This is a genomic window from Mycoplasma sp. 2575 (genome assembly GCF_053851635.1).
The window spans coordinates 1-57,671 of the sequence record NZ_JBSQBB010000003.1; the positions used below are offsets into that span (position 1 = coordinate 1).

A 57,671-nucleotide genomic window follows, 5' to 3' on the forward strand; every position below is an offset into this window, starting at 1 on the left:
CCGCACCCTCATCCTCTAGCGGGGCTTTAAGGCCCCTTTCACAACGGAATCATGCGATTCCATGCGTATCCGGCATTAGCCAATGTTTCCATTGGGTATTCCAATCTAAAGGGTAGATTAAGCACGTGTTACTCACCCATTCGCCGCTAAGGTATTGCTACCTTCGCTCGACATGCATGTATTAGGCACACAGCCAGCGTTCATCCTGAGCCAGGATCAAACTCTTAAAATTTGATTTTGGTTTTATTATATTTTTAAAAAATTAAAATTGACGTTATGGTATTCGTATCCAGTTTTCAAAGAACTACATATTAGGCACAAAAAAGTGCACTTTTATAAGTATACATTATTTTAAACTTTTTATTATGAAAATTTTTTAATTTTTTACATTAAATAAGAACGTTTTTAAAATAAGTACCATATCATTATACATGATTAAGTTAAAAAAATAAAATAAATTTAACAAAATTTTTTTATATATTTTTGCTAAAAGCAAATATTACAAAAAGTTCAAGATTTAAAATAAAAAACTTCCTTATATTTTTAAAAAATACGGAAGTTCTATAACTTATTATTATATCCACAATATATATTTTAAATTATCTACAATCTGGATATTTAGCTACATTATTGATTCAATTTTTACCTTATATTTAGGAGCGGCCTCAACCTCTACAATATCGCCGACCTTATGATTAAGAATTGCTTTGGCTAACGGAGAAGAATTAGATATTTTCCCACTAAATGGATCTGCATCTAGTGCGCCAACAATAATAATAGTTAAAACAGCATTATTTTTTAAATTTAAAGCCTTAACTGTTGAACCAATTTTAACAATATGAGAACCGGTTGTGTCTTCAACAATAATATGGGCGTTTTCTAAAATATGTTGAATTTCTAGAATTTCGTTTTCAATGGCGGCTTGCTTATCACGGGCCGAATCATACTCAGCATTTTCTGATAAATCACCTTGATTTCTAGCTTCCTTGATTTCTTCGATGACTAACGGTCTAGCTTCTTCTTGCAAATATGCTAATCTTTTTTCATATTGTTCAAGGCTCTCCTTTGTTAAATATATTTTTTTATCTTCCATCTTCTTTTTCTCCTCTTTCAACAATGTCTTTTATGTTATTTTTAGCTAAAAGTATAACACTTTTATTTTTGAATTTTAAAGTTTCATAACGCAAACCAAGATTTGCTGATATCTTCTTTAACAAATCTAAATTAATGTTTTTATTATTTTCAATAATCATTATTCCTTTTGGGTTTAAAAAGTTTATTTTAGAACTTATGGTTGATTCCAATAATTGATCCTTATTATTTAAAATTATTATTAATTCATTGTCATTTGGAAGCTTAGCAACACTTTGGATATTTTCAAATTTTAGATCTGGAAATTCATATAAAATTTTTTCATTAATACCTAAATCTATTGTTCCATTAAAAAATACTTTCTTATTAGCTAAATTTGATACTGATAAAGCAAGATAATTATCATCATCTTCTATATAAATATTATGGTAATCATTTAAATAAATGGTATTAACAACAAAACATACAAAAAAATCACTTAAATCATTATTATAAAACTTCTTAATACCACTTAGAACTACACCATAATTAGGATTAATTTTAATAAGTTTTTCTTTTTCGCGTTCTTCATTAGGGGATAAATATTTTTTAATAGCCTTCTTCTTATAATAAAGACTAAGAACAAGAGCGATAATGGCAATTAATAAAGCTATAGCAATAGAAATAATTAATCCCGTTCTTACGTTGGGAGGTATTTTGCTTGTCCCGTTAGAAATAGATGATATATATATTAATTTGCGCATAAATCATCTACCGTCTCAGCTTCAAACAAAATGTGTTCAATAGATTCGCCATTTTCATCTACTAATTCAAATTCATTAGCAAACTCTTCTAATAAATCACTTAAGATTGAAACAATCCCTTCATCTTCTACCTCTTCTAAAATATGAGATTTTGTTTGTCTAAATAGAAAAATACCTTTTTTATTAGTTAAAAATATGTATTTTTCACCATTTTCTTCAATCGAAAACAAAACTCACATTTTAACATTGTTTTCCAAAATGATTTCTCTTTCTTGTGAGAAGATAAATAATTTTTGTCGTATGTTTTTATTGTTGTTTTTATTGATTTCTTCCATAAATCTAACCTTTTTTTAAATAATCCTCTAATATGATTTGGGCAGCTAATGAATCTTTTTTATTTTTTCTTTTTTTGCCGTTATATCCGGCATTATATAAAATATTTTCAGCAAATATTGTACTTTCTCTCTCGTCTTGTAAAATAACATTTATTTCAACATTGTCTTGAAGTCTTTGCTTAAATTTTTCCACCATGATTGTTCTTGGGCTTCTTGAAAAATCCATTCTTGTTGGATAACCTAAGATAATTGTATCAATTTCATTCTTATATTGACTTTCATATAGTCAATATTTTACTCTCCTAATAACGTCGATAAAATGTCATTCCTCAAAATAGAGTGTTTCTAATCCAGAAGCAATTATATTATTAATATCACTGATAGCAAAACCGCATGTTTTTGAGCCTAAATCCATAGCTAGTTTACGCATTTATTAATTCCTTAATTTCATCCATAATTATTTTAATCTGTTTAGTTGAATTAATTGATCCTTGCGATACTATTTGATTACCGCCACCTTTACCATTAAAGTTAGAAATTATCCTTTTAAAAATCTTTGCTGAGTCATATTGTTTTGAAGCAACAATTAGAAAATAATTATCATCATTAATTCTAGAAAGACCGATTATCAATGCATCAGCATTTGCTTCACGAATTTGCACAGCAATTTTTCTTAGTAAGCTTGCATCATTTTCATTAATTATGAATAACTTAACATTATTGCCAATTATTTCAGGATTATAAGCATTTAAATTTACTGATTCATTATTCTTTTCTTTTAATAATTTCTTATAATCTTCTCTTAATTTACTTTCGACTTCATCATAATAATCCAACATTTTTTCTTTCTGCGATGAAAGGCTAGGAATATCTACCAAATAAGATAAATTATAATTAGATTCTAATGCTCTATTATTCTTTACCAAGGAAGACAATAATTTTTGCTTTTCTAAAATTTCATTATGTAAATGTTTATTAACATACTCTTCAGAGGTAATAACCTTCAAACGATAAATTCCAGTTCCCTTTGAATCAACAGAAACAATTTTAAAGTTCTCGATTATGCCAGAATTTTCAACGTGTGTCCCACCGCATAAATCCTTAGTAATATTTTCAAATTCAACAACTCTGACATTATTAGCATCATAATATTCAGATTCATCAATTGTCATATATGCCCCTATTTCTTGCGCTTTTTTGACTGAAGTAATAATATAATTTCTCTTAGCCTGCATTGCGATATATTCATGCATAATATGCTCAATTTTTTTAATTTCATCCTTAGTTGGCCGATGATCTAATCCGAAGTCAAATGTAAAATATTCAGGATGAATGTTTGAACCAAGTTGTTCAATAATATCATTTGTGTAAGTTCTTCTTAAAGCATGGAACATAATATGTGTTGAACTATGATTTCTAGCATAATTAATTCTTTTTTCTTTGTCCACATAACATTCAATAGGTAAATTTTTATCAATCTTTCCTTTAACATAATGAACATGATTTTGGTATTTATCTTTAAATACATCAATTATTTCAATTTTATTATTTCCTTGCATCATATAGCCAAAGTCATGATTTTGTCCACCACTAGTTGCATAAAAAGGAGTATTGTCAAGAATAACATATGAAAAATCATCATCGCTATCTACCTTATCAATTTCCTGCTCTTCATTTAGCAAATAGATAATTTTTGATCTAGACTCAAGAAATTCATAACCAATAAATTCAGAAATTTTCCTGTCAACCAGTGAAAGCGAATTAATAACCTTTTGCATCGCAGCCTTTAAGCTGCCTTTTGAACGTTCTTGATGTTCCTTTTGGAAATCATAAAATTCTTGCAAATTAATTTCGATATTCTTTTCTTTTAATATTTCAGCCGTTAATTCAATAGGGAAGCCATAGGTATCAAACATTTTAAAGGCAATTTTAGCATCAATAAAACCTTTTTTATTTAGTTCGTGTTCAAGAAGTTTTTCGCCGTCTTTAATGGTTTTAGCAAATAAATTTTCCTCATCCGAAATTACTCTTGAAACAGTTTTAACATCGATTTCATATATCAATGAGTCCTTAACAACTTGAACTAATTTATATAAAAAAGTTTTTTGTTGTATTCCTAATGATAAACCAGCGCGGTAAGCTCTTCTTATTAAACGTCTAATAATGTATCCTCTACCAACATTTGAAGGGCTAACGCCATCATTAATAGCATTCACACTTGCTCTAATATGATCCGCAATAATCTTAAATCAAGTATTAATTTTTAACTGTTCTGGCTCTTTTGTAAAATAGTTATTTATATCGTAGTGATATTTTGTTCATTCTTCTACTTTTCTAATAATAGGCAAAAATAGGTCAGTATCAAAATTAGTAGGCGCATCCTGAATAATAGAGGTTATTCTTTCTAACCCTGCACCAGTATCGATATTTTTAGTAGCTAATTCAGAGTAGTTATTTTCGCCATCATTATTGAATTGCGAAAATACAATATTTCATATTTCAATATATCTATCATTCTCAATATCTTCTTTTAACAATTCAATGCCGCGCTTATCATATTTTTCACCCCGGTCATAAAAAATTTCAGTATCAGGGCCACAAGGTCCTTGACCAACATCTCAAAAATTAGTATCTCTTGTTCCACTTATAAGATGGTCCTTGTTTATACCTAACTCAATTCATCTATTATATGTATCCAAATCTTCTTCATAGTATGTTATATATATTTTTTCTTTTTCGAGTTTCAATACATTAAAAATAAACTCATATCCAAATGCAATAGCTTCTTTTTTAAAATAATCACCAATAGAAAAATTTCCTAGCATTTCAAAAAAGGTGTGATGTCTTGCGGTTATACCAACATTTTCAATATCATTAGTACGAATTGATTTTTGCGAATTTGTTATTCTCTTTGCGGGCGGAACTTTTTTACCGCTAAAATAATCTTTTAATGTTGCCACACCCGAATTAATTCATAATAATGAAGGGTCATTTTGAGGTATTAAAGATTTAGATTCTACAACAAGATGTTGTTTTGAAGCAAAAAAATCAAGTCACATTTGTCTAATTTGTTTTGATGAAAGCATTTTTTCTCCTTGTTTTATATCATTATTTGATTTATAAAAAATTCTTTTGTTTTTGTTTATAAAAAATTCTATCAATGATTGCTGCCCCTACAACTTTTTGACCATCATAAATTACAACTTGTTGTCCTGGGGTTATAGCTTCTGTTTCATTGTACATGACCGCAATTTCATTATTGTCTAAAAGTTGAATCTTACATTTGATATCTTCTTGACGATATCTAAATTTGGCCGACAGGTTTTCCTGATTATATGTTTTAGCAATTAAATTTCAATCTTTGGCAATAATCTTATCGGATAACAAATATTCTTTATGGTCCTCATTAGCAACATAAATAATTCTTTTTTTAATATTATGTCCAACAACAAAATAAGGTTTCTTAAATCCACCGAGATTTAAACCCTTGCGTTGACCAATTGTATAATACATTGCGCCGATATGTTCCCCAACCTTATTGCTTGTGGCAATATCAATTATGTCACCTGGTTGAGCAGGAATATAATTTTCAAGAAATTTTGTGAATCTTCTTTCGCCAATAAAACAAATGCCTGTTGAATCTTTTTTAAAGGCAGTTTTTAAGTTTAACTTCTTAGCAATTGTTCTTACTTCATTTTTTGTTATATTAGCTAGAGGAAAAATAACCTTTTTTAGTTGTTCATTGTTTAATTGAGCCAGGAAATACGATTGATCCTTAGTCTGATCAAAGGCCCGAAATAATTCCCCATCATTAGTGTATGCATAATGACCCATAGCAATATAATCGGCTTTTAATTCATTAAATGCATAATCCGAAAAAGCTTTAAACTTTATAAATTTATTACAAAAAATATCAGGATTTGGTGTACGGCCAATTTCATATTCATTAATTAGGTATTTAAAAACATTGTCTCAATATTCCTTAACAAAATCCACACGGTGTAGCTTAATATTTAGTTGATTTGCAACATCCTTTGCATCTTGATAATCTTGTTCTTGTGGACAAATATTTTGTGAAATGTCTTCATTGCCTAAGAAATCATTGTTTAAAAATGAATCTCAATTTCGCATAAACAAACCTTCAACTTCATATCCTTGTTTTAAAAGTAGGTATGCGCACACACTAGAATCAACTCCGCCACTCATTCCTAAAATTACTTTTTTGCTCATTTTGCTCCAATAAAATATATTAAATTATAAAGTTTTTAACGAAATAAAAATTTATTTTATACGAAACTAGTATTATAAAAAATAAAAAGAGTCTCTATATAGACTCTTAATCAACAAATGATGTATCAAATACACCGGATATACTATGAATATTTGAGGTAGTTATTCACGCAGACTTATCTACTTTCTTAACTTGTTCCATAATAATATCTTTTTCTAAAAATAAAGCAACAGTTTCAATTTTGCCAAATTCCTCATGGCTAAATCCACCAACGCCATTAAAGATATTAAATGAGTGAGCATAACCAATCTTTTTAAATTGTTCAGCGACAATTTCAGGATATCTTGTATATATCTCAATTTTAACTTTCTTATATTTAGGATAAAACTTATTAACAAGTGTCGAAAATACTAATAAATATGAAATAGTACCTAAAATTCTTACTAAGAATAAGCCTGAATTTCAAACATGCCCTGTAATATTGCCGCTAAATTCTAACGAACCAATGATAATCGTTGATGAAGATGAAAAACAAATTGCTACCATTAAGAATACATTACCAACTGGTTTTTTATTTTTATATGCAATAAAGTTAGAAATAACTGATGTTCCTCCAATAGAACCTTTTTGTCTTCATGCAACTATAGAAGCAAATCCTTCTGAAGCACCACCCATAATGGCATAAACAAGAACCGGCCAATTTTGTCCATCATAAACACCATAAATTTTAGTATCTTTTAATAATAAAGGTATTGAACCTAAGAGTGATACTTTTCCTATTTTAAATTGTTCAACTAATGCAGAATCAGTAATATTTTTAACTATCAAATTCAAGTCTTTTGGAGCGTATTGATTTTGAAAATAAGTAATAACTTCCTTAGCGCCTTTATCAAATTCAATTGTTAAATTTTCGCCTTGAAGAACTTTTAATATTTCTTTACTTTGTCCGTTGTTATATAGTTTTGAAACTACTCTCGTATCAATTCCGAAAGGAGCTCAATAGAAATTATTCTCGCCAACCGGATTATAGAATGAAATTTTTTGATTAATAAAGTTAACAATTGGATTTGATCCACGACCGTCATATTCTATATATATTAATTGAACAATAACCTGAAATAGCATTCAATAGTATGTTAAAACCATAAACATTCTCGGGTTCATTCTTCAGAAAACAAACATTAATGGTAAATTAACTAATACATAAAATAAACCATAGAATTGTGCAGTAGCAGGAGCAGTAAAAGTAATAATTTGAGAAAGCGATGATGTGCCCGAAGCAATAGTTGCTGCCTTTCTAAGAAAAACAGTAATTGCTATATTGTATAAAAAAGCACTCAATAACATTCAAATAACTTTTTTAGGATATTTTTTTCATATATTAAAAATGGTTACTTGTTGTGGGTTTAAGATAGCCATTTTTTCATCATATAGAGCTTTTTTTTGCTCAACGGAAAGCTTCGTTTTTTGAATTTTTTTATCTAAGTTTTTTTGTTTCTTATCCATGATTTAATCCTCCTTTTCTTTGAAAATTTGATGTTTGTTGTTGCCGTGTTCCTTTAAGACATAGACAAATTTATTAAAGTCAGGATAAAACCCTAATTGAATAGTTTTAGTTGATCCGTGACGGTTTTTGGCAACAATAACGTTTGTTGTCGAAAACATTTCCTTTTGTTCGTTATTAGCATTTTGATCATTTTTTTTGTTTCGATAATAGTCATCGCGATGTAAAAAGATAACTCTATCGGCATCTTGCTCAATACCTCCAGATTCTCTTAAATCAGAAATTATAGGGGTTTTGTCTTCACGTTTTTCAACGCTACGGCTTAATTGACTTAAGGCAATAATAGGGCATGCTAATTCGCGACCAAGTTGCTTTAATGAACGTGAAATCTTGGCCACTTCAAGTTGTCTATTTTCTTGCGACCTTTTTGAATTGTCTCCAATAAGTTGCAGGTAATCTATAATAACAAGATCAACCTTAGCATTTCGGGCGTATCTTTTTGATAAGGTAATAATATCCGAAATATTTAAAGTAGCAAGATCATTTAATACAATATTTCACTCAAACATGTTTTCGACAGTATGAGATAAATTTCTTTGATCATCAATACTTAATTCTTTGGTTTTAAGTTTGTAAATAGGGACAGTTGAGTCTATAGAAATCATCCGCTGGACTAATTGTGGATTGGACATTTCAAGGCTAAAAAATAAAACGTTTTTCCCTTGTTTAGCTACATTATTAGCAATATTCAAAGCAAAGGCCGTTTTACCCATAGCCGGTCTAGCACCAATAATAGTTAAATCCCCACTATTTAAACCAAGCAAGCATTCATCTAATTCTGGAAAACCAAGTTGCAATCCTATTCCAATATCACTATCCTCCTTGCGCAAAATTTGTTGCATTATATTGTTTGCAACATCGCCAATTTTTTCAAATGAGGAATTAATTTCTGATATATCAATATTGATCAAGGATAATTGAATATGTGATAAAAGGTCCGACACATTAAAGGTTTTATTATCAATAGTATTTTTAATATCAACTATTAATTCATTAAGTTTATCGATTTTATATTGATCGATTATGTTTTTTACATATATTTCAATTTCACTCAAGAAACCAGCATTTTGAACCAAATAGCCAATATATTCAGGAGTATTCATATAAAATGAACCAACTAAATCAAACTGCTTTTTTTGCTCTAAGTAAACCAATAAATTAGAAAGGTCAAAATGCTCAGTAGAGTTATGCACTTCAACAATAGCAGAATATAATATTTGATGACTCTTAAAGTGAAACATTTCTGGCCTTATTAAAACAGCAATTTTCAAATATGTTTCAGGTTCAGATAAAATTAATCCCAATAAGGAGGCTTCATTATTAGCAATAGCAGTTTCTCTTGGGTTTAATGTTTGCATGCTCATTTTGCTCCCTTCATTTTATTGTTTTTTTATGTTGTAAAATTATTTTTCTTCGAATATTTGAATTAATAAAATTGCATTAACTTCCGGGTGAAGCTTTACATTAATATAATGTTTTCCGAAGGTGTTATAAGAATCCTTATTTAAGGCATGAGCACTAATTTTAATATTATGTTTTATTAATTCTTTTTCAATAGCCTTGTTGGTTATTGAACCGTGGACAATATTTCCGTTCGATTTTAAGAAAAAGTTTAAAGTTATTTTTTCAATTTGCTCTTTTAAAACAATCGCTTTTTCAACTTCCCTTGCATGATCTTCGGCAATGTTTTGCTTAACTCTTTCTAAATTAGCTAGAGTTTGCTTATTCACTGGTTGAGCATAACCATTTTTTATTAAGAAATTTTTTGCAAACCCATCATTGATTTCAACAATTTCATTTGCTTTATATTTATCATATTGTTTAATTATTATTACTTTCATTTTTTACACTCACTATCGCTTGTATTAAGTTATCAACAAAAAGTTCGATATTTTCATCACTTTCAGCTGCTGCCGTGCCATAATGTCCTCCACCGTTAACTGCTTCTGCAATTAATTGAACATTAGTGTCAATTCCTCTGGCTGACATCTTACATTTTTTAGTCCCAGCTAATTTGCCAATAACAAAGGCTGCTTTTCTTCCATTAACTCTTAGGATTTCATCGGCAGCAATTGAAATTACATCAGGGGAAACAAAAATATTCTTATAAGCAATGAAATATCCAGGTTTAACCTCCTGCAAGTTTTCAAGAAGTTCTAAAACTTGTTTGAAGGTTTCTATATCTAATTTTAAAGTATTAACTGAAATTTGGATCTTAGCGCCTCATATCTCTAATAAGGCAGCTGCTGAAAAAGTCTTGGAACTTGTTTGTTTTTGAAAATTATTAGTGTCAAGATAAATGCCATTTAACAAATATTGTGCTGTGATCTCATCCATCTTGTCACCATTATTTGAAATAGCAATTATTTCACTAACAATTTCTGAGGCTGACGATGCTGATGAGTCAATATAAGTATTTTCTCTAAAAGCATATAATGGGTTTGCCCCGATTCGATGATGATCAATAATGATTATATTATCCTTTTCAATACCTTTAAATGCGTTGGGATTTTCAATTCTTGTTTCATCAGCAACATCGCAAATTACTACAAGTGTTTTTTTATCATTTAATAATGTCGCTTCCTTTGGCGATATAAAGATTTGCTTGTCTAATGGACTCATATGATCATAAACGCGTTGCGTGGTTTCATCGAATGTCTTGTTTTGAATAAATGTTTCTTTTTCATAAGCTCTTGCTAATTTATGAATACCCCACGCAGAACCCAGCGCGTCAAGATCGGCGTTCTTATGACCATAAATTATAACTTTGTTAATATTCTTAGACTTTAATTTTGCAATCAAAACCTTAGAAATATAGCTAACATTAGTACGAGACATATTGATGTTTATTTCTGAGCTAGTTCCATAATATCTTGGATGTTCATTTTTTGTTAAAACAGTTATTTGGTCTCCACCACGGGTTTTGGATTGTAATAATGCCTCTTTGGCTAATTTATCAAGTGTTTCCAACTTGAATAAACCATATGAAAACCCACCAGACAATGTCAAGGATATACCTTTATGCAGACTCTTATTTTTAAGTTGATTAAATGCCTCAAAGTTGGTTTTTTCTAGTTGCTCAAGAGTTTCTTGATTAGTTAAAACAAAGAAACGCCCATTCTCATATTGCCGGTAAATAATATTATAACTTTTAGAAATATCATCAAACAAGGACCCGAAACTTGAATATATAGCATAAAGATCTTCTTGTGATAAGGATACTTGGTATAAATTCATATTGTCAATATGAAATTCGCCAAAAACAACACGTTGCATCTTATAATCATTTAATAAAGCTGTTTGAATAGTTATATCTTTAATCTGAACAATATTTTTTTCAAAAATAACCTGAACATCATACTCATAGTCATCTTTTTTAAAAACAAAGTTATTATTATTCCCATCTCATTCTTCAATATTAAAAACAGTTTTTATATTTTTTCCGACTATCGACTTACCAAATTTGTTAATAACAAAGTTTGAAGCTCATATAATCCTTCCATTATTTAAAAAAATAATAGTACCAATCCCTTGATCACTTATTTCGTTTTGAATGAACTGATTTAGGGTTTGATTTGCAATTGATGATTCTTTTAAATATCTTCTTATGATGAAAAATATAAAAACTCCAAGGCCCAATACCAAAAGCGAATAAATAACAATAATAGGAACTCTTCAATTATTAGGTAAATGGAATAATCCTACAAACAAAAGAATCATTGGTACTATAAATAAAGTAAATACTTGAATTATTAAAATGAGTAATCTTTTTTTGTCTTCTTTGTTTTTCATATGTAAAATTATACAAAAATTGATATAAAAATGGACCAATGCACACTAAATTAAACCTAGATTATTTAATTTTTAGTAATTTTAAATTTTTGGAAAGCAACATATTTAAATACTAAAAATCAAAATGTTTGATAATATCTTGCAACCCTACTTTTTTTTCTGATGATACTATAAAAATATTTACTTCTTTTTTAAATGTTAGTGCCTGGGTTTTTACTCTATGCCTTTGTGATTGATTAGCCTTATCAATTTTAGTAATAATAATATTAAATGGTATTTTTAAATTATTAATATACTCAATCATTTCCAAATCTATCGGCATAAACCCTATCTTGGCGTCAATTAAGAAACAAACTATCTTATCATTTGGGCTGTTGCGAAAATAATAATCTATTATTCCGCTAACTTTTTGCTGTTCTTTTTTAGACATGCTAGCATAACCATAACCAGGCAAATCAACCACAATCTTTTTATTATTAGTTTCAAAATAATTTATTAATCTTGTACGTCCTGGACTTGAAGAAGTTTTTGCTAATTTATTATTAGCTAGAGCATTAATTAACGAAGACTTTCCTACATTTGAGCGCCCTCAAAAAACAATCTCATAACTGGTAAAATCTAATCAATTTTCTTGTGAAGTTGAACTTTTTATAAATTTTCACATATTATTTTTTTACCTTTTCATAAGCTAGTCTAGCAATCATCATTGCATTATCAGTTGTATACTCCATTAATGGTAGATAAACATTGTTGTGAAGGGTTAACACCATTTCTCTAATTCCTTTATTAGCGCTTACTCCTCCTGCTAAAGTAATACATTTTGGTCCATACTTTTTAATTGCCTTTTCTAAATTAATTTTAAGGTAGGCAATTATCGTATTTTGAAATTCACAAGCAATCTTATTAATATTAATTTCTTCGTTTCTATTTATTAGACTATTAAAATGATTTATAACGGCTGTTTTGATTCCACTAAATGAAAAATCTAATTCATTTAATGTATGTGGAATTGAAAATTTATTTTTATATTTTTCTTTATTATTAATTCAAATATTATCAATAATCGGTCCACCCGGAAAACCTAATGATAATTTTCTAGCAATCTTATCATAAACCTCACCAACGGCATCGTCCAAAGTTTCACCGACTATCTCAAAACTATTAGAATCAGTATATAACATCAATTGCGAATGTCCACCTGAAACTAATAAGCATAAGGCAGGAAATTCTAATTCTTTCGATATAAAAGCTGAATAAAAATGGCCTTCTAAGTGATTTAACCCAATTGCTGGTATTTGATATATTCTGGACATTGTTTGTGCAACAATAAAACCTATTTGCAACGATCCTACCAATCCCGGTTCCTTAGTATAAGCAATATAATCAATATTCTTACAAATCTCCTTGTTATTAACAACGATATTCTTAAATTCTTCAATTAATAATGCAATATTTCTAACATGCAATCTCGAAGCAATTTCTGGAATGGTTCCACCGTATTTTTTATGAATTTCTGTTTGAGATATAGTTTTCATTCAAACAGGCTTATTATCTTCCAAAATAGCAAAAGAGGTATCATCATGAGAGCTCTCGATAGCAAAAATTTTCATTAAACACCTCCAATTTGAGGATCAGAAGCATAAATTAATTCTTCTTTTAAGATGTCATTTGATTCTCTAAATAAATCAACATATTTACTAAAATTTTTAAAGAAATTTTGGTAATTAAAATCTATTACTGAATTTATACTATCAACTAAATTTATAGTTATTCCTAAATTAGTTTTAATTACTTCATATGCCTTATACCTATTAGCTTTTATATAAATAACATCCAAATTTAGTTGTTTAAAAAACAAATCATATGTTGGCGCAATAAAAACTTTTATATCATTTTTTGCGATTACATTTTGAAGAAGTTTATTAGTAGATGCAAAAACAAAGGCTAGGCGTGTTCCGGTAAAACTTCCAGGTCCATTTGTTATGTAAAGATTATCTAGATAATTCAACTTTGTATTATTTCTTCCTAATAACTCATCTATTGATTCAAAGAATTTATCAGTTTTTTTAATTAGTTTTTCAATTAATATATGGTCAATCACATTACCATTTTCAGTTAAAGCTATGCAAAAATCTGGCAAAGAAGTTTCAATGAATAAGCCTTGATAACAAGTTTGCTTAGTTATTTTAAATAAATGAAAAATTTGACCATCCCTTTCGTGAAGACTGACCTCAATATTAAAATAATATTTAAAATTATGTATAATGTTTTTTGACCATTCAATAACAACAATTTTATCTTCAAAATATTCTTCATATGGGAATAAATCACCAACTAATTTATACGCATCAATATGTACCATTTTATCATAGCATATTATAGTATTAAATGTTGGGGAAACCACAGCCTTAGATTCACCTAATTTTTTGGCTATTTGCCCAGTTAATGTTGTCTTCCCTGCACCTAATTCCCCGTCTAATAATATAGCTTCTATTTTTTTAAATGACAGAAGATAATTAACTAATTCATCTAGCTTTTCGCCTTCCTTAAACCAAAATTCCTTCATTTTTTTAAAATAATCTCCTTATATAAAAACAAAAAAGAAGATTCAAATATTTTATGATTCTTCTTTTTTAAAATAATTTAGCACTGGCTTTTTTGTCAACTTCAGCTTTTTTAGTTTTAATGTCATCAAGAATTTTATTTAGTTCTTGTATTAATTTGGCTTTAGCATTATCATTAAATAAAACTGAATTTATTTTCTTAATTTCTTCTTCTTTTGCGCTGTATTGTTTAACTAACTCAATTTTCAATTCATCATATTTTTTATCTGACAACTGTTCATGTGCATATTGCTTTAATGTATTTAAAAAAATAAATACATCTCTTTGGTTATTACTATATTTTTCGGTTGTTGTTTTATTATCATTAAGAATTTTATTTGTATTTTCAATAAAATCACTAAGTGCCTTCTGATAATCGATATTTTTATTGCTATTATTTTTTAATATATTTTCAGCGTCAATAATTTCTTTTCTTAATTTGTCCTCATAATCATCAGCAAATTCAATATTAGATAATTGTTGCTTAGCAAGAGAAACTTCTCTTTCTAATTCTGCTTTATAGTTAGTACATGAAATGGCAATTAATGGGAGAGTCAAAGCAGAAATCGAACCAATACTAATTAACGTTTTTGTTATTTTATTCATAAATTCTCCTAAAATAAATACCATAAATAACTAAGAGCAAATCTCAAGGTCATTATGTGAGAATTCCGTTGGCACTTTTCTTCCAAATTGTTCAATATTTACAAATGCTTTTTGTTCAATGTCATCATTTCTAATAATTTCGCCAACTTCGCCCTTGAATATACCACTCTTAATTTTAACAATAATCCCCTCTTTAAATGCTGTTTCAATATCTCCCGCTTCAAATTTCTCAATGAGAATCCTTTCTTTTTCAACCATTTTTTCAAAGGTGTTTTCACTGATTGGCGTTGGTTTTGCACCTTTTCCAGAAGATCCAATCAAACCAGTAACGTATTGTGTATTACGAACTAAATACCAGGATTCATCAGTCATTATCATATTAAGAAAAATATAACCTTTATAAATATTTACATACTTAATGTTGTATTCCTCACCCCTACTTTTCTTTTGCAATTCTTTGCTAGACAAATGGGGCATCTTAAAAATTCTAATATCCTTAAAGAAATCTTCCATTTTTTGAGAACTAATCTTATTTTTCAATGCTTCAACAACATTATCTTCCTTGCCTGAAACAGTTGATATCATATATCACTTACAATCTGAATACATTTTTTCTCCTTAAAAAATATTATGTTCTAATACCCACTACATTTCATAAACCGGTAAAAATTAAAGTTATAACAAAGCAAAATATAGCCATGATTAACACAAAGGCAATAGTAATTCCAAACCATTTTCAAGACTTGAAATTACTTGGCCACGCAACTCTCTTAATTTCCCTTACTAAATTTCTAAAAGTGTAAAGTTTCGTTGCCTTAGCTTCATCCTTTTTTCTTTCCTTTAAAAGAGCTTTCTCTCTTCTTACTCTATCTTTAATCTCTTTTTTTTCTTCAGGACTCATCTTTGTTTTTTCTAGCATACCTTATTTTTCCTCTTTATGAATTGTTTGAATATTGCAATATTTACAAAATTTCTTAATCTCTAGTCTTTTTTCATTACTTTTATTAACAGAATAATTTTTATGCAAGCATTCCTGACAAGATAGTGACACTTTCTTTTGCTTTCTCATATAAGGAAAATTATATTATTTTTTTACATTTTTTTCAAATAAAACTAGACTTAGATATATTGTGAACAATAAATAAGATATATAAAATATAATTTTACTTACTATGGTACACAATTATTTGTATTTTTTGTTAAATGTAATTTGGATAATACCTATTATTATCGCCTTCATTATTCGATCTTTAAAAAAGGAATTTAAAATCAAGAAACTTCAAAAAAAGATTGAATACATAAACCAAAATTTAAAAAAAATTAAAAAAATTAATAATCAATTTCATGAATTTACAGATAAAAACAATAAATGCACATACCAAGAAAAAATAACTGCTAATGTAATAAATATTATTGAATTTTCACTATCAAAGATAACTTTTTTTCTTAATGAATTGCATATGATTAATAACATAAGAAACATACAAGAAAAAAAATCGAAAAGTCCTGAATTTAAAAAAATTTTTAATAAAGCAATTGTCGAATGAAAAACAATAAAAGAAACAATAAAAGAAAACAAAGATTTTATTTTTCTTGAAAGTCAAAATATCTCAAAATTTCTCATCTTTTCAAATAATTTAAAATCCGTCTTCTTAAATATAAATAAATGTATTGATAACAATAAAAACAACCTTTTCTTTCAAGATTTTTCAATTGAATTTAATAAAAAATACAATGAAATAAAAAATATTGTTGAATACAGTAGTAAACTTCAACTATATAAAGGTTGGAATAATCATTTTTTAACTAATTCAAAAAATATCAAAAAAATATTAAATGATTTTTTGTTCTTTATAAAAAATGGTTTAACACTATACTCATATATTGAAAATAATATTGAAATTCCATTTAAATTTATTGAGGACCTTGTCATCAAGTATTCATCTTTTCACCAATTTTTTTTTAATTGGCAAATGCTAAATTCTTTCATCGATGAAACTAGAAGTGTGATTGAAGAAATTAAAATTAAAATTCATAAAACTAATTTTTTTGATTGAATTGTAACATTCAAAACAAAACTTGAAAACCTTTCAAAAAAAATAATTTACAAATATATTGAAATCAAAAAAGAAATAGATAGTTTTGAAATATTAAAATCAAATTCTGAGCTTATAAGCAAAATAATTGATCTTTTTGATATACAACATTGAAAAAATCTTAAATCAGACCATCAAAACGCAAAATATAAATTATTAATAAATAATTTTTATGAATTTTATTACCAAAATCTGGCGTATTTTAAATCAAAAAATAAAAAAAATTCAAGCAATATTTCATATTTTGAAAGATTAAATAATCTAAATAATATTCTAAAAAAAATGTGTAAAATCCCGTTTTTTCAAAGACAATTTAAAAATAATTGAAACAAAAAAGATAAGACCGCTTTCAAGGATAAAATGACCAATATGTTAATTGAGACATTTGGACTACATGACTTTAAAATACCATTAAATGAGGAAATAATTTATTATAAAAATAAATTTGAATCACTGCTAGAAAAGCAAAATATAAATGACGAATATGAACTAAACTTAATAAATCAAGTCATTCAAAAAAAAATTATTGTGATTAACATAAAATATTTGGTTGCAAGGCATCTAATCGATAATTTTAACTTGCTAACAAAGAATAAATTTCAAGAAAAAAATATTGAATTAATTAACTTAATATATCAGAATAAATATGATGAAATAATTAATAAATCGCTAAAATTAATTAATAATTCAAAGGAGAAATAAAATGTGTGCTAATCAAGAAATGGAAATATTAATTAGATACGGAGAATTGACACTAAAAGGTGAAAATAAAAAGGATTTCATTAATCAATTAAGAAAAAATATTGAACTATATATACCTAAAAATGAGTTAAGAATGGAATACGACAGAGCTTTTTGTAAGTATTCAGAGCAAAATTTAAAATCCCTAAAATTTATTTTTGGAATTTCATCTTATTCAATAGTTCATAAGACATCAACCAATATTGAAGATATTGAAAAAAAAGTATTTGAACTAGCCTCGAAAAAATCATTCAACTCTTTTGCTATAAATGCCAGAAGACATAATAAAAATTATCATTTAACCTCATCGGAAATCAATATGCACTTTGGCGGTTTTATATTAAATAATTTTAAAAATAAAGTTGTAAACCTTAGCAATCCTGATTTATCCATATATATTGAAATAAGAGACAAATTTACATATATTTTTAGCGACTACATTTATGCCCTTGGCGGAATGCCAGTGTGTTCATCAGGACGTGTTTTACATTTAATAAGTGGTGGAATCGATTCTCCTGTTGCTGCACATTTATTGCAAAAAAGGGGATTAAAGATTGAATTTTTAAACTTCATTACACCCCCTCATACCGATGAAAAAACGACTATGAAAATCGAACAAATTATCAAAACATTAACCAAATTTCAAGGATCTTCTACTCTTTTTCAAATTAATTACACAAAATTAATGAATTATATAGGTCTTGTATCAAATCAAAAATATAAAATAACACTAATGCGCCGCAGTTTCTATCGTATTGCACAAAAAATAGCCAAAAAATATAATATAAAAGCAATTTCGAATGGTGAAAATTTAGCACAAGTTGCTTCGCAAACATTAGAATCAATCCACGCAATATCAGAGGTTTGTGATTTGCCTATTTTTAGACCATTATTAAGCTTCGATAAAAATGAAACAATAACAATTGCCAAAGCCATTAACACAATGGAAATATCGATCCAAAAAGCTTGCGAAACATGTGAACTTTTTGCCCCAAGATTCCCGATCACCAAACCCACAAGAGAGGAAGCAAAAAGATTAGAAGAAGAACTTGAAAATCTTGAGAAACTTGAGAATGAAATAATTAACGAAGTTGAAATAAAAACATTTAATTTAAGAAATGACAAATAAAAATAATTTTTTTTGTAAACTAAAAAAATATCCAAAACTTAAAAGAAATTACATTTTCTTTCTTGCTTTATGCATTTATGTAATTATTATTCCTATCATTCTCATTACAGCATGAATTGTTTATCTTATTTTAAATAATGGAACACATTTTCTAATACAATCAAATAATTTTATAGTTTTAATTTCCATCACTAGCATACTATTTATTAGCTGACTTACCTGTTTTTTCTTAATTAGATATATCATTAAAATCACATTTGCAAAAATATATAAAATAACTAAAAATAAAATAATTAACAAAATCGCTATTATCTTTTTGGGTGAAAAAATTATGAATGCAGATATTCATATGATTAACCAAGAACTGGAAGAAAACAATAAAAACCAACGTCTATAAAACACTCATTTGTGTCTTTATATTTTTTAATTTTTATTTAAATATTCAAAAAATATATAATTAATTATCATGAGTACAACTAATTACGAAGCAAAAGATTTAAAAGTTTTAAAGGGTTTAGAGGCAGTTATTAAAAGACCTGGAATGTATGTTGGTTCTACTGATTCAAACGGATTACATCATTTAATTTGGGAAATTTTTGATAATGCTATTGATGAAGCATTAGCCGGATATGCTAATAATATTAAGGTAATATTAAAAAGTGATGGGTCTGTTATTGTTGAAGACAACGGAAGAGGCGTTCCAATCAATAAACATGAGACAGGAAAAAGTGGTGTTGAACTAGTATTTACCGAATTACATGCTGGCGGTAAATTTGGCGATGGGGCATACAAAACTAGTGGAGGACTTCATGGCGTTGGGTCCTCAGTAGTAAATGCCCTTAGTTCTAAGGTTGAAGTTAGCGTTTATCGTGACAAAAAAGAATACTTCACATCTTTTGAACAAGAAAAAATTACAAGTAAAACAACAATTATAGGACCAACTACAAAACGTGGAACTAGGGTTCAATTTTGACCTAATTATTCAATATTTAAAAAAGCGAAATTTTCATCTGAAACGGTTAAAGAAAAATTAAGAGAGGCCAGTTTCTTAATATCAAATTTGAAAATCAACTATATCAATGAAAATACTAACGAAAATGTTGTTTTTCAAACCAATGAAGGAATTAAAGAATATATCAACTTTGTTGGCGAGGGCCGAAAATTTATCAGTAGAATTTTCTTTGCGTCAGGAAAATCAAAAAACAATATTGAGGTTGAAATATCATTAGCATATACTGAAAACTATAGTGAATCAATATATTCCTTTGTCAATAATGTTAAAACTAGGGATGGAGGAACTCATGAAACAGCATTTAAATCTGCATTAACCAAAACAATTAATGAATGGTATGCAAAAAATTCAAGTTCTAAAACAAAAATTAATTTTGATGGATTAGATGTTAGAGAGGGAATAATTGCTGTAGTATCACTAAAAATTCCTGAAAGTATTCTTGAATTTGTTGGGCAAACTAAGGATAAATTAGGAACGCCTGAAGCAAGGGAATCTGTTGAAGATTTCTTTAGTGAAAAATTTACATTTTTTTTAAATGAAAACAAGCAAGAAGCTGACAAAATCATCGAGAAAATTAAGCGAACATATGACGGAAGAATTGCGGCAAGAAATGCTAGAAATGAAGCTAGAAAGGTAAAGAATAAACTCGATTCAAAAAAAATTCTTTCAAACAAATTAACTCCTGCACAAACAAAGAACAAAACAATCAAAGAGCTTTTTTTAGTCGAAGGTGATTCGGCCGGAGGGTCGGCTAAAATGGGCAGAAATCGAATGACTCAAGCCATTCTTCCCTTACGTGGGGTTGTAATGAATACTGATAAGGCCAAGTTAGTTGATGTCCTTGCAAATGAAGAACTTGCAACAATTATTAACACGATTGGAGCTGGAATTGGTAGCGAATTCGATGCCAAGAATTCACAATATGGAAAAATTATTATTATGACTGATGCGGATGTTGATGGAGCCCATATCCAAATGCTTTTATTAACATTTTTCTGAAGATATATGAAAAAACTAATTGAATTAGGAATGGTATATATCGCTTTGCCACCATTATATAAAATAACAATTAAAAACTCAAATAACAAATATTTCTATGCTTGAGACGAAGAACAACTAAGAGAAATAACGTCGCAATATACAAACTACGAAATCCAAAGATATAAAGGACTTGGAGAAATGAATGCTGACCAACTTTGAGAAACAACAATGAATCCTGCAACTCGTTCAATCATTAAGGTAGGCATCGATCAGCAAGCATTAATAGAAAGGTATATAACTACCTTTATGAGTGATGATTCGGAGGCAAGAAAAAATTGAATCAATAATAACATCGACTTTTCAAGTATTGATGAATTTGAAATTAATAAAAAATAAATGAGGCACGACTTATGGACAAGAAAAATAAAAATAATTATGACCAAGTAATTGAAAATATTATTGATAAGAATATGGTCGACATTATGAGCGATAGTTTTGCCCGTTTTTCAAAATATGTTATTCAACAGCGTGCAATACCCGATGCCAGAGATGGCTTAAAACCAGTACAACGTCGTATCCTTTATTCAATGTGAAATCTAAAACTTAGAAACAAGGAGGCATTCAAAAAATCGGCACGGATTGTTGGGGATGTTTTAGGTAAATATCACCCACACGGCGATAGTCCTGTTTATGAAGCAATGGTAAGAATGGCGCAGGAATGAAAAAGCAATTATCCACTTGTGCAAATGCATGGAAATAAGGGTTCAATTGATGATGACCCAGCTGCTGCTATGCGTTACACAGAATCAAGATTAGAAAAAATAACAGAACTAATGCTAAAAGATTTGGAGCGCAAAGTAGTACCAATGATTCCAAACTTTGATGATTCAGAATATGAACCTGTTGTTTTACCGACCCTTTTTCCTAATTTGCTAGTAAATGGAGCAATGGGGATTGCATCAGGCTTTGCAACACAAATTCCTCCCCATAATTTAGGCGAACTAATTGATGCCTTAATTGCTATGATTAAAAACCCAAATATCACCACTAGCGAATTAATGAATTATGTTAAAGGCCCTGACTTTCCGACCGGAGGCATAATTAACGGGACCAAAGGAATTCACGATGCTTTTATGACCGGAAGAGGAAAAATTGCACTATCCTCAAAATATAAATATGTCTATGACAAAAAAGAAAACATTATTGGCATAGAAATTACTGAAATTCCCTTTGGTGTAGTTAAGTCGAAAATGGTTTTTGAAATTGATACAATCATTTCTTCAAAAGTAATTTCTGGAATTAAAGAAATTAGAGATCAATCTGATCGCGATGGATTGTCAATATACATTGAACTTGAAGAAAATGCAAATGCCGAGGCAATCATGATCTATCTAATGAACAAAACTAAACTAAGAGTTAATTATGATTACAATATGCTTGCTATATATAAAAATGCACCTAGCCTATTATCGCTTTACAAAGCATTATATGCATTTCTTGAGCATTCAAAACAAATAAATACCAATGGAATAAAATACGATCTTCAAAGATATAAATTACGCCATGAAATCGTTGAAGGTTTTATTAGAGTAGCAGAAATTTCTGATGAAGTTATCAAATTAATCAAGGAAAGTGATAATTCCAAAAAAGGTGTAATTCTTTCACTAATAAAGGCATTTAATTTTAGCGAAATTCAGGCAACAGCCATAGCTGAGCTAAGACTATATAAACTTTCAAGAATGGATCAAATTGAATTTCAGCAAGAAAAAACTAACCTTGAAGCCTTAATTACACAATGTAAAACCTTACTTAGTGATAACTACGAATTTAATATTTTTTTAATAAAACAACTAACTGAAATAAAAATTGAATATGCACAGGATAGAAAAACCATAATTAAAGAAGAAGGCATAAATAAAGATATTGATCATAAACTTCTTGCTAAAAATGAAAATTTTTATTTCTTTATTTCTCAAGAAGGCTATATCAAAAAAATTAGTACAAAAATCTATAATGCTAACGACTTTGCTACATATAAACTAAAAGAAGGAGATGCAATTAAATATTATGATGAAATTAATTCTCTTTCAAAATTAATTTTCTTTACTAACAAGGGAAATTTTTTCATCATTGAAGCACATATTTTAAAAGATAATTCATGAAAAGAATTGGGTGTGCATATATCTTCATTAGTGAATCTTGATAGCAATGAAAAAATTATTCGAGTAATGGAAATAACATCATATGAATCGTATGCTAACATTATACTAATAACAAAATATGGTTTCGCTAAAAAAGTAAAGATATCTAGCTTTAATTCAAAAGTATTAAACAAGAAGAGAATTTGTATAAATTTTAAAAATAATGATGATGAATTAATCGATGCAAAAATTGGCAATGATGAGAAGGATATTTTCATACTGCTTAATAATGGTTCATATTTCTTATTAAATGAAAATGTTTTTTCAACTGATCTAGCCCTCAAAGCGCAAGGCATAAAACTATTGCCTAAATTACAAACAAATGAAAAAATTTTTGTGTCTGCTTTTACAACTTGTTTACCTTTAAATGTAGTAACAATGATAACTGAAGGCGGAATGTATAAACAATGAAATATGAGGGACATAAAATATACAGGGCGCGCAAACCGCGGGACCAAATTATTCAACTGTTTAAAAAATATCAATTGCATTCCAAAATGTCTAGAAGTAAATACTAAAAACCTTGAATTACTAATAACAAATGAAAATAATGAAACACAAAAACTTGATTTTAAGTGCAGTCAAAGTGATAAAATTAAGATCGAAAAATTAAATAAATTTAGCAATGAATTAAATAATTCGGGTTACTTAATTCAGCATATAAAAATAAACAAGCTTATTGAAGATGATAGTAAACAAAAAGAAATTCTAAAACTGAAATTTCAAGATAATTTAACAAAAAATAGCAGCATCGAAGAAACAACTGAAACAACACTATTTAAAAAAAATTATTACACTAATTCATTAAAGATTAATAACCAAATCTTTGATGAAGAAGATCAAATTAACCTTTTTGATGCGGCCAATGACTTCAAAGAACTTAATCATAAAATATCAAATAAGGAACATTTAAAGAAATCATTATCGCTTGAAGAAAAAATAAAAGCAATGGATGATATTGATTTTGATTTGATCGAGCAAAAAGTTGAGCAAATTAAGAAAAAATAGTTATAATATTAACTATCCTTCTAAAGTAATAAAATTAGCAAATATTGAAAGGAAATGCGATGAGAAAAGACGTTAGATTAGCAAATAAGGTTAAAGCTGAAAAAAGAGCTCACAAATTAGCTAAAGAAAGAGCCCGCGACCTAAGAAGAGAAGCAAGAAAAGCTGAAGCAAAATCACAATAATAATATATTTTGTAACCTTTTAAGCACACTGTGGTGTGTTTTTTTAATGTTAAGAACATTGCTATTAATATAAAATAACACAACTTCTATGTCGTAAGTATTAACCTTCTTTTAAGACATATTAGAGTATTATAAAAACGCTAAAAATTAAATAGTATTATAATTAAAATGTTAACCAATTTATTCTAAGGAAATTATTAATATGAAAAAAACTTATTCAAAAAACATAATGATTTATTTAACAACGCTAACGTTACCAACAACATTTTTGATTTTGTCCTCATGTTCAACGCAAACGCAAACTTCTGAAAATGAAAAAAAATATCTGAATAAAAAAGAAGAACTTCTAAAAAACATCCTTAAAATAAAAGATAATGAAAAATTAAATAAGCTATGAAACAAGCTAGAGATTATAGAAAGCAAGGAAAACTCTAAAAACTTTGATTCATTAATTAAGGAAATTGAAATATTAAATAATGAAGCTCTAAGAGAAATAAGTCCTTCAGCAAATCCAAATGATAAAAAATCAGAAGCAGGAAGCGAGAATAATCCTATTACTCCCGATAAGAAAGAGAAAGATAATAGACAACAAGAACAAGATAATAACACCTTGGCAAGAAATGGCGCTGCCCCAACCACAAATAATGGATTTCACATCCAATATGATAACTCGAATAAATTTTATGAATCACTAAATGGATTAAGTGGACAAGAATTAAGAGACAAACTTTTTATGATTCAACTACAAAACCGAGACAAAACGGGTGTTGGTAGAGCTGCTTATGCAAAGTTGCACAATACTTATGTTGATGCATTTGTTGATAAGTATTATGAAAAAGATGGCACAGTTTTAGATCTATATACGGAAATAATTGGAGGAAAAGACAAATACAACTTTGAATTTGGCAAATATCGTGACATTGGAAATAAAGAGGGGCAAGGTATGAATCGTGAACATATCATTGCACAATCCTGATTTGCAAAACAAGGGCCAATGAGAAATGATGCCCACCATGTTTGACCGTCAGATAAAAAAGTCAATGCTATCCATGGTAATTTACCATATGGAGAAACTCAAAATGGCAAAATAGTTTCAAGCAATGGTTCAAAGTTAGGAATTGGAAAAGAAGATGGAGAGCAGGTTTTTGAAGTAATAGATGAATTTAAAGGTGATATAGCAAGAGTCTTCTTCTATTTTGTGTTAACTTATAGAGACAAAAATATTACAAACAACCACTCCGCACAAAGAGTATTTTTTGAAGAAAATGGCATAAATCAAATAAAACAAAAATATTTAGAAACTTATTTAAAATGAAATAAATTAGATGGAATTTCACAATTTGATATCGATAGAAACAATGGTGTTTATAAACATCAAAGAAATCGTAACCCATTTACTGACTATCCTGAATTAATAAAGGTCTATTTTGAACATGACGATAATTACGTCTTTCAAAACAAAGGGATTGCTATAAAATTAGTTAAAAATTAATCTTATTTTTGAGGATTTAAAATGAAAAAATATATTCAATTTAAGCAAGAAAAAGAAGTGTTTGATAAAATGATCAAAAACATTGCAAGCTTATGCGAAATCCCTTCCATCAGTATAGAGCAAGAAGGAAAATATCCATTTGGTATAAACGCTGATAATGCTTTAAACTATGCCCTAAAATTAGCTGATTCTTTTGGCTTTGAAACATATAAAGATCCACACAATCGATATGGATATGCACAAATTGGTAATGGGGCAAAAATTCTAGGTATTTTAGCTCACTTAGATGTTGTTCCTGCTGGCGATGAAAAGCAATGAAAAACTAGCGCCTTTGTTCCAGTAATCACTGATAATGAAATAATTTGTAGAGGTAGTCTTGATGACAAGGGTCCTGCAATCATTAACATGTATGCAATGAAATATCTCAAAGACAATGGTCTAGTCAATGATGAATGGTCTATTCGAATTATCTTTGGGATTTCCGAAGAGACAACTATGAAATCAATGAAATTTTATCTTGCAGACTTCGGCCATCCATATGTTTCATATACTCCTGACGGAGAATGGCCACTTATTTTTGCAGAAAAACTTATATATCAAGTTAGTTTTATTTTTAATAAAATTGATAATCTTGAAATAAATGCCGGAAATGTTGTAAATCAAATACCAGACAAAACTGAATATATATACAACGGAAAGCTACACAGTGTACTAGGGAAGGGTGGTCATGGTTCAACGCCAGAAAAAGGTGATAATGCTATTATCAAATCAATCCTAGAACTAAAAGAAAAACATCCCCAATTGTTAAGATATAATCTAATAAAATTTATTAGTGAAAATTTAGAAACTCGTGATTTTAGATTAAAAAATATTTTTCCAGACTATGATGATTTCTCGGGTAGCCTTAGTGCTAATCTTGGCATTATCAAAACAACCTCTGACAAACATATCATAACTTTTGATTTACGAGTCCCGGCAACCCATTCCGTTGAAGAGGTTACAAATTCTATAAAAAAATACCTTTCATGCAATTTTTCAGATGTACATTTTGAAGTAGTTGGAACTAAAAATTCTATGTTTATGTCACCAGAAAGCAAATTAATAAAATTACTAATGCAAACATATAATGAAGTAATGAATACCGAAGATCTACCATTAGCAATTGGCGGAGGGACCTACGCACGTATAGTTAATAATTGTGTAGCTTTTGGTTCAACAAAATATATGCATTTAATGCATGGACCCAACGAATGCTTCACATTCAAAGAAATAAAAAAATCGCTCGAAATTTACATTAATGCTCTAAATAGAATACAAGATGAAATATAATGAAAATAAGAATAGAAAAAATCATTTCTTGATATCTTAACATTTCAAGAAATGAATGCAAAAAAATAATAAAAGCTAAAAGGGTTCTAATAAATAATAAATCAATCCTTAAGCCAATTTGTGTTGATATTAATAATGATACAATTATGATTGATGGTAAGCTAGTTGAATATAAAGAAAAACAATATTTTGTTTTCAACAAACCATCAGGATACATAACGGCAAATTTTGATAAAAAAAGTAAAACAATTTTCGAAATTATTGACCTTGATCCCAATAAATTTTTTTCATATGGTCGACTTGACAAAGACACAGAGGGATTATTAATAATAAGTAATGATGGTTTTTTAGGCCACCAAATTATGAACTCAAAATTTGAAATACCTAAAACGTATTATTTCCAGACTAATAAACCTTTTGATGACAAAATAAAAAATCACTATCCCAAACCAATTATCATTGCAAATAATTATCATGTAGAAAGATATGAGTTTATCTTTATAGACTCTAAATCTGCCTATATAACTATTTATGAAGGTAAATTTCATCAAGTTAAGGAAATGCTAAATTTTTTTGGTTATAAAATAACCTACCTAAAAAGAATATCAATAGGCACACTAAAATTAGATAATAATTTGAATCTGGGTGAAATCAGAGAAATATGTCAAGATGAAATTAACAAAATTTTAGAGAATTGTAAAACTTTTAAAAAGTAAAATTAGGTTTTTTTAAAAGATATAACAAAGATTATTGCTTTAACAAAAAAATCTGGATTTAAACCAGATTTTTTAATTTAGCTCCATGAAAAAATGGCTTTATTAGTTAGCAAACAAATAGGTGCTAGTCTTCCCTAAATGATGAATTATACATTTTTTCATATAAACCTTTTTTAGCTAATAATTCCTTATGGGTACCAGATTCAACAATTTTGCCATTATTAACAACCAAAATTTTATCTGCGCTCAAAATAGTCGAAAGTCTATGAGCAATAATAAACGAAGTTTTACCCTTCATTAATTTCATCATTGCTTTTTGAATTATTTTTTCAGTTCTCGTATCAATATTAGAAGTCGCCTCATCAAGAATTAAAATATTTCGATTAGCAATGATTGCTCGTGTTATAGCAATTAATTGTCTTTCACCTTGCGATAAATTGGCGCCACCTTCTTCAATAATTTCTTCATATCCATTTCCTAATCGCATTATAAACTCATCTGCGTGCGAAATTTTTGCAGCTTCCTTTATTTCATCATCAGTAGCATTTGGATTAGCATAACGAAGATTTTGCATAATTGTGGTTTTAAATAAAAATGTATCTTGCAAAACAATCGATATTTGTTGTCTTCAACTTTGTTCGTTAATATCGCGCGAATTATTTCCATCAATTTCAATGTTACCAGATAGCGGTAAATAAAACTTACTTAAAAGATTTATAATCGTAGTTTTACCAGCACCAGTAGGGCCAACAATAGCAAATACTTGGCCTTTTTTTGCCATAAATGAAGCATTTTTTAATTGAAGATTATTAACATCATTTGTATAGGAAAAATCAACATTCATAAATGAAACATTTCCCTTTGTATAATTAATTGACCTTAATTTGGTTTCATCAACAAGTGGTTTGAATGTAGCCAAATTCATTACTCTAACTGCTGAAACTAGCGCCATTTGAATAGACGAAAGATTTTCAAAAACACGAACAATACTATTAGCCATAACTCTTATGTATAAAACAAATGTAATAATAACCCCGGGCGTAAAATTAGAATTAGAGCCTGTACCAATATTTGCAACCGTAAATGCAGAAGCGATTACAACGATAATTAATTGCAATATATTAATAACGGCATTGCCAAGAGGTCACATTAAACCAATATACAGATTAGCCTTAAGAGATGAACTATATAATTTATTATTTCTAATAATAAACTCGTCTTCAATTTGTTTAGTAAAATCAAGTGATCTAATTAAATGATGTGCAGCAAGGTTTTCTTCAATGAACCCATTTAATGAAGCAACACGTGATTGTTGCTTTCTAAATTGTGGATTAGCCTTCTTTAAAACAACAAAAACAAAGCAAAGCATTATAGGCATTAAAAATAGAGTAATTAGAGTTAAATAAGCAGAATAGTAAAACATAAATCCAAAGGATGAAATGATTGTTGTAAAAGTTATAATAATAGTATTAAGGCTTCCAGTCATACCATTATTTATATTATCAATATCACTAGTTAGTATAGACATTAATTCGCCAGTCTTAACTGAGTCAAAAAATGAAACAGGCATTTTCATAATTGCCTTATAAGCATCTTCTCGCATAATTAAACATGACAAAATTGAGGCTCTAACTGATAAAACATTTGAAATTAACGAAAAAATTTGCTGAAAAACAAATATTAATATAAGTAAAACAAAATGTCACACAAAGCTTGAAATATTAAAATTATCAACATATTCTGGTACTAAAGATTTTATTTCGCCAACAAGAAATGAAGCAGATAAAAAATTATCAATAAAATATCCTAAAAAGAAAGTACCGGTAGTTAAACATAAGGCCGAAAAAACTGAAAAGATAATTATCCAAAAAAGATTCCCTTTTCTATAATTCAAATACCAAATTAATCTTTTGAAAGCGTCTCTTTTTATTTTTCTTCTTTGCTTTTGAATATTCTTTTTTTGGGTTTTTGTTAAACTTTGTTGCTTATCATCCACCTTAAGAGGATCCAAATTATACATCTAAACCTCCTAACTGCGTTTTTGCTATTTCTAGGTATAGCTTCGAAGTTTTTAATAACTCTTTATGCGTCCCGATATCGCTTATCAAACCATTTTCCATTACCAGTATTCGGTCAGCATCAATAATTGATGATATTTTTTGTGTAATAATAATAGTTACAATTTTTCTTGAAGAAAAATGCATATCAATATTATCCTTAACCATTTTCTCAGTTTTAGTATCAAGAGCAGATGTTGCATCATCTAATATCAAAATCTTTGGTTGCTTTAAAAGGCCTTGAGCTATTGAAATTCTCTGTTTTTGTCCTCCTGACAAATTTGATCCATTTTTAAGAACCTCATGCTCAAATCCATCATTGTATGCATTTATAAAATCATAAGCAAATGCTAATTTTGCAAAATATTCTAAATCTTCTTGTGTAGCTTTGTTATTTGCCATTAATAAATTAGACTTAATAGTTCCAGAAAGCAAAATTGGTTTTTGATAAACAAATGAAATATTTTTTCGCAAAGAAGTTGTATCAATTTCATTAATATCATTGCCATCAATGCTAATGCTTCCGTGGATAGTTTTAAATTCATGGCTAAGCAATCTAGCGAGCGTTGTCTTGCCTGATCCGGTCGGCCCTATTATTCCGATTTTTTCACCTGGATTTATTTTTAAATTAATATCTTTTATAACAAAATTTTCGGATTCTTCATGATACTTAAATGAAACATTTTTTAATTCAATTTCACCTTTAGTAATAACTTTATTAGATTTTATAAAATCTATATCTGCTTCTTTTTTTAAGATTTCAATAACTCTTTTTGATGAAACATTTCCACGAGAAATTAAAAAGACTGCAAATGAAGACATAACTACCCCAATAGTAATAAACATTACATAATTTATAAATGTTGTAGCATTAGATATCTTTGTTTTATATAAGGATAATACATCGCTAAAATCCTTAAAAACTTTCAGATCAGTTATCACACCATAAGAACCTTGGTTAATTCTTGATCTAATAATAAAGCCAGTGGCTAATAATATACATGAAGTCACAATATTTGCAAACAAATTAATAAATGAAAAAGTAATATGATAAATAATTCAAGATTTTTTAGCTACGTTCGACCAGTTTTTATTACTATTTTGAAACTTATCTAATTGAACATTTTCAAGATTATATGATTTAATAACTCTTACACCTAAAATACTTTCTCTTGCTTCATTATTAATTTCATCATATGCTTTTTGTTCCTTTGGAAATAATCTCATAGAAGACATTCCTGCTATTGCCATAATAACAAATAATGCAGGAACAAAAGCTCCTAATGTAATTGAAAGATTCAGATCAGTTAGCAAAGCAAAAACTAACCCAAAAATTAAATTGCAAGGGCCGATAATGCTTAATCTTAAACCAGAGGAAATTCCAATTTGTATCCTAGATATATCGATAGTAAACCTTGTTAAAATTTTTGAATGACTAAAAAACTCAATATCTTTTTCCGAAAGAATTGTTAAATGCTGTCATAATGACTTTCGAATATGTTTTGCAGCACCTGTCGAAATATATGAAGCAAGCATAGACCCTAATAAGGTTACTATTGTTCCAATTAATAACACAAGAGCAAAATATGAGGTAAACCACTTTATAGAATAAGAGAGTGTTCCTTCAATTGTAAACAACCTAAGAATATTGATTTTAGAATAATCTAATATACTTGTTTGATCTTTATGCAATTGTAAAAATGAATTTTGTGCGATTAAATTAGATAAATTTCCAATGAAAATCGGCACAAATAAAAAACAGATAACTTGAAGTAATGTTAGCAAAATGGTTATAATTGATAAAATTTTATACTTATGATCCATGTATCTAAATAATCGAAGCAACATTAACTCCTTTAATTAAAATTTAATATCTTTATTAATTATATATTAATTAATCATGATTGCTTATTGTTTCAAAATCATTGCAATACCTAGAAAAAAAGTAGCTTTATAAGGCTACTTTAAATCAAACTATAAATTTATCGCTTCATTTGCAATGAATTGTTCTTCCTCGGCACGAATTACATAAATAGGAATAGCGCTTGATGCATCAGAAATAATCTTATAATCACTAAATTCTCGGCATTGATTCTTCTTATTATCTAGTGAAAGATTAACAATATTTATTTTATTTATAACTTCACTTCTTATATAGTCGTCATTTTCACCAACGCCTGCAGTAAATACTATAGCATCAACTTTTTCTGTAATTCTATTTAAATAGGTAATTAAATAATCGGCAATTCTTTGAGTATATAAATCAAGAGCAAATTGCGCATCTGAATTAGTTACCTTGGCCTTTTGAATATCTCTTAGATCAGATGAAATACCAGAAACGCCCAACATACCAGACTGCTCATTGAATAATTTAAATAGTTCTTCAACACTAATATCCTTGTGCTTTAGAATGAATGGAATAATCGATGGATCAAAATCTCCCGATCTAGTACCCATCATAATACCAGCAAGTGGTGTAAAACCCATACTCGTATCAATTGACTGACTATTTTGCACAGCGCATAAACTTGCACCATTTCCGATATGTAAACTAACTATGTTAACGTCTTTTTTATTTAAAATTTCTTGGCACTTTAAAGTAATATAATTATGATTTAATCCATGAAACCCATACTTTCTAATATTTAATTCCTCTGCTAAATCCTTATTTATAGGATATGAATACGAGATCCTAGGCATGGTTTGATGAAATGTAGTATCAAAATGCATTGACATTTTTGCAGAAGGTAATAAAGCTTTGAATGCTTCAATTGCTTCAATTGCGCCAGGGTTGTGAACTGGTGCCAAATCTATTGATTGCTTTAAAATTTCGATTTTCTCTTCATCGATAAGGGTTGTTTTTTGCAATTTTGGACCACCATTCACAATACGAAATGCAACTTTTTCAATATCATTAAAATCCTTTATGATATTGAATTCTTTTCACTGTTTTACCAATTGTTTGACAGCCTCTAAAAACGTAGGAAGAGGTATTTCAAAATCTTTATTAATTTCCTTATATTTCAATGTAAGAATACCTTGTTTCAACTTAATGCGTTGAGCAATTCCCTTAGCCTCAACAACCAATTTCTCATTAAACAATGTTCATTTAATAGAACTAGATCCTGCATTTATAACTAATATTTTTTTCATAAAATATACTCCTAAATATGTTTTTTAAATTATATTATAAAGACTAGATATAAAACTATATTATTTATAATTATTTAGCTCTAATTATTTTTTTAAAGATTTTAAGTATAGATTTCAGAAGCTTAAAAAAGTTTAACTAACTGAAAAGCTAGTTAAACTTTTTTTAATAACAATTTGTAAAATATATGATTATTTAATAATTTCTAACAATCGATGAATTTAAGAATTTATACCCAAAATTATTAAACGATAGCAGATAAAAATCATTAAAGGTTTGATAATTTTTGACTTGTTTTAAAATATAAAATTCATATATAGTTGTCGAAATAGCTAGCGAAAAAACATTAGAAATAATTATAATTAACATTCTTGATATTGCTGATAATGGGATGTTTTTTTCTTCATGATGTCTATTATAAAAGATAATAACAGAAGCAATCAAAATACTCATTATAGCCAATGGAATCAAAATATCAAACATAAGTATTCTCAAAATTGCAATCTTTTTTTGCTTTATAAAGTCAGGAGTCATAAATGAATGCATAGCAAAGTCTGTTTCTATTTCTTTTTCCAAGTTCTTAAAATGAGGCGATTCATGTGAATATCCCAATATTTCAGCGGTAATCAAAATAATATCATTTTTAGTCAATTCTTGTTCTTTCTTGGAATACAAGGCAAAGGGAATTCTAGGGTCCTTTAAAAAAACAAATTTTGATTTATTAGCCATTGACTTTAGATAACAGTAATATGAATAATAATCCTTTATCTTAGCTCTTTTAATTAAATCAAGAAAAATAAAAGCTAGCAATATTGATAATATTCCCGAAATTAAACCAGCAATAATACTAACAGTAATATCGTTAAATATTTTAAAAGTGCTATCACTTGAATATTTATTTTCAAATATGGTAACCATATAAATAATTAAGGCTCATACAATGATAATGACAGCAATGGTTAATATCGAATATCAACTTGAATGTAAATCAAGCCGTTTTAACTTTCTTAATTCTTGTTTTCTGTTATTCATTAAACCACCTTTGGTATTTTATTATTTATTAAGATAAATTATAATAAAAAAATACTTATATTTGTATTATAAGTATTCTGTATCTACATTTGTGAAAGGTAAATTATTTATATGGTGCTCCAGACTGGACTTGAACCAGCACGGCTCTTAACCGGTTGATTTTGAGTCAACTGCGTCTGCCATTCCGCCACTGGAGCATAAAAGCATTAATAATTATAAATTATATTTTTAAAATAATGTTAAAAATAAAAAATCATAATTATTTCTTTTTAATTTTAAAATGTAAAATTAACTAATTGACAAATAAAAAGTTTTTATTTTTATGATTGGTAATATAATAATTATTACTATGGATTTAAAAGAAATTTTTATGTTGCAAATTGACCTGGATAAGGCTTTTTCTGAAACCATTTCAAAAAAGGATTTTCGTTTTTTTGATACAAAAATTGTTATTGCTCTATTAGTTGAATTGGGAGAATTTGCCAACGAAGTTAAGGCCTTCAAATATTGAAAAAAAAATAAAGTTATAGATCGCGAAAAGATGCTAGAGGAGTTTGCTGATGGAATTCATTTTATAACTAGTATTGCATATCCAAAAGGTATAAGTCCAATTATCAACCCCTACATTAAGCACAAAAATTTTACACTTCAATTGGCATATACATACAAACTTTTTACCGAACTTTTAAATACCAAAGACAAAAATAAGGTCTTAAAGGCATATGAGGCTTATTTAGGTTTAGGCTTATTGGTTGATATTCAAGAAGAGGATATTGTTAATTCATATCTTGCTAAAAATAAAAAGAATTATCAAAGAATCAAAAATAGATATTAATAAGGGAAAGTGACAATTAAAAAATATAGTTAGTTTTACATAACTAGCCATATTTTTTTACAAAAAATACTCAAATTACATCACATTGTTAACCTAAATATAAATTTATAAAATGATTCTAACTTAATTAATTCATTTATTTTTGAATCACAAAAACAATATTTAAATATTCCTAAAATTTAGGCTAAATTATATTAAGCTAACTTAGACATGCAACAAAAAAGTTCTTTAACTTCTGTATTTAATTAATTAGTTAATTAGTATTAATCTTTTTTCAACCTTAGAGGAAGGCAAATTAACAAATAAGGCTATAATTTAATGTATAAATTTTATTCTTATTTTTTAAGGGGCTGTATATGTCAAAAAATATTGAAAATAATCAAGACTTTATTAAAATGAGCAAGCAAAAGCTTGCTAATAAAATTTGGTCTGCTGCTAATGAACTAAGATCTCAATTAGATGTAACAGAATATGACAAAATTATTTTAGGTCTAATATTTTATAAATTCCTATCTTCAAAACAAACTGAAACACTAATAGATAAAAACGGTGATTATCAACTAGCTCAAAAAAGCGAAGAGAAAGACAACGATAATGAATCATGTTTATATATTGAGGACCTTACCAAAGGCAATAATCCTGACGAAATAGTTGCCAGTTTAAAAAACAATTTAGGATACTATATACCATATGAATACTTATTTTCTTCATGGAATAAAAAGGAATTTCGCAACAAATTTGATAGAAACTATATTATTGAGTCCATCAATCATTTTAATAGTGAAATCGAAGTTATTAATGAACCTAATTCATTATACAAAAACATCTTTGATGAGTTTTATCTTTCAATTCAAAAGGTGAAAAATGAAGATAGTATCAAAAAGATAATTAGAATTATTGATGAAATTCCAATCAAAAAACAAGACTACGATGTTTTAGGTTTTATTTATCAATATTTAATTGGCGAATTTGCATCAACTGCTGGTAAAAAAGCTGGTGAGTTTTATACTCCACTTGAAGCCGGAATTTTAATGTCCGATATTATTTCATTTCATCTAAGCAAGTTTACATATAATAAAAATGATCTCATTAGAATTTATGACCCTACCGCCGGATCTGGTTCCTTATTAATTAGAGTTGCTGAAAAATTCCAAAAACATATGAATGAATTGCATCATGATATTAGAATTAAATATATTGCCCAAGAAATTCTACCAACTTCATTCAAAACATTAAGTATGAACTTAATTATGCATAATATTCCACCACAATTAATAAATATTAGAGAAGCTGACACGTTGGAAGATGACTGGCCAACAGAAAGTAATGGTGACAAAAAAGTCAAAGCTATTGTAGCTAACCCACCTTATTCACACCTTTGAAAACCCGAAAATAAGGTGAATGATCCAAGATTTCAATCTTATGGTATAGCGCCAAAATCAAAAGCAGATTATGCTTTCTTATTGCATAGTTTATATCACTTAGACAAAGACGGAATAATGGCAATCGTTTTACCTCATGGCGTTTTATTTAGAGGGGGGTCCGAATATGAAATCAGAAAATCTTTAATCAAGAAACAAAAAATTGATACTATTATTGGTCTTCCTAATAACATGTTTATGGGTACAGGTATTGCAACCATAATTATGATTCTTAAAGAAAATAAAGCAACCGACGATTTTATGTTTGTTGACGGATCTAAACTTTTTTCAAAAGATGGAAATAAAAATAAACTAGATAGATCACATATTATTAAAATATCCGATGTTGTTAATAACCGAATTGAAAAAGAAGGATTTTCAAGAATTGTCTCACTAAAAGAAATTGAAGATAATGATTATAATTTAAACATTTCAAGATATATTGATAATTATGATAAGGAAGAAATTCACGATTTATATTCAACTATGTATGGCGGTGTATCTGACCAAGAAATTTCAACTTTAGATTCGTTTTGAAATAAATTTATCGGTTTAAAGGAGAAGCTTATTTCAAAAAGATCCGATGGGTATAATCTCTTAAATTTAAGAAATGAAGAATTAATAAATACAATAAAAAACGATAATTATGTAAAAGAATTTATTAACGAAAATAAGAATATCGCAATTTCAATTATTGAATTTATTAAAAATAATGTTCCATCATATCAAAGTATCAATGGTATTAATGTCTATAACTTTGAAAGCATTTTTGAAAAATTTATATTAAACATTAAGGATAATGCTTTTATTGAAAAATACGATATATATCAAATAGCAATAGAAAAATTTGAAATCATTAAGGAGGATATTGAAATAATTCAAAATTATCAAAATGATAATATTCCAATCTCTGAAATTATTTTTCAAGAAAAAAATGTCGAAAATAATAAAAACGGTAGTTTAGTTAATTGGGATGCTCGTTTAGTAAATAAAGAATCAATCATTAACAAGTTCTTTGCTGCTGGCTTAAATAAAAATGAAAAACTTAAATATGACATTGAATTAATAGAAAGTGAAATCAAGGAAACCTTTGATTCAATCGATGAAGAAGACAAAGATTTATTAGTATTTAAAGAAAATGGTTTTGATAATAAAGAATTATCAAAACAAGTTGCTATCTTAAAGAAAGACGAAAATGCCTTAGATAATATCGAATTATCCAAAAAGCTTCTTCATGTTCATAATTTAAATAATGAACTTAAGAATTTAAAAGACGAGCTAAAATCAAATGAATTCGAACTATTACATGATTCTCTTGAAAAATATAATTCATTAGATGAAGATACATTTTATGATCTCTTGTTTTACAAATGAACTAATAATATTTGCAAAAATATTGTTGAACTCGTTGATAAAATAATTGACTCATTTATCAATAAAATTGAAATATTATTCAATAAATACCAAAACACATTAAATGAAATAAACGATGAAATTAGTAAAAAAGAATCAGAATTAATCGAACTCCTTGCAGATTTAAAAGCAGATGATTATGATCAAAAGGCTATTAATGAATTAATCGCAATTCTAGGCGGTAATAAAAATGAGCAAAAATAATATGGTTCCATCAATAAGATTTAAGGAATTTACTAACGCTTGAGAACAGGAAAGGTTGGGGAAAATTTCTAATTTTTCAACTGGTAAAGGTATTACTATTTCTCAATCACTAAGCAAAGGTTTTCCAATTGTCTCAGGTGGAATCGATGTTATGGGTTATTATTCTAAATATAATAGAATGGAGAATACTATTACAATAGCAAGAGCTGGCAAATGTGGATATGTATCTTTCATTTCTGAAAAATTTTATCTTAATGATAAGTGTTTTTCATTAGATCTCAAAGAAAATATTAACTCTTATTTTCTATTTAATTTGTTGAAGAAGAATGAAAAAAGAATTATGGAATTAGGCTCAAATTCGTCTATACCAACAATTACTTCAACATCTTTAAAAGCCGTTGATATTTTTCGAACAAGTTACGATGAACAAAAAGCAATCGCTATATTATTTGTTTCTATAAACTCCCTCATCACCCTTCATCAGCGTAAGTTAAATGCCTTAGAAAAGATCAAAAAAACCTTATTAGAAAAGATGTTTGCGGATGAAAAATCTGCTTTTCCATCAATAAGATTTAAGGAATTCACTAACGCTTGAGAACAGGAAAGGTTGGGGAATTTATGTGAAATTAGTACAGGAAAGTTAAATGCTAATGCTATGGTTGAGTGCGGTAAATATGATTTTTATACTTCAGGAATTGAGAAATTTAAAATAAATTCATATGCATTTAAAGGACCCGCAATAACAGTTGCAGGTAATGGTGCATCTATGGGTTATTTACATTTAGCCGATAATTTTTTTAACGCATATCAAAGGACTTATGTATTAACTAAAATAGGAATTAATAGAGTATTTTTGTATTATTTATTATTTACTTTATTACCTAAAAAAATTAATGATGAAGCTCGCAGGGGAAGTATTCCATATATCGTATATGATATGCTTAGTGATTTAAAAATTGTTCATCCTAACTTTAAAGAAGAAAATAAATTAGGTCACCTTTTTGACAATATAAACTCCCTCATCACCCTTCATCAGCGTAAGTTAAATGCCTTAGAAAATATCAAAAAAACCTTATTAGAAAAGATGTTTGTATAGGAGCAATATGTCAAAACTTAATTTTAATAATGAAAATTTCAAAAATGAAGCCGAATTCGAAGAAAATGTTGTAAAGCTTTTATTAGATAATGGTTGAAAAAATCAAGGTTTTGGTCAATTAAATATTGATAATGAATTAAATAATGTTAGCGAACATGATTTAAAGTTAAATTGATTGCGTATCTTAAACCATAACAATGTGGATAAACTTGACGGTAAACCAATCACTGAAAAAGAATTAGATCTATTAATAAATGAAATACAATCTCAACAAAATATTGCTCAAGTTAATAGAAACATTATAAAACCAAATCAAGGATTGCAATTAAAAAGAGAACAAAAAATAATCCCTTTAACCTTAATTCATAAGGAACAACTAAATAATGATGGTGGTAAAAATTATTTTCAAATCGCAAGACAAGTTAGAATCAATAACAGCAATAACGACCAAAAAAGAAGCGATATTTTCTTATTAATAAATGGAATACCACTTATTCATATTGAATTAAAAAATAAAGATAAAAGTATTATTAATGCAAAAAATCAATTAATAAATTATAATGAAGCAACAAAAAGCATTTATAATGGTATCTTTAAATTCATACATATAGTAGTTGCAATGAATCCATTAAAAATGGAATATTCACCAAGAAATAGGGAATTAAAATTTATTAATTGGTATGATGAAACTAATAAAAATGAAATTAATAATTGAGTTGATGTTGTTAAGAACTTTTTATCTATTCCAATGTCATTAGAATTAATTTGTGACTACACTATTCCGGACGGCGATGAGCTAAAAATTTTAAGAAGTTACTAATACTATGCTGTTAAGAAAATTCTTGATAAAATTAGAAAAACGGATCTTTTTTTAGCAGAAAATGATGAACCTATTAAAGGGGGATTCATTTGACATGCTACAGGTTCAGGAAAAACCTTCACTAGCTTTAAGACTAGTTCATTAATAATTGAGCATAATCTTGCTGATTTAGTAATATTTGTAGCTGATAGAATTGAATTAGTGGATCAAACCTATAATGAGTTTGTAAAACATGATAAAAAGGTTACTGATGTTTCTAGTACAAGAGATTTGCAAAATAAGACAAGAAAAAACGAAGATCAACCAATCATTGTAACTTCAATTCAGAAATTAGATCGTATAAATGAAGATCATAAAAATATTCTTGATAAAAAAAGAATTGTCTTAATCTTTGATGAAGCCCACCGTAGTACATTTGGCTCAATGATGAGCAAAATTAAAAATACCTTTAAGAAAAAAACCATAATTTTCGGTTTTACTGGAACCCCTATTTTTGATGAAACACCTAATACATATGATATTTTTGGCGAAAAATTACATAGCTATACTCTAGGGGATGCTATAGTACAAGAAAAGGTTCTAAAATTTAGTTGTAAATATAATATATTTGAAGATTTATATAAGTGAGCATTTAATTGCAATATTGAACATAATAAAAAATTTTGTACTGAAAAATTAAATTCCATTAAAAATGAAACATTAAAACAAGAGCTTCTTTCTTTAAAAAATGATGCTCCATATGAAGTTACTAAAAAATTAGAAGAATTTAATGAAAAATCAGATAATTTGGATAAACTAATTGAATTAGAAGATGAGATTAACTATATTTATGAAAGCGATTTATATAAAAATCTTGTAGTTGAAAGCATTTTAGACGATTGATATAATTTGGCGAAATCTAATGGTTTTAAATATAATTTTTCTTCAATTTTGGCCACTTCAAGTATTGAAGATGCAATAAAATATTTCCATATATTTAATAAACATATAAATAATCTTGATATAAAAGATGAAAAACGTAATTTTAAATTCACCGCTTTATTTACAAGATCATTAGATAGTGATGAGTCTCCACAAAAACTTGAAAAGCTTGAAGAAGCATTTAAAGAAATATATAAAAAATACGAACAAGACTTCGATTTTAAAATTATTAACCAAAATGATGAACACGAACTATTCAAAAAAGACATTTCACAAAGACTAAAAAGAATCAATATGGATGAAGATGATGATTCAAAAACTATAAACTTGTTAATTGTAGTAAATCAGATGTTAACCGGCTTTGATTCAAAATATATTCAAACAGTATATTTTGATAAACAACAAGAATCACAAAATTTAGTCCAAAGTGTTTCGCGAACTAATAGAAAATACAATATTCATAAAGAATTTGGTAGAGCACATTTTTACAAATTTCCATATCACATGAAGAAAAATGTTGAGGATGCATTTAGAAAATATGCTTATGAGGATTTAACAATAATCACAGTTTCCGATACATCATCTATAGTAAAATATGCAAATGAAGAATATAAAGAAGTTGAAAAATTATTCAAAGAATTAGGTATTAACTGATTCGAAAATATTGAATCATTTGACACTGATGATATAAACAAAGTTAAAAATCTTAAAAAGGCTTATAATCATTTGTGCAAAATTAAACGCTTAATAAATTCATTAAACTTATTGAGTTTTAAATGAGAAGAAAATGAAAAATTGATGTCCTTTGATAAAGAAATATCCGAAAGAATTGATGTGAAAATATATGAAATTGATGTTATTTTAACCAATCTTAATTCATTAGCAACTTTTAATGATTCGGATGATGAGCTTAGATTTTATAATACTGAAATTCTAAAAGATATTCAAAACAATAAAAAGCAAGAACTTTATGATAAAAATTTTTTCACAAATCTTGAATTAGAATTAAGAACTTGCAAATCGATACCTCATGTTTTAAGCAAGTATTATATTAAAAATCCCGAATGAATTAAGGAATGATGTAATCTTCCCGATAATAATAAACCTAGTTTAAATGACTTTTGAAAACAAAAAAAACAAGAAGAACTACAAAAAAATCTTGATGAATTAGCGATATATGGACTCGAAAAAGAAAAAATTGAAGAATTCGTAAATAATTGCTATATAGATATTAAAGAAGACATTAATAAAAACAATAATTTTGAAGCTTATATTTGACCGCTTGTTAAATCCGCGGACGGCCCTAAATATAAGCTAAGACCCCTAATTATTGATCTTATAAAGCAATACAAGGAAAAAAAATAGAACCTATTTGGTTCTATTTTTTAGTGTGGGCATTGATATATTTTAGTTTAAACTCGATATTGAACGCATAACAACATCGATATCTTTATTCTCTAACTCGTTAATAATATGCAAATATATTCTCTCAGTTGTGTTCATACTAGAATGACCAAGCCTTTTAGCAACAGAAGCAATCGATACCCCGGCGTACAACAATAATGATGCATGAGTATGTCTTAAACCGTGAATAGTTATGATAGGAACATTTGCTGTTTTGCATCTTCTGCTAAGTGTATCATTAATAGTAGAATTATAAATTTTTTTCTTAAGGATAAATATAGGTTTATCACCTGGCAAGTCTTTAACAAGACTCGAGAACTGTGAAATAGTCATTCAATCTAATGGAATTTTTCTAACCGAAGTTTTATTTTTGGTAGGTAAAAAACCACCATTTTCTTTATAATTTCATGTCTTAGTTATATTCAATGTTTGTTTTGAAAAATCAAAGTCTTCCGGCGTGATTGCTATAGCTTCCGAAAACCGCAAGCCAGTTTTCGCTATTAAAAGCAACAATCAATCACAATTAATTTTTTCGTTTAATTTCAAGGTTTTTAGGAGCAATTGAAGCTCAAATTGACTTAAAAACTTCTGCGCTTTCTTTTTAGGTGGTTTACCCTTTATAACAACCTTTCTAGTAGGATCATTATCTATTAAACCTTCATCAAATGCATCTAATAATGCGCTTTTTAAATGGTGGTGAAAATCCATTGTTGTTTGTTTTTCATGATAAGTAGCATAATCATTCAATATTTTTTGGTATTCCATTCTATCTATATCGCACAATCTTAACTCAGGCACCAATTTAATTATTCAATCTAATGATAACTCGTATTTTTTAAAACTAACGTTTCTTATAGAACCTTTTTTATATACAAAAATTCAATTTTGAAAATATTTATAAAATAAAATTTCTGATTTTTTTCTCATCTCTCCCCCAATTATGCCCACGCTGATGAAGGGCGATGAGGGTGTTTATGTTGTTAAAAATTGATGAAATTCTTTTTTGCTCTCTTAAATTATTGCTATATTTAAATAAAATTTCTTTCATTACATTATTCATTAATTTAGGATTTCCCACCTTCGTAACATGCTTTTTAGAAACCTTGTTTATTGATAATGCATTACACAAGTTTATAAAACCGTTATCATTTAATAAAACACCGCAGACATTAGTACAATAGAACTTTTCATCTCTATATTTTACATCTCCGGCATATATTCCATCTGTTGTTCAAGTTATGGCTTTATCAAATAAATATGAATTATAATACCCCATTAAACCATTATTTCCAGTTTGTGATGAGAAAACTGGGTATTTAAAATAAGCATTTTTTTCTAATGATAATTTTTCTTTTCCAAGTACATAACCTCTAGTTATTGTAAATATATTTCCTATTTTTTCCTGTTCTCAAGCGTTAGTAAATTCCTTAAATCTTATTGATGGAAATGCAGATTTTTCATCCGCAAACATCTTTTCTAATAAGGTTTTTTTGATATTTTCTAAGGCATTTAACTTACGCTGATGAAGGGTGATGAGGGTGTTAAAAAAATCAAAAATAGTTGATATTTTAATTTGTTCTTTTAATAAGATAGGAATATTAATCGCCATTCCTGTTATTGTTTCTAGTCTAATAGAATCGACAGTGGCTTTAGAACTATCCGTAATAGCCCTTTTATAAAAATTCTGTGAAAAGTAATAATAAAAAAACTTACCATATATATTTGAATTAAAATTACTTATCTTATAACACCTTTGGTGTAGATCAAACTTACCATTTACATAATGAAATACTTTTCCTATATTTCCCTCTCCAATTGTTATTATCGCTTCTTCATCATATAAATATTTATTACTTCTACGTATTTCTTCTGATCTTATATAAAAAGGATATGCCCCATTTTTTACCGAGTCATTAGAATTACTTTTTCCATTTGTAATTTTCGCTATTTCTCCCAACCTTTCCTGTTCTCAAGCGTAATGCTAAAGATAAAAAATAAGGTGTTAAAGTTCTCCAAAATGCGTTTATCTAAAAATAATAAACCTAAGTTTATAAAAGAACTCAAAGAATTAATCGTAGATTTCCTTTCTAGTTTTAAATTAGCATAAAAAAACTACCACATAATTTGGTAGTTAATCTTAATTATTATTTAGCCATTTGTTCGGCAACTTCTGCGGCAAAGTCAACTGTTTTCTTTTCTATTCCTTCCCCAACCTCATATCTTTTAGCACTAACTAAAGTCAAGTGAGAATCATTTAGATACTGTCCAACAGTTTTAGTATCTTCCATTACGAAGGGTTGATATAATAAAACACCTTTTTCGTTTAATTGTTTTCTTAGTAAACCTTCCTTAATAGATTGTTGAATCTTTTCAGGCTTATTTGCTAGAGCAGGTGATGCATCCAACATATCATGAATACCTTTTAACTCAACTGGACACAAACATTGTTCTGTTAAATAAGATGGGTTAAGGGCAGCGATATGCATCGATACATTTCTTAATGCTTCAGCATTCATACCCTTACCCATAATAATCGTTGCCACTCTATTATTAGCATGAGTATAGCCGGCCACAATTTCGCCTTCCTTAGCAACATATTTTAGCGCTCTTCTTAATGTTATTTTTTCACCAATTTTTGCTGTTAATAAACTAGTTTGATCCTCGATTGAAACACCATCAATTTTAATTGCCTGTAATTCTTCATCACTGGTAAAATCATTTACCAACAATGATTCACCGATTTTATTTGCTAATTCAATAAATAATTCATTTTTAGAAACAAAATCTGTTTCAGAATTAAGTTCAAATATAACTGCAACGTTATCTTTAACAACAGCTCTAACGATACCTTCGGCTGCGATTCTTCCAGCTTTTTTAGCAGCCTTTAAAATTCCTCTTTCTTGTAATCAGTCGATTGATTTTTCAACATCATTGTCATTAGCCTCAAGCGCTTTTTTAACATCTAAAAATCCTAAATTCGTTCTTTCTCTTAATTCTTTAATTTTATTTAAATCGATTGACATATATACCCTTTCTTATACTTTGAGATAATTTATTTTTCCTCAGGTGTTTTCGAAGATTCTACTGGTTTATTAAATCTTCTTTCTCTCATTTCTCTCATTTCGCTTGTTCTAGGATCTTCTGGTAAAACAATTTCCTCATTAGTTTTATAAGCAAATAATTGAGAACCACCTCTAGCAGAAGCAATAGCATCAGCTAAAATTGTAATAATTAAAGTTAATGATTTTGCCGAGTCATCGTTTGCTGGAATAACAAAATCTACTAAATCTGGATTTGAATTTGTATCATGAATTGCAAAAACTTTTAAACCTTTTCTCTTTGCTTCTCTAATAGCAATTTCATCTTCAACAGGTGAAGCAACAATCATAACTTGTGGCATCTGCGCCTTGTTAGCTAGTTTTCTAATACCACCAAGGTTCTTTTGTAACTTAGCAATCTTCTTATCGTTTAGAAGACCTTCTTTTTTAGTATATCCTTGATATCCATTTTTTTGCAAAGCTTCTAATCTATCAAGTTCCTTAACGCTCTTAAAAATTGTTTGCGAATTTGTTAAAGTTCCGCCCAATCAACGTTCAGTAACATAAACTGAATTAGTTCTTGCTGCTGCTGCTTCAATAGCAGATTTAGCTTGTTTTTTAGTACCAACTCAAATAAATGAGATTGGTTTTTGAGCCATTTTATTTAATAGTTTGTATGCATATTCTAAAGTTTTTTGAGTTTTAGCAATATCGATAATATGTATACCTGATCTTTTTCCATAAATGTATTGTTTCATCTTTGGATTTCAACGGCTTACTCTATGACCAAAATATGTTCCTGCTTCTAATAATTTTTCTCTTGAAACAATAACGGGTTCGCTAGATACTGCAGTTTTTTGTTCAACTGGCTTTTGTTCAACTTGTTTTTGTTCTGTTGTCATTTTTTTAATCTCCTTTTTAAGATATAAATAAAAATAAGTTTGTTTTTTTCTCCCTATTGTTTCTAACAATCAACACCAAAAAAGGCACATGCGATTGAATTCACAATAGTGTTTGATAAATTAATTTTGTTTTTTCATAATCTATCGATACTTTTATAAAAAGTACTTTCAAATTTTAACACAATTTTAGTAAAAAAATAATAAGTTAGAAGACTGAAATTTATATGGTGGATTAATTATATGAATGATTCAGTACATACAAAAGGATTGACAAATATAAAAAAATAGAAATTTAAATTTGAATTTGATCAACAATAAGGCGTTTTGTTATGATAATTCAAAATTTTTTTGTATAAAAATACATTTCTTTTTTAGCTTAATAGAAGTAAAAATTAGGTATAATAAAAACACTTTTACGTAAGATAAAAATTTAATATTGAGGTTTTTTATGCAAAAAAGCAAAAAGAAGAAGATTTTAATAGCAAGTATTTCCACTGTTTCAATGATAGGTATTATAGGGACTGCTGTGGGAATAGGATATGCTACTTTTTTAAAAAACAACAAACAGCAGCAAGAAACACAAGAATTAATCACGGCTGCTAAAAATTTAGTTGCAAACATAGTGAATGAGGATAGCAAAAGAGATTTTTTAAAACAAATTAATGATCCTAAATTTAGACAATATTCGCCTAAAAATTATGCTACTCTACAAATTATTTTAAAAAACATAAAAAAGCAGATAGAAGAGGATAGAGCATTTGTTTTATCAAAAATTAATCAATTAAAAAACAACGAAATAAAAAACAATCTTCTCAATCGTTTTCAAAATAACAATAATGCCGCAAACCTAAAAAATATTTTAGAAGAAACTAACAGACAATTAATATTGCAAGAAAAAACAAAAAGTTTGGAATTAGCTAAAATAGAACTAAATGCCTTGATAAAAGATTTAAGTAAGGATAAAAAAGAAAAATTTATCATCCAAATAAGTGAAGCTAAAACACTAGAAGAAATAAATCTAATTAAAAAAAATATTATTGATTTCCTATCAAAAATAAGTACTGAAGATCAACTATTAAAAAATAAAATAAATGCCCTAATCGAAAAAATTAATGCATCTGATATTTCAAACAATGATAAAGAAGAACTAGCAAATAAAGCTAAATTAGCTACGAACAAAAATATCGAAGAAGTTTCAAAATTGCTAGATTTAGAAATAAACAAAGCAATTTTAAAACAAGAAGTGTTAATTTTGCTTAATAAACTTTCTAAAACAAAGCAAAAATACAAAGAATTAAAACAAAAATTTAATAATAAAGACGCAAACGTCGACGATTTTAATGATATTAAAAATCAAGTTAATAGTTACTTAAATAAGCTAAAATCTGATGTGGAAATATTGCTTGATTCCTTTCAAGATGATAATTTAAAAAAGGAATTAAAAACCGAATTAAGTAGTGCTGATAATGAAGAAAAAATATTAGATATTAAAGCAAAAATTCTTGCTCATCAAATGAAACCGGATGTGCAAAAATTATTAGAATTAATTTCAAGACTTTCTAGTAAAAATCCATTAAAAAAAGAGTTGTCAGACCAACTAAACCAACAAAATATTAATGCAAAAGAAATTGACAACATCATTAAAAAGTTAGATAATGAAATTCAAAAAATTTTAGACAAAACTGCTAAAAACATAGAAAAGCTTGATGGATCACCTAAATATAATGAATACCAAAATGAAATTAAAAAAGGTAATATAACTGAAGATGAGCTAGAACAAATTAGTAATGATGCCAATAGCATCTTTGATGAATATAACCAAAAAGCAATTGCGTATGTAAATGCTCTTAACATTGAAATAACAATCAAAAACAAATTATCAACCTTAATTAAAACTTCTAAAAATATAAAAAATAGTGATTTTTATAAATCAAAAGCAAAACTATATAATGATATATCTTCAATTCATGACATTGATAAACAAGAAAAACTAAAAAATGAACTAGAAAAAATTTCTTTCACAAATAATGATTATCGTGATCTTTTTGGCGAGTTATCACAAAAAATTGATAATGAAATAAACAAGCAAAATAATAATTCAAATGAAGCACCACAAATACCATCTCCAAACGTGCCGGATATAACTCCATCACCAGGCATAGATGTACCTGCTCCTAACTATGAAAAAATAAATGATAGTCAAGCATTACTTGCCGAAGCTCAAAAACAAATATCAACAGTAAATGAATTCTTTGAAAAAACAGATAATGATCCTGAATTGGTCAATGAACGCCATAAGCTTGCAATAGCATATACAAACTTAATAAAATATCGCGACCGCCAAAGAGATTACAATAATAACATCGATGAATTAAATGATGCCCTAAAAGAATTTAAAACACAGTTATATAATCTAAGCCAAAAATTTAAGAAAGTTATTAGAAACCATAAGCTTCAAAAACTTAATACCGATATAAACTCAACAACTAATAATTCTAAAACCGATTCACCAAAGCACAGTCTAGGATTTGATTTAATATTCAATAAATCTACACAAAAATTCAATGATGCCAATGCTATTGTCACCCAAACACCTTATTATAAAAAGAAACTTCAAGAATTTAAAAACTATCTAAAAACAGCGAATAACAATACTGGTTTAGATTTATCAAATAATCGCTTAGATCCTGGTTTTTTAAACTATCTTAAGGAAGTTGGCATATATGGAGAATATGGTGATAATGATGAACAAAAATGACGTCAATTCTTTAATGGATACAATAAAGAACATATGATGAAAGCTTTGTTCCTTGACACTTTTGATACCATACCCAACAATTCTATCGAAATTAAACAAGATGAGAATATTGCTAATAAAATTAAGGGAATTATAAGAAACAACCCTTTTGGCTATCTTCCATCTAATCTAAGTCAGTTTCTTTATTATATCGACTTAGATACAATCAAAAAAATGATAGACTTTAATCAAGAAATTGAAGAAATAAAAGCTAAACATAATGATTTAACTGGCGAAATAACATTATTATTTAAAACTAAATCTGCACAATTTAGACATCTAACACTTAACACAAGCAATTCATTACTAAGAAAAAATGATGATTTTTATCAATACATCTATGATAGGTCATTCTCACTAAATTATAAAGGTATTTATACAGTACGGCCACCCTTTGGTGGAAGTCCTTCGCAACGCTATACAAGTACTTCTGGGACAGCATGAATTGTAGACAGAATTGATAATAAAATAACAACCAATAAAAATGGTGGCGAAGAATATGAATTTTTAGTTGCAACCAATGCCCACGTCGCATCATTAACTCATATCTTTGACAAAAGTATTGTGTACAACAAAAATACAGATAAAAAAAATATTAATAACTTTGTTGGAAGACTAGACCCTAATTTTAATTTCAATAAGCATAACTATGAAACCACAAACAATGGTGAAATTATTAATGATTATCAAAAATACTTTAAAAAACCGCTAAACACACATCAGGGTACTGATACAAAAAGTCAGTATTTAGATTGGATATACTACACTCCAAGATTTAGCTCGAAAGGATTAAGAGCAAATCGGGCTGTCACAAATTTCTTTGATGAACTCACAGATGTCAATAACCGCCTTGGGACAGTTAAAAATGGCGGAGCTGATTTTGCAATCCTTAAACTAAGATTCACTAAAAATAATATAAGAGATCTATTTCCTACCCTATATGAAATTTTAGACACACCAGCCGAAAAGGATTGATATATTGGTTTTGGTAATGAAACAAATAAGCAAAAGAATCACGAGAGCCCTATCCAAACTCATTTTGTGCTCGGTTTTCCAGATGTCAATGGAACAATTAAATTAAATGCTGCCAGATCACAAGGTGGCTATATTGAAACAAAAAACCGTGTTGTTGATAATGATAAAAATAACAAAGATAACTTTAATAGCTTATGGGTAAGATATAACAAAAAAGAAAACAAAGATTGAAATAGTATAGACAATAAATGAATGGACTATGAAAAACCATTTGGAAAAGCATCTGAACACGGAATGCCTAAAAATATTCTCCAACAGATGACAACACTATATCTTAACAATGAAAAGAACGAATCACTTGATAGCGGTTCAAGCGGTTCGATGGTAATAGATTCAAGATTTAATTTAATTGGAATTAATTTTATTCATATTGTCGAAAGTGACAATTCTGAAAACAGGGGTAACCAAATTATCTTGTTTAGAGGCGAAAGTGAATATGATCCAAAAGAATTTTCAGGTGATATAAAGCATGATTTCATAACAAAACTTGAAGTAGATAAGCTTAAAACTATTAAGCTAAACCCTAAAATTTAAATCAAAAAAATATCCCCAGCTTATTGCTGAGGATTTTTAATATATAAAATTCAATAATTTTAGATAGTTACTATCACATAACATCTTTACGTGATAAAGGCATTGACATGCAACGTGCATTACCCATACCTAATGATAATTGGTTACCATGGAATGGAAGAACCTTGATTCCAGCAGCTTCTAAGGCAGCGTTTGTCTTTTCGTTACGTGAATAACCAATAACAACACCTGGTCTAATTGCTAGATAGTTTGTACCATCAAAGTGAGTTTCTCTTTCGATTTCCATTTGTGAAGCACCTTCACCAGCAATTGGAATTAAGATAGGTTTTTTGTTAATAATTGATTCTAATAATTGTTCTAGTGGTAAACCATTTTCCATTGGTTGTGGTTCTTCTCCACCATTTACTAAATCATAGTCTCAGAATTTAAATACATCATTAGCAATAGGCGAGTATAGGAATTTATCCTTGTCCAACATTGTTAGTCATGTGTCTAAGTGCATCAAGTTTGTTCATTTAGGAACATTGATTGCAACAATACGTTTGAATTCACATTCTTTATTAGCAACAATATTCTTAGCTAACAAGGTTATTGTTTGTAAATCAGTTCTTTCTGAAACACCAACTACTAAGGTTTCGTTGTTGTAGATAAATACGTCTCCACCTTCGATTGATAATTTTAGAGATGGGTCGTAGTATCATGGTGTGTTTACAAGTTTAGGGTGATTTGAAAATACAAACCTTGAGAATAATGTTTCACGTTGTCTAACTTTGTAACGCATGTAGTGAATTGTTACACCATTACCAACTGATGCAAATGGGTCACGGGTAAAGTATAGGTTTGGCATTGGGTCAACGATTAATTCGTGATCTGCTTCAATACCTAAATCATACTTGGTGATTCCAGCCATCATAATTTCAACTAATTCTCTTGATGACATTTTTGATTTTAAGAAGTTTCTTACAACCATTTTGTGTTCTTCTGAAAGAACAGGTTCTGAGTCTTCTAAAAATTCTTCAATTAATTTGTCTTTAGCTTCTTGTGATGCTAAATCATATGTTTCTGCAACTAAATCAGTTAGTTCAACAACATTGATGTCGTTGGCTTTTAATTCTGATACAAATTGTTTGTGTTCTTTTCTTGCATCATGACTTTCTAAGATAGCTGAGAATAATAATTCATCTAGTCTAGCTGGTGTAATGTAGTCAATTTCACGCCCTGGTTCGTGAACTAAAACCGATTCTAATTCTCCGATTTCTGAATAAACGTGAATTCCTTTAAATTTACTGTCAAATACAGACATTTGTTTCCCTTTCAAATAAGTGATGTTATTTAGCGTATAAAAAAGTGCAAATAAATGCTCTATTTATACAATATTAATTATACTACACTTTTATTTTTTGGGTTTTTATACTAATTTAAACTAAAAAATAAAAAATAATAAATAAAATAAGGGATTTGAGACTTGACAATGCCGGAATTTTTAAGTTTTTAGACCTTATTATTAGTTGAAAAAATAGAATTTTTTTAACATTTCATATTTTTAAAATTCCTAATAAATTTAAATAATAAGTATTTATAATTATAATATATTTAATACAAGGTAAAATATATACTTATTGTAAATAAAGAGGTTATATGACAGAAGAAAAAGAATATAAAACATTACTTGATATTACTGAAGAAATTCTAAATGAAAAACAAAATTTAGATTTCTATAATTTATTTAATTCAATACAAAAAATTCTATTAAAAAGATGAAGAAGTGAAAGTATTGATACTAGTACTGATGAAGAAATTTTACTAAAAAAACGCGGGGAATTATACCGTTTACTAACTGTAGATGGAAGATTCTTTCACAATGCCGATGGAACATGAACAACAATTAGACCTGACTATAAAAACTAAACTTATTTTGTTTGGTTTTTTATTTTGTTTATGATAGTTAATGCAAAAGAATTATTAAAAAAAGCATATAAAAACAAAGATGTTGTGTTCCATATTAATATTAACAATTTAGAATGAACTAAGCAAGTTTTGCTTGCTGCTAACAATGCAAATAAACCGATTATTTTGGGAGTGAGTTCATCTGCTGCTGAATATTTTGGCGGTTACAATGTTTGCTATAGTGTCGTGAATTCTTTAATACAGGATTTAAAAATAACAATTCCCGTTTGTCTTCATTTAGATCACGGAACATATAACGATTGTATTAAAGCAATCGATGCAAATTTTTCATCTATAATGTTTGACGGAAGTAAATTACCATTTCTTGAAAATCTCAATATAACAAAAAAACTTTATAAAATATGCCAGAAAAAAAATATTTCACTTGAGTGTGAAATTGGGAGAATAGGAGGAACGGAGGATGGTATCGTCAGTGACGTTGTATATACAAAAATTGAAGAAGCGATTGAGTTTAAAAATGTGGGTATTGATATGCTTGCTATTGGTATCGGCAATATTCATGGGGAATATCCAAAAAATTGAAAAGGTATAAACTTCGAATTACTAAATCAACTAAATCAAGCTCTTCAAATGCCGCTTGTCTTACATGGCGGTTCGGGAATTAGTGATGCAGATATCAAAAAATGCATTCAAAATGGCATTGCAAAAATTAATATAAATACTGAGTTACAAATAGAGAATGCAAAGGCACTTGAACACTTTCTTAAAAACAATAATATAATGGAAAACAAAAACTATAATCCGAGAAAACTTTATAAAAATAGTAATATGGCTATTTACAATAAAGCATTGGAGATATTAACCAAATACTAATGAAAAAAAATATAAAAAGATTTTTATTATCAAGTCTAATAGCTCCTAGCCTTCCGATAGCTAGCTATATGCTAGTTCAATGCACAATAGAAAAAAATAACGATACACAGAAACTATTAAGAAAAATAACCGAATATAAAAATACAATTAGTAAAAATGTCATAGATTTAAAGTTATGTAATGAGATTGCAGACATTACAAACGAGGATTCAAAAAGCTATTCAAGAAAAAAAGATCAAACCTTTTTAAAGCAACTAATAATTATTCTAGAAGACATAAAAAAATTTCCAATAAATAATCAAGCATTACCAATAAATATTGATAAATTAGCGAATAAATTAAAAGTGATAAATGAAATTTGAATTTCTATCTTCAATAAGCATAGCCTATTAGATAAGAAAGAACACAGCCAAATAACTACAACGTTTTTAAAAATTAGATCTTTACTTTCCTTTAAGAAGGTTATTGATACAGAAGTCTTTGACTCAATAATTAAAAAATTCATTATTTTAGCTAAAAAAATAAGAAAAACTTATACAAAAAAACTTTCACAATGAAGCGCACAAGAAATATCGTTATTAAAATTCTTATTTAAAGATTTCCAAATTAATGATAATAAAATAAATAATGGTGACCTTGATGAAATTTTTAATAACGATTCCAAAATAGATAGCAACGAGAATAGTCAAGATAAAAAAGATATAAGTGCAGAAGATAGCAGAGACAAAGAAATATACCTAACTAGTAAATCTATTTATGTTAATAACAAAGAATACCTTCTATCTAATGATTTTAGAGAAAACAATGCCACCGAAGTATCTGCTTTTAAGATAAATGATGGTGATACTGCTGAATTAAAAAACATAAAAAATAATAAAACTTTTAGATTCAGGTTTTCTGGTATTGATACACCAGAAACATGGAAAAAAGTAGGACAAAAATTTGAACCAACAGTTGGGTTACAATTTAAATATGGTAAGATTGCAAAAAACTTTACAACAAGAAATCTTCTTGAAGCAAGAAAAATTTGAGTAATTCCCCAAACAACAATTAGTGACCAAAATAAGGATGAAAATAAGAAATTCTTTGATGCTTATGGTCGAATTGTCGCAATAATTTTAGTTTATAAAAACGACGGTTCAATAATTTGCATCAATAAAGAACTCATAAAAAACGGCTTTAGCAAAGTTTCTTATATATCTCTTGATAAAAGAAGCAAATATTACACAAAAAATGAAAACTTTTATTTTTGATTAAAGAATAATGAAAAAGAAGCAAGATACCAAAAATTAGGAATATGGTCAGATAATATTAAGGAAATTTATCCTCCAAAAAGAATAAAATAATAAATATTTACTTGTCTTCCTTAATTATTTCACATAAATTAACTTATATTAGTATATAATTAACAATGCTTAAAATAGGCATGGGTAAGTACTCAAGTGGTCGAAGAGGCGGTCCTGCTAAGACTGTAGGGGTGTATAAAGCACCCGCGGAGGTTCAAATCCTCTCTTACCCGCCATTTTTTATTTATTCTTTTGACCTCTAGAAGCAATAAAAAAAACACCAATCAAGTGGTGTTAACTAATTATATTTTAGAACAAAAGCTACATTTTTTCAGGAGTTTCTAAATCCATTAACTTCATCGCATCAAATAAAACTATTTTAATAGCTTTAACTAAAGCCACATAGCTTTCCTCGTTTTGAGATCCAATAACCTTAACATTTGAATAAAATGAATTAAATGCTCTAGCCAATTTTAGTAAATATGGTGGCAATAAATTAACCTTGTATGTTTTAGCCATTGTACTAATTAAGTCTGGATATTCCTTCAATTGAGCTACTAATTTTTGTGAAAATTCATCAGTTAGATTGGTTGCTATAGGGTTAACATAATTAAATTTTTGCAATAATTGAGCACAACGAGCATGAGCATATTTAATAATATACATCGAATTGGATTCATCTGTACTTGTAACTTTTTTAATATCAAAATCAATTTTTGAATTGTATGATCTTTCGATCAAGAAAAATCTAATTGCATCCTTGCCAACTTCATTCATTAATTCTCTTAATGTTAAAGATGTTCCTAGACGTTTAGACATTTTAATTTCTTTGCCGTCTTTCATAACTCTTATTAGTTGGAATAAGATAATTTCTAATTGATCTCTACGGTATCCTAGATCTTCAAACGCAAACTTGACACGTTCAACATAACCAGAGTGATCTGCTCCTCAAACATCAATAATAATTCCTTTTTCTGAGTCTTCAAGTTGTCTAAATTTTTGTTCATGATAAGCAATATCTGCACAAAGATAGGTTGAATCACCGTTTCTTTTAATAATAACTCTATCCTTATCATCTTTGCCACCACTTGTGGTTTTTAATCATGTTGCCCCATCTTTTACGTAGGTTGTTTTTAATCTTCTTATAGCAGGTCAAACCAAATCATTTTCATATTGTGCTTTTTCTGAAGTATATATATCAAATCACACACCAAATTTCTTTAGATCTTCTTCAATATTTTTTAGAGCAAATGTTCTACCAAAATCTCTAAATAATAATTCAATTTCAGGTGTATATTCTACACCCTTATATTCTTCGTTATGCATTTCATAAAATGCTTGTGCAAATTCTATAACATCACCACCGCGATAAGCATCTTCTGGTAGTTCATATGAAGGATTAAATATTTGTTGATATCTTGAATAAATTGATACTGCTAATTTATTCATTTGGTTACCATAATCATTTACCAAATATTCCCTAATAACTTGGTGTCCGGCTTTTTCTAAAATGTTGCATAGTGTAGCTCCAATTGCGGCATTTCTAGCATGACCAATATGTAGATAGCCAGTAGGGTTTGCAGATACAAATTCTACATTAATCTTTCCTTTCCCTTCCTTAGAAAGGCTTCCAAAATTTTTTCCAAGTTTATTGATTAAATTAACTGTATCTGCAAAAACTGAATTAGATACTCAAAAATTAATAAATCCAGGCTCTGCTATTTTAATTTCACTAATTTGACTAAATTTATTTAAATCAATATTTTTAACAATCTCTTGGGCAATTTCAATTGCCTTTTTGCCTAATTCTTTTTGCAATGTTAGTGCAATATTGGTAGAATAATCTCCGTAGTTTTTAGCCTCCGTTAATACTACAGGTTTATTTATCTTTAATTTGTTCAATGCTTCTTTAATTGAACATATAATAATTTCTTTTGCCGATTCCATAATTTCCATAATTTATTATTATATAATAAATTGTTTATTTTAAGGATATATCATATATAATGTTTTCATGAAAAAATATTATTTATGTGGTCCAACAGTTTATAACTATCCTCATATTGGAAATATAAGACCATGTGTTACATTTGATATCCTTATAAGAGCCCAAAGATTTCTAGGAGAAGAAATATTTTATCTTAATAATATAACTGATATAGATGACAAAATTATTAAAAAGGCTATAGATGAAAACAAAAGCGAACTAGAAATAGCAAAAAAATATGAAGAATATTATCTTGATTTATTCAAATTGTTTAATCTTGAAATGCCAAATAAAATAGTTAGAGTTACTGATTCATTAAATGATATGTATGAATATATACAAAAAATGATAGATAAAAAAGCAGCATATAAAGTAGGCGGCAATGTTTTTTTTGATGTCTTAAAATTTAAGGAATTCTATGGTTCTGTTAGCAAACAAAAAATTGAAAATTTAATATCAGATGATGATAATAATGAATTAAATAAAAAAAATAAGCAAGACTTTGCTTTATGAAAGGAAACTAATATTGGTATAAAATTTAAAAGCCCTTTTGGCCCGGGACGTCCTGGTTGACATACTGAATGTAGTTGTTTCATATCAAAATATTTCAAAGGCGAAACTATTGATATCCATGGTGGAGGTATTGATCTAATTTTTCCGCACCATGAAAACGAAAATATTCAACATTATTCAATATACAATAAGCCTCTTTCACACAACTGAATTCATTTTGGGACACTAAACTATAAGAATCAAAAAATGTCTAAGTCAATAGGAAATCTTATTTTTCCTCATGATTTTTTAAAAAAATACCATCCGGATACTTATAAACTAATGATATTAAGTACCAATTATGCTAAGCCGATAAATGTTAGCGATGAATTATTTGATTCATTGCAGAAACTTATAAATAAGTTTATTGTCATTAATAATACTGTCCAATTAAAAAACAATACTTATAAAATTAATAAAAATAAAGTTGATGAAATAATTAAATTGTGTGCAAAATTGAATTTTGCGCAAGCAAATAAGGAAATAATACAACTTTCAAAAATAGAAGAAAACTTTAATACATTCCTAGAAATAATGAAAATTCTTGGTTTT

General features: G+C 27.8%; 46 protein-coding genes, 2 tRNA genes, 1 rRNA gene and 1 pseudogene (1 of these 50 running past the window's edge). 21 read left to right on the top strand and 29 right to left on the bottom strand.

Annotation, left to right across the window (positions count from 1 at the left end; all coding sequences use genetic code 4):
• From ACWXVU_RS00665 to rpmG, 18 genes are all read right to left on the bottom strand, one after another.
• Positions 1-232, bottom strand: a 16S ribosomal RNA gene (locus ACWXVU_RS00665); the annotation flags it as partial.
• Positions 233-622: 390 nt separating this feature from the next.
• Positions 623-1,093 (bottom strand): transcription elongation factor GreA, encoded by a 471-nt coding sequence (gene greA, locus ACWXVU_RS00670; protein WP_438340667.1) that lies wholly within the window; start codon positions 1,091-1,093, stop codon positions 623-625.
• Positions 1,083-1,835, bottom strand: coding sequence for a BC85_0335 family putative methyltransferase (locus ACWXVU_RS00675; protein WP_444705026.1), 753 nt, complete (start codon positions 1,833-1,835; stop codon positions 1,083-1,085). The genes greA and ACWXVU_RS00675 overlap by 11 nt, the downstream gene beginning before the upstream one ends.
• Positions 1,823-2,170: a hypothetical protein gene (locus ACWXVU_RS00680; RefSeq protein WP_444705025.1), complete on the bottom strand. Its 348-nt coding sequence runs from the start codon at positions 2,168-2,170 to the stop codon at positions 1,823-1,825. The genes ACWXVU_RS00675 and ACWXVU_RS00680 overlap by 13 nt, the downstream gene beginning before the upstream one ends.
• A 4-nt stretch (positions 2,171-2,174) precedes the next feature.
• On the bottom strand, positions 2,175-2,600 hold the full coding sequence (gene ruvX / locus ACWXVU_RS00685; RefSeq protein ID WP_438340664.1) for a Holliday junction resolvase RuvX: 426 nt from the start codon (positions 2,598-2,600) through the stop codon (positions 2,175-2,177).
• On the bottom strand, positions 2,593-5,256 hold the full coding sequence (gene alaS / locus ACWXVU_RS00690) for an alanine--tRNA ligase (RefSeq protein WP_456011932.1): 2,664 nt from the start codon (positions 5,254-5,256) through the stop codon (positions 2,593-2,595). The genes ruvX and alaS overlap by 8 nt, the downstream gene beginning before the upstream one ends.
• A 31-nt stretch (positions 5,257-5,287) precedes the next feature.
• Positions 5,288-6,400, bottom strand: coding sequence for a tRNA 2-thiouridine(34) synthase MnmA (gene mnmA, locus ACWXVU_RS00695; protein ID WP_438340662.1), 1,113 nt, complete (start codon positions 6,398-6,400; stop codon positions 5,288-5,290).
• 106 nt (positions 6,401-6,506) lie between these two features.
• Complete coding sequence (locus tag ACWXVU_RS00700; RefSeq protein ID WP_456011934.1) at positions 6,507-7,907, bottom strand: YitT family protein; 1,401 nt, start codon at positions 7,905-7,907, stop codon at positions 6,507-6,509.
• 3 nt (positions 7,908-7,910) lie between these two features.
• On the bottom strand, positions 7,911-9,329 hold the full coding sequence (dnaB, locus tag ACWXVU_RS00705; RefSeq protein ID WP_455966443.1) for a replicative DNA helicase: 1,419 nt from the start codon (positions 9,327-9,329) through the stop codon (positions 7,911-7,913).
• Positions 9,330-9,368: 39 nt separating this feature from the next.
• A complete protein-coding gene (gene rplI / locus ACWXVU_RS00710) occupies positions 9,369-9,806 on the bottom strand; it encodes a 50S ribosomal protein L9 (protein ID WP_438340659.1) in 438 nt (145 codons plus the stop codon).
• Entirely contained in the window at positions 9,787-11,757 is a 1,971-nt protein-coding gene (locus tag ACWXVU_RS00715; RefSeq protein WP_444705021.1) for a GGDEF domain-containing protein, read from the bottom strand. The genes rplI and ACWXVU_RS00715 overlap by 20 nt, the downstream gene beginning before the upstream one ends.
• Positions 11,758-11,869: 112 nt before the next feature.
• On the bottom strand, positions 11,870-12,421 hold the full coding sequence (gene yihA, locus ACWXVU_RS00720; RefSeq protein ID WP_438340657.1) for a ribosome biogenesis GTP-binding protein YihA/YsxC: 552 nt from the start codon (positions 12,419-12,421) through the stop codon (positions 11,870-11,872).
• A 1-nt stretch (position 12,422) separates the two neighbouring features.
• Positions 12,423-13,367, bottom strand: a complete 945-nt coding sequence (gene tsaD / locus ACWXVU_RS00725) for a tRNA (adenosine(37)-N6)-threonylcarbamoyltransferase complex transferase subunit TsaD (RefSeq protein ID WP_438340656.1) — start codon at positions 13,365-13,367, stop codon at positions 12,423-12,425.
• Positions 13,367-14,323, bottom strand: coding sequence for a tRNA (adenosine(37)-N6)-threonylcarbamoyltransferase complex ATPase subunit type 1 TsaE (tsaE, locus tag ACWXVU_RS00730; RefSeq protein WP_438340655.1), 957 nt, complete (start codon positions 14,321-14,323; stop codon positions 13,367-13,369). The genes tsaD and tsaE overlap by 1 nt, the downstream gene beginning before the upstream one ends.
• A gap of 67 nt (positions 14,324-14,390) precedes the next feature.
• Positions 14,391-14,966: a variable surface lipoprotein gene (locus ACWXVU_RS00735; protein ID WP_456011936.1), complete on the bottom strand. Its 576-nt coding sequence runs from the start codon at positions 14,964-14,966 to the stop codon at positions 14,391-14,393.
• A 30-nt stretch (positions 14,967-14,996) separates the two neighbouring features.
• A complete protein-coding gene (gene nusG / locus ACWXVU_RS00740; RefSeq protein ID WP_438340653.1) occupies positions 14,997-15,575 on the bottom strand; it encodes a transcription termination/antitermination protein NusG in 579 nt (192 codons plus the stop codon).
• Between the two features lie 19 nt (positions 15,576-15,594).
• On the bottom strand, positions 15,595-15,885 hold the full coding sequence (gene secE / locus ACWXVU_RS00745) for a preprotein translocase subunit SecE (RefSeq protein WP_438340652.1): 291 nt from the start codon (positions 15,883-15,885) through the stop codon (positions 15,595-15,597).
• 3 nt (positions 15,886-15,888) lie between these two features.
• Positions 15,889-16,035 (bottom strand): 50S ribosomal protein L33, encoded by a 147-nt coding sequence (rpmG, locus tag ACWXVU_RS00750; RefSeq protein WP_438340651.1) that lies wholly within the window; start codon positions 16,033-16,035, stop codon positions 15,889-15,891.
• Between the two features lie 103 nt (positions 16,036-16,138).
• Here rpmG and ACWXVU_RS00755 point away from each other — a divergent pair, with 103 nt between their 5' ends.
• The 9 genes from ACWXVU_RS00755 (at position 16,139) to ACWXVU_RS00795 (ending at position 27,853) form a co-directional block, all read left to right on the top strand.
• On the top strand, positions 16,139-17,764 hold the full coding sequence (locus tag ACWXVU_RS00755; protein ID WP_456011938.1) for a hypothetical protein: 1,626 nt from the start codon (positions 16,139-16,141) through the stop codon (positions 17,762-17,764).
• Position 17,765: 1 nt separating this feature from the next.
• The gene (gene thiI / locus ACWXVU_RS00760) at positions 17,766-18,932 is read left to right on the top strand and encodes a tRNA uracil 4-sulfurtransferase ThiI (RefSeq protein WP_456011940.1); all 1,167 of its coding nucleotides are present in this window, start codon (positions 17,766-17,768) and stop codon (positions 18,930-18,932) included.
• Positions 18,922-19,329: a hypothetical protein gene (locus ACWXVU_RS00765; RefSeq protein WP_456011942.1), complete on the top strand. Its 408-nt coding sequence runs from the start codon at positions 18,922-18,924 to the stop codon at positions 19,327-19,329. Before thiI ends, ACWXVU_RS00765 begins: the two co-directional genes overlap by 11 nt.
• Before the next feature lie 69 nt (positions 19,330-19,398).
• Positions 19,399-21,321 (top strand): DNA gyrase/topoisomerase IV subunit B, encoded by a 1,923-nt coding sequence (locus ACWXVU_RS00770; protein ID WP_456011944.1) that lies wholly within the window; start codon positions 19,399-19,401, stop codon positions 21,319-21,321.
• Between the two features lie 14 nt (positions 21,322-21,335).
• A complete protein-coding gene (locus ACWXVU_RS00775) occupies positions 21,336-24,134 on the top strand; it encodes a DNA topoisomerase (ATP-hydrolyzing) (RefSeq protein WP_456011946.1) in 2,799 nt (932 codons plus the stop codon).
• 59 nt (positions 24,135-24,193) lie between these two features.
• A complete protein-coding gene (locus ACWXVU_RS00780; protein WP_438340645.1) occupies positions 24,194-24,316 on the top strand; it encodes a hypothetical protein in 123 nt (40 codons plus the stop codon).
• Between the two features lie 202 nt (positions 24,317-24,518).
• Entirely contained in the window at positions 24,519-25,808 is a 1,290-nt protein-coding gene (locus ACWXVU_RS00785) for an endonuclease (protein ID WP_456011948.1), read from the top strand.
• A gap of 21 nt (positions 25,809-25,829) precedes the next feature.
• On the top strand, positions 25,830-27,137 hold the full coding sequence (locus tag ACWXVU_RS00790) for a M20/M25/M40 family metallo-hydrolase (protein ID WP_456011950.1): 1,308 nt from the start codon (positions 25,830-25,832) through the stop codon (positions 27,135-27,137).
• Positions 27,137-27,853, top strand: coding sequence for a pseudouridine synthase (locus ACWXVU_RS00795; protein ID WP_455993922.1), 717 nt, complete (start codon positions 27,137-27,139; stop codon positions 27,851-27,853). Before ACWXVU_RS00790 ends, ACWXVU_RS00795 begins: the two co-directional genes overlap by 1 nt.
• 124 nt (positions 27,854-27,977) lie before the next feature.
• Here the strand turns inward: ACWXVU_RS00795 and ACWXVU_RS00800 are convergent, their stop codons facing one another.
• From ACWXVU_RS00800 to ACWXVU_RS00820, 5 genes are all read right to left on the bottom strand, one after another.
• Complete coding sequence (locus tag ACWXVU_RS00800; protein WP_456011952.1) at positions 27,978-29,873, bottom strand: ABC transporter ATP-binding protein; 1,896 nt, start codon at positions 29,871-29,873, stop codon at positions 27,978-27,980.
• Entirely contained in the window at positions 29,866-31,734 is a 1,869-nt protein-coding gene (locus tag ACWXVU_RS00805; protein WP_455993917.1) for an ABC transporter ATP-binding protein, read from the bottom strand. The genes ACWXVU_RS00800 and ACWXVU_RS00805 overlap by 8 nt, the downstream gene beginning before the upstream one ends.
• 150 nt (positions 31,735-31,884) lie before the next feature.
• On the bottom strand, positions 31,885-33,063 hold the full coding sequence (locus ACWXVU_RS00810; protein WP_456011954.1) for an acetate/propionate family kinase: 1,179 nt from the start codon (positions 33,061-33,063) through the stop codon (positions 31,885-31,887).
• A gap of 193 nt (positions 33,064-33,256) precedes the next feature.
• Positions 33,257-34,093 carry a hypothetical protein gene (locus ACWXVU_RS00815; protein ID WP_438340638.1) on the bottom strand — a complete coding sequence of 279 codons (837 nt, stop codon included), beginning with the start codon at positions 34,091-34,093 and terminating at the stop codon, positions 33,257-33,259.
• A 112-nt stretch (positions 34,094-34,205) separates the two neighbouring features.
• Positions 34,206-34,290 (bottom strand) — tRNA-Leu (locus ACWXVU_RS00820).
• Between the two features lie 152 nt (positions 34,291-34,442).
• Here ACWXVU_RS00820 and ACWXVU_RS00825 point away from each other — a divergent pair.
• The 6 genes and pseudogenes from ACWXVU_RS00825 (at position 34,443) to ACWXVU_RS00850 (ending at position 42,168) form a co-directional block, all read left to right on the top strand.
• Complete coding sequence (locus tag ACWXVU_RS00825) at positions 34,443-34,928, top strand: dUTP diphosphatase (protein ID WP_456011956.1); 486 nt, start codon at positions 34,443-34,445, stop codon at positions 34,926-34,928.
• A gap of 356 nt (positions 34,929-35,284) precedes the next feature.
• Positions 35,285-37,966 carry a type I restriction-modification system subunit M gene (locus ACWXVU_RS00830; RefSeq protein ID WP_456011957.1) on the top strand — a complete coding sequence of 894 codons (2,682 nt, stop codon included), beginning with the start codon at positions 35,285-35,287 and terminating at the stop codon, positions 37,964-37,966.
• Entirely contained in the window at positions 37,953-39,062 is a 1,110-nt protein-coding gene (locus ACWXVU_RS00835) for a restriction endonuclease subunit S (protein ID WP_456011958.1), read from the top strand. Before ACWXVU_RS00830 ends, ACWXVU_RS00835 begins: the two co-directional genes overlap by 14 nt.
• A 7-nt stretch (positions 39,063-39,069) precedes the next feature.
• Positions 39,070-39,882 (top strand): type I restriction endonuclease, encoded by an 813-nt coding sequence (locus ACWXVU_RS00840; RefSeq protein ID WP_456011959.1) that lies wholly within the window; start codon positions 39,070-39,072, stop codon positions 39,880-39,882.
• Positions 39,883-39,894: 12 nt separating this feature from the next.
• Positions 39,895-40,458, top strand: a pseudogene (locus ACWXVU_RS00845) (DEAD/DEAH box helicase family protein); the annotation flags it as partial.
• 312 nt (positions 40,459-40,770) lie between these two features.
• A complete protein-coding gene (locus ACWXVU_RS00850; protein ID WP_456011974.1) occupies positions 40,771-42,168 on the top strand; it encodes a type I restriction enzyme subunit R domain-containing protein in 1,398 nt (465 codons plus the stop codon).
• 42 nt (positions 42,169-42,210) lie between these two features.
• On the opposite strand, the gene ACWXVU_RS00855 is transcribed toward ACWXVU_RS00850, so the two are convergent.
• The 4 genes from ACWXVU_RS00855 to rpsB form a co-directional block, all read right to left on the bottom strand.
• Positions 42,211-43,134 (bottom strand): site-specific integrase, encoded by a 924-nt coding sequence (locus ACWXVU_RS00855; RefSeq protein ID WP_456011960.1) that lies wholly within the window; start codon positions 43,132-43,134, stop codon positions 42,211-42,213.
• Positions 43,103-44,164, bottom strand: coding sequence for a restriction endonuclease subunit S (locus tag ACWXVU_RS00860; RefSeq protein WP_456011961.1), 1,062 nt, complete (start codon positions 44,162-44,164; stop codon positions 43,103-43,105). The genes ACWXVU_RS00855 and ACWXVU_RS00860 overlap by 32 nt, the downstream gene beginning before the upstream one ends.
• Positions 44,165-44,351: 187 nt before the next feature.
• Positions 44,352-45,230, bottom strand: a complete 879-nt coding sequence (gene tsf / locus ACWXVU_RS00865) for a translation elongation factor Ts (protein ID WP_444705000.1) — start codon at positions 45,228-45,230, stop codon at positions 44,352-44,354.
• Positions 45,231-45,259: 29 nt separating this feature from the next.
• Positions 45,260-46,147, bottom strand: a complete 888-nt coding sequence (gene rpsB, locus ACWXVU_RS00870; protein ID WP_438340630.1) for a 30S ribosomal protein S2 — start codon at positions 46,145-46,147, stop codon at positions 45,260-45,262.
• Positions 46,148-46,595: 448 nt separating this feature from the next.
• Between rpsB and ACWXVU_RS00875 the strand changes: the two genes are divergently transcribed.
• On the top strand, positions 46,596-50,513 hold the full coding sequence (locus tag ACWXVU_RS00875) for an MAG2960 family serine endopeptidase lipoprotein (RefSeq protein WP_456011962.1): 3,918 nt from the start codon (positions 46,596-46,598) through the stop codon (positions 50,511-50,513).
• 70 nt (positions 50,514-50,583) lie between these two features.
• On the opposite strand, the gene arcA is transcribed toward ACWXVU_RS00875, so the two are convergent.
• Entirely contained in the window at positions 50,584-51,816 is a 1,233-nt protein-coding gene (gene arcA, locus ACWXVU_RS00880) for an arginine deiminase (protein WP_438340628.1), read from the bottom strand.
• A 335-nt stretch (positions 51,817-52,151) separates the two neighbouring features.
• Between arcA and rpoE the strand changes: the two genes are divergently transcribed.
• From rpoE to ACWXVU_RS00900, 4 genes are all read left to right on the top strand, one after another.
• Complete coding sequence (gene rpoE / locus ACWXVU_RS00885; protein ID WP_456011963.1) at positions 52,152-52,421, top strand: DNA-directed RNA polymerase subunit delta; 270 nt, start codon at positions 52,152-52,154, stop codon at positions 52,419-52,421.
• 30 nt (positions 52,422-52,451) lie between these two features.
• Positions 52,452-53,294, top strand: a complete 843-nt coding sequence (locus ACWXVU_RS00890) for a ketose-bisphosphate aldolase (RefSeq protein WP_438340626.1) — start codon at positions 52,452-52,454, stop codon at positions 53,292-53,294.
• Positions 53,294-54,640, top strand: a complete 1,347-nt coding sequence (locus ACWXVU_RS00895; protein WP_456011964.1) for a thermonuclease family protein — start codon at positions 53,294-53,296, stop codon at positions 54,638-54,640. The genes ACWXVU_RS00890 and ACWXVU_RS00895 overlap by 1 nt, the downstream gene beginning before the upstream one ends.
• A gap of 82 nt (positions 54,641-54,722) precedes the next feature.
• A tRNA-Ser gene (locus ACWXVU_RS00900) sits at positions 54,723-54,816 on the top strand.
• A gap of 85 nt (positions 54,817-54,901) precedes the next feature.
• Here ACWXVU_RS00900 and argS read toward each other — a convergent pair.
• Positions 54,902-56,536 carry an arginine--tRNA ligase gene (gene argS, locus ACWXVU_RS00905; protein ID WP_444704995.1) on the bottom strand — a complete coding sequence of 545 codons (1,635 nt, stop codon included), beginning with the start codon at positions 56,534-56,536 and terminating at the stop codon, positions 54,902-54,904.
• A gap of 58 nt (positions 56,537-56,594) precedes the next feature.
• On the opposite strand from argS, the gene ACWXVU_RS00910 reads away from it, so the two are divergent.
• Positions 56,595-57,671 carry the 5' portion of a class I tRNA ligase family protein gene (locus tag ACWXVU_RS00910; protein ID WP_456011965.1) on the top strand. Its footprint extends 132 nt past the window's final position, so 1,077 of the gene's 1,209 nt are visible here — the first part of the coding sequence; the start codon lies at positions 56,595-56,597; its stop codon lies beyond the right edge, outside the window.